Here is a 57671-nt window from a genome sequence, read left to right as displayed (position 1 = left end):
CTTTGGTAAAACCCTCAAATACTCTCTTTCGATATCCTCTTCACTCGCAGCTTCATATATTTCGTTAATCCTCTCTACACTAATTTTAGCATCTTGATAGCCTTGCATAAATCCTATAAGTGATTCGACTGGGCTACTAACCATACCAACAATATATTGAATACTCATCATCGCACCAAAGGATATTTCGTCATCTATAACGGCTCTCACGCTAAAATATGAAATAAGAATCCCCTTTGTTTGATTTATAGCAATCGATCCTAACGACTGATATTGCGATAAAGCTAAGCTTTGAATACGAAACTTTAAAAGTTTCGCCTGAATCCCCTCCCATATCCACCTTTTTTGTCTTTCAGCATTATTTAATTTAATATCCTTGATACTCTGTATCATTTCCACCAAATAAGTCTGATTTTCAGAAGAAATTTTAAACCTTTTTTGATCCAATTCACGTCTCTTCCTCATAAATGCGATGACCCATAGCGTATATAGAAGTGTGGAAAAGAAAAAAGTAAGAAAAATAAGCTTGCTATAAATAATTAAAAGAATGCCGAACACTAACACATTGACCAAAGAAAATAGAGTGTTCAAAGTACTTCCCGTCAAAAAAGCCTCAACTCTCTTTTGATCTGCTATACGCTGCATAATATCGCCATGCGTCTTAAGGTCAAAAAAAGTCATAGGTAATTTCATCAATTTAATAAGGAGATCAGTTAAAATAGAAATATTGACTCTTGTACTAATATGTAACATTATCCACGATCGAATAAAAGATATAGATATGTTACCAAAAAATAGAAAAAATTGGGAAATTAGAATCAAATTTACAAAACCCATATCCTTTCCATTTATACCCAAATCAACGACAGATTGAGTCAAAAATGGAGCAAATAGTGATAAAACAAGTCCAACAATCATTCCAAGTATTACTTGAAAATACAATCTTCTAAATTTGTAAAAATAAGAAAATATCTTAGTCCAATTTAATGTACCATTTGTTTCCAAATCACTCTCAAAATTTGAAAATTCAGGCCCAGGACTCAAAACCATACCCAAACCTAAATCCCCGTCAATAGAGCACCACGATTTTCTAAATTCACTTTTGTGATAGCAAACCAGCCCTGCGGCCGGATCAGATAAAAAATACTTTCCATTTTTAACTCTATACAAAACCACAAAATGGTTTTGATTCCAATGAAGAATGCACGGCAGCTCTAACTCATCCAGTTGAGAAAGCGATAGCTTAGCAGCATACGTTCGAAAACCCAGTCTTTCAGCAGCAGTGCTAATTCCCAGAAAGCTTACACCCTCTCTAGTCGTTTGCGTAAGAGTTCTCAACTTATGAATGGAGACCGCTCGCCCATAATGTTTGAATACAATTAGCAAGCAGCTCGCACCACAATCCATCGAGTCCATCTGCTTAAAATATGGAAATTGCTTCAACACGGACCAGGTATTTAGTTAAGTTTTAAGAAAAATTAAAAAAATAAATATGAACTAAATAAGCAAACCATAAACAAACAAAATCTACACAAATCACAATAGAAATAAAAGAAATCTGAAAGCTAAATTAAACTCTCAAATTTAAAACCGATAAATACGTCTCGCAAAAAAAATATTCATCACCTAATTCCGACTATAATTCGTAGCTTTTCGCAAAATATCATCTGAAGTATCCATTATTTCACCCTTACTTCTTTCAACAAATACATCTGGAACAATCCCAACACTTTGACTTTCAATTCCGTTAGGAAAAGTTACCCTAAGGCCAGAAAAATAAAATTTTAGGTCCTTATTCCCAATCAGAGGAATAGAAGAAATATCTCCATCAGAACCAGAAGTTGTCCGTCCTATTAGAATTGTCTTTTCGCTATTAGACTTGAGCATCATAGTAAGATACTCCGCCTTACTTTTAGTAGCTTCGGAAATTAAAACAAAAATCTTTCCATCAAATATATGATCGTCAGCACGTCTGAAAACCGTACCAAAAGATTCTCTTAATAGCCCCGGATACTCGTGAGTCGTCATAAACCTAACAAATGTCGTCGAATCCGGCACAAACATTCTCGCAAAAAGAAGAAAATCAGAATTGCAATAATCACGTGTGTCGATAATCACATTTTCAACTCCATTTAAAAGTTTAATCGTTGTATCCCTATCGGACCGCTTCCAATAGAAACTGTTCAAATACAAAGTCTTATTCGTAAGAAGTTCAAATCCTTTTTTAAGAGCTTTAGTGTCAGTATTTACATCATGCAAGAAACGAAAATGTTCAGGTATCTCGTTATAGTCCCAATTCACTCTAATCATCTTCCGAATGCCATTCATATAGTATGTAATCACAAAATTTTTCTTCTCACCCTCTCTGAAACTTAAAAGATCAAATTTCTCGAGGATATGTCTAGAAATCTCCTTTCTACCAGCACCGATATATCGTTCCAGCCTCTCAATCTTGTTTGAAATCGACTCTGAATCAAAATCTACAACGACTGCTCCATTTGTTATCCCCGTTTTCTGCGAAAAGTTCTTTTCGATAGAAGTAACAACTACCGAAGAATCATTAACAATCTTAAACTTCATTGGAACAGGAATAGGATTTGAATAACAGATACCAGCAAGTGTCAAAGAGTTTTCAGAAAGCAACGCATGGCCATCATATATAGACGCATTTAGTAAAGCAAGTTGCCGTCGATAGTTTTTTGATGAATTAGCCAAAATAAAAAGACCAATGTGTTTATTTAAAACACTTTCCCATGAATTTGGCAACATATATTTGTAGGGATAATAATAGAATATGATATTCCAATAACGATACAGTGATAATACGCGAAATCTTACGTCTATCAAATTGCTATCGTAGTAGGTATTCTCATGAAACACAGGAGAAGGCTTCTTAATTTGGGCCGGAGTTTCTACATAAACATTCTTAAACGGTCTAAATTTACTTTCTATTTCAAGCAACTTACTCCTTAACTCAGAATCAATAAATTGAATACTATCAATCCATCTGTGATTTACATTAACTCGCTCAGAAAGTTTAGCTCCCATTACAAAAAAATTCTCATGATGAGACGAAGAAATAGCATTATCATAAGCTAAATCGATTACGCTTTTTATCGATTTTCGAATATTCTTACTAGAACTATTATCCAATATACTCTCTATACTCTCAAGCGCAATAGCATCCCAGTCATTATTCTTTACGGATATCTTTGGAGAGAAATACTTCAAAAATCCCCATACTAGCCCTAAGCTATATAGTCCTTGAACTAAATTTTGATCTAGAAATATTCGTTTTTGCATACCATGAACCCACTCCGAATTTAATTCACCATCTTCCACGGCAACTGTCAACTTCCTAATCCCAATCTTTTTAACTCTATTCAAAATTAGACTACAAGAAACAGTATCAATTTCCTGCTCAAATGGTAAAGAAATTTTAAACTTTCTAGTAACAACTTGCTCATCAATAAAACAGACAGGTACATAACATGAAATAGCGCTCCTATTTTTAAGTTTGGCCTTAATGAAAACATATATCTGTGACGAGTCAAGATCTGAAAGTTTTTCTAACTCACCTCGCAACACTACAATGCCACTATTCCTCTTTATATCCCAAATTTTCTTATAGATAGAAACTCTGGTATGAATATTACTGGCATTAAATTCGCCCTCTTTATCAGAAGAAATACTAACAATATTTCCCATACTAGTTGACGAATTTATTAACGGCAAAACCCATTCTGAAGTACTGAACTTTTGAAATCCTTGTTGTGATTGAACCGGTATCTGTAAGCATAACAGAAACAACACTAAGATTATCCTTCTCATAGGTAAATAATAAACGTAAAAAGACACTCAAAATTGAATACTATTCGTATACTCACTAACAATCACTTTTTGGCTTTTTGCCACTACAGATTTATAATAGGAAAACAAAAAAAAATACATTCTAAATTCAATCAAGCGAGGTTTTTGTGTAAAAAGTCGATTAATAAACATATGAATGTGACTACCGACGAACTGCCAACTTTTCATATCAGCACAATCACTAAGCTTAATCAAATTCTCAACACCCATCAGATAATTATTTACTATTTTCCTTTGGGCTATCGAAAGCATATAGAAGCCAAAATTATCCTGTAGTTGGTCCTTTTGGGCTCTGTACAGATTAGAAAGCTCTTTTCTTACTGCTTTGTCTCTTTGATAACTAAACTCAAGAGCAAACTTTTCAAAATAGAATTTCAAAAAAGAAAACTTCTCGGTTTTGTCGATCTTCATAATATCTAATGTCTTATCAACTACATAGATACTTAATAAAAATATATCAGCACTATTATTGACTTTCCTAAATTGCCTAATCAGCTCGCATACAAAACAACTATTTAGCTGAAATAAATGCTCAGACAATCCAATACTCTTTTTGCCGTACCGCTCAATCTCACGCCTATAAGTACCAGAACATATATCACGTAAATAATTCTTGTCAATGAATTTCTTAAGCCGGAAATACACCTTCTCCAAAACACATCCAATCTCAGAGCCAACCTTGAAACGCAGTCTAATATGGGGCAGCGGATCAGCATACTTTATAAAAAACCATGTTTCTACAGATCCATTTTTTAGCAATAAATTAACGTCCCGCGCTAAAGCAGCCAATATTTCGTCAAAGTGCTTAGGCTTACAATATATTTTCAAATATAGCCATTCACTTCCAAGATAGAACGTACGCTTCGCCCCCAAGGAATTCAACCACGAATTATCAAATTTTGCAATTGCCTTATTCTCCCCACTTTGCTTCACCGGAATTAATATTTCATTAGCAAAGTAATTTCCCTCATAATTTTGAAGAGCAGAACCCGAATTCAAACCAGTTTCGGCCGCAAAAACAAATTCATGCAAATCTATTTGTCGGTATTTCTCCAAATTTTTTTTTAGAATTTCAAGACATAAGTCAACAGTCAAATCCAACACCAATTGATTGTCACCTTCGGCTATAGTGACTAATCGAGGAATATCTCTACTATTTTTAACTTCCCTAAATGCCCGTATAAAAAAAGAAAAACCCTTTGGAACATTAACAAAATCTGCTAGATATATTCTCCATCTGGCGCGAGAAACAATGCAATTCTTATATATCACACGAGGAAGATATGCTTCCGAATTCATCAATTTTCCCCATTTCCAAATAGACACAGGTTTCACATTTTGATATTGAAGGTCACTTAAGAAATGATATATATCGAGGCTATTTGTGGCATAATTATGCGCATTTGTTAGTTTGGGAATTACTCTTTTCTTTAACTTCTTAGAAAAGAGAATTATTTCACCATTTTGAACTCTAACGTATAAATCATTCAACATTATTTTAAAATCGCTCTTTACCTTTGAGAGCGACAAAAATTCGATTTCATACTTTGTCAGCTCCGGACGAGAAACTACGTTCCCAATCCTAGATTGAGGCAAATGAGCAATTTCAGCATTGATGTAGTCATCGCTCTCTTCTTCTTCGCTGATTGCCTTAATTTTATCATAAAGATCCGGCGATCCATGACAAAATCTACCAAACAACTTAGTGTTAGATAAGTTTACTCCCGAGATGTTATATTCTGCCTTATTGTTACTCCCTAAGAAATTTACAAATATAGTAAATGCGTTTGGAAGTGGGTTGGGAACCCGTGCCATCTTAATATCCTCCTGCTTGATCACTATTTCACTAGAACCTGATTTGATGAAATCAAGATACTTAGCAAACGATAGTCTTTCCAATAAAGACCCATCGTCAATATTTTCCATATTCGATCTTAAATTGGATAGTTCCGATGCAGTTCGGTACCCAATACCTGTTTCACTGTCAAGTACATCGACTAGCCTTACGGATTGTAACTCATAGATGTGAGTAAAGTTTCTCTTAAATCTCTCCATATACACGTTTTCATGCAAGTCAGTATTCAAAGCATTAAGATCACTTACTACATCTAAAATATCGCTGATAGCGCCTGCGCTTAGAGATAAATCATTTGATACTCCAAATGTATCCATTTGAAATAATCTACTCTCACTATATTTAAAGTCTGGAATAATACTATCTACAATAGATTTTACTGCAAAATAGCTCGACATTTCACCTTTTCCTAGCTTTATCACCTCTATATGTTTAGCAATCAATGCAAACGACTCACGTATACTAACCACACTTGGTTCAATTTCACTTATTCTAAATATTTCTCTAAAAAGAGAATCAAAAAATTCTTCTCCCGTAACATTTGGATCAATACTGCTATACAGGATATTATTTTCAATCAAACAATCGAGATAATCTTGCACTTCCCTTATCTCAAAACCATACTTAAGGGATATTTTTTTGCACAGAGAATCATAACATAAACCGTTCTTGCACAACAGAAAGATATCATAAATAATTGATGAATACTTTGTCTCGCTTAAATGAAAAGTGCGCTGTCCGTCTTGATCATATCTATACTCAATATATTTGACGGTCCCTGCGCATCTATATGCAGTGGAATTGGGAAAATACAATAGATGCTTTTTAATGGCGGGAATATTTCTCAATCGAATTGCTAAATGACATAAAAAATCCATATCCAAGCGAAAATGTCTCCTTATTGATGTACTGTCAATTATTAAATTAGTATTATGATCAATCTGCCCTACAGTACAACTAGCAAAGAGACCGAAAGGAGTGCAACGTGTACATGATCTCGCCAAATATTTCAAGAGTGATCTAAGTATGGATCTGCCGTCATTATTTTTAATATCAAGGCTTGTTTCAGTAGCATGCCTTTTTATTTCATAAAAAAGAACCGGCGACGCTAAGTACAACGCTTCGTAAAATTCATCAGTGAGATATCTAAAAACAGAGTGTGGCCCAACCCTATTTATTTCTTCGTATAGATTAAACAATGTTTGTATTGGAAAAATAGGGTTACGTACAAGAAAAAACGGAGAATCAAATTTTCTATTTTTCATAACAAAATCAGTTTCTAAGTAAAAGACATTTGTCCCAAATAGGCATAGACGGATAAATTCTGTTTAAAAGGCTAATCCCAACACCACTAATACCCTCTAGTAAACCAAACCTATTGTTATAACCGAACGTAGAATTCCAGTTTGTCCGCGCTGTTATCAAATTCCTCACTGGCTCAAGATAGCAAATAGTTCTATTATACCAATAATTTGATGATAAAAGAAACTCTTTTTCATTTGTTTCGAGGTAAAAATTATATAAAATATGAGAAATTCCAGAGGCTCCATGACATATTGCTGCGTCCTTTACTAGCCCCATTTCTGTATCACAGATTTTGCTAGCACTTCTTATGGCAAGAATTGCCTCATTAAGAATGTAATTGTCAGATAAAATCTTTCCGGCACTCCACAAACTGACAGCTACTCCGAGATCTCCGTAACACCAACCGAGGCGCGAATTGGAGCTATTAAAAGCGCCAATATCGCACTGATAGGGATATAAGGAAAAAGTGTCACCTCTATTTTTGCAACTTAAAATTGTATAAGCACACTTTCTAATGTAATCGACAAGAAATTCATTCTGATCTAAATATTCGTATACAGCTGATAGTATTGCAAGTATTGACGGCGTACCATGAGAAAGTCCTAAGTTTATAACTCCAGATTTTATTGATTTAGTTTTGAATTCATATGAAGGCCAGAATAGGAATTCATCAGTATTACAAGCTGCGTCGAGCAGTTTTCGAGTCATCCTGATAATGGCGTGTATGGTTAACTCATCTTTTGGTCTTCCAAGCAAATAGCGCAAAGCTCCCGATGCGCCATGCAGAAAGTCATAGTTTCCAGCTTCAATGGTTTTTATAAAAAAAAGTTCTGCTATACAATCAAGCTCCACCATATCCTGCTCAATCTCGCAATAGCCGGAATCAGACAAATAAGTCATCAACCACCCGGAGCCAATAACTCCAGAACAAAAGCTAACAGTCCCCGCATCCGAATATTCAAACTCCAAGTCTTTATCAAATAAATTTTCTATGACCTTATCTGCAAGTCTTTTACTCTCACAATTTGAAAATATTTGAGAATAATTATACAAAAATATTGATAAACCGGCAGAATTGCACAATGCTCCTTTATCAGATTTTATAAAAGAAATATTTTCCTTAATAATTCGATATATATTTTCAACTTGCGAGATAATATCACGCGTACTACTACATCCTACCATAGATATTAGTATTATAGTTTATCATATAAAGAAATCGTTAAATCAGACATTCGCTTCGAATTTAGCTTTTTTGAAATTAATTCTTTCGAATTTCTAATTAAAAAATCGCGCAATTTCTTAGATTCGTATAGTCTTTCAATGCATATTCTCAAGGATTCAATATCTATACCAGACACCGTACCATATGTACTTTTATGTACAGCTGATTTGATAGCATGAAAATCGTCTTTAAATAAACAGAATTCTGGTATATCACTCAATATTAAGGGAAGTCCATAATTCATCATTTCTAGAATCGAAAAACTAGACTGTTCTGAATATGAAGGCAATACACCAATATTTGCCAACCTATAGATAGCCGAAATTCTGTCGTTTGTCATATATCCTATCTTCAATATTTTACCTCTTACATCGTCTTTCAAATTAGCAAATATTGATAAATCGCCATCGCCAACAATCACAAGTTTAACTTTAGTTCTATTTTTTGAAAAGCTCGTAAATGAACTAATTAGTTCAACTAATCCCTTTCGCCTATTTAATCTTCCCACATACAATATAATAAAGTCATCAGAGGACAGTTCCATTTCATTTTTTAGTGTTTCAGTAACCTTATTATCCTGTGGGGGAGCGAAATGAACGCCATTATAAATAAGATTAGCTTTTTCCGGACAGATATGATTATAATCAATTGCTCTATGCATTGTAATATCCGACAAAAAAATACACGCATCTAGGTTGCTTAAATATTCCCTTTCGGAATTAAATAGGCTCCAATTTAATTCATCTGCCCGGTCATTCGTTTTAAATTCCGGTTTTTCAAAAAGTGCCGTATGCTGAGTACCAATAACTCGAAAACCTTTCTGCTTTGCTACAATCGCCATCCCTTTTTCTCCCACAGAATTTAGATGCACGATTCCAGTGCGACATTGTGTCAAATTTTGCAAAATCGCAAAACATGTTAGCGAGCGAAATTGCTCGCGAAACGCTATTTTACTTGTAGCATCAAATTCATCACGAAAATCAAATGATAGTGATATTTCAATAGATATCATTCCCGAAGTAGAACTATTTGATAATACTTTTACATCGGGTGTCGCCGCATAATTAATTTTTACCCAAAATATATTGTACTTATTGGAATCCAGTAGATAATGAAATAATATTCTCCTATAAGTACCGATACCATAATTTTTTCCCTCTCCGCGAGTATCAATAAAAAAAATATTTTTCCTTTTCAAGGTTTATCAAAATTTAACGATGTCGCTATAACAAATGAAATTATAAAGTCAAAATTAAAACTTTTTGGGTTTTTCATAATGACCCAAAATATATTTAAATTACCGAATTGATGTTCATCGTTTTCTAAAAAACACTCTGAACTATGTATCTCCCACCTGTCTCTAATATAACATCTTAAACATTGCTCGTCTTTAGTCAAAGAAGAAACAGCCTCCTTGATTAAAATTTCATTTTCTATAATTCTCAATATATCACTTTTATAGCTTCTAATTTCGTCACAATTACTCTCAAATAGCATAAACAAACTTAGGCATATTAGCGTTTTATGGTATCTATTATGTGTATCATAGTACTCCTTTATTAGATATGAAGGTAAATGTACAAGTGTATAGTCATCCAAGTACTTTACGCAATTATTTATCCTCATTGAGGCCAAAATAAGCAATTCCACTTTATCTCGATTTTCATTCAGAAAATTTTTACCTATACCCGGTATTGTCACCAAATTCGATTTTTTTAGCGGCATTTTCGTCTTATTATTTGTTCTATATAATTGCAAATAAGACAATTCATATATTGACAAAAATTTCGCTTTATACAACCATTTGTTAATAATTTTAGTAACTGGTTTAATGTCCGATTTCACTTCAATAGAGCGTAAAATAAAACCAATAGCCACGAGTGCCTTTAGATACTCTGACTTTTCACCTTTTCTACAATCCCTTACTTTACTATATATTTCCTTTATGAGCTGCGACAGGCACTCTATACCGAGATTCCAAATAAAGTCACTTTTAGCCAAAATTGCTACACCAATGATGGACAAACATTTTAATATTTGTGCGCTTGTATTTTCCCAAGATAGATTTGAGATCAGCGATATATACAAATCAATGCTCTCAACTTTACTAGTTTTCATATTTTCAATTTCTTGAAAATTTTCCATGCTACTTCTCATTGAAATCCTTTTGTTAAACTTTCCATATATCGTGAACAGATCAACAAACCAGTAAATTATTTTCTTCTGTTTTGTTAATTTAATATGTATGAATATTTTCCAATTTTAGTTAACAATAACTTAAATTAGTATGAGATAGTATGTCAAATAGGCTGATATATCAATCAAATAGTTATCTCATTTGAGGCTTCCCTCAAAAAATATTTATCGAGCTATATTCATGAGGAAGCATATGCAAAGAAAGAAAAGTAGAGATTTAAGACAATCATTACTCTACTTTTCTCAATTTATGGAACTTATAGCTACTTGTTTAACATTCTTTGCAAGTAGCATCATCTCCACACGTTGGGTCACCATAGCTATGCGGACACCCCTCCGTACACCTCGCGTAAGTACAATTTCTATCTGTGTGACATAGGTCGGCTGCCGATATATAACATGTCGCATTATCGAGGCCAGAGGCCGGATCACAATTACCTCCTCCCACGTTGCTTGCACAATCGGAAGTGCAACCCGACGTGCAATTGTCGGCGTATACAGTCATACCTCCACACCCATCTGTACATTGAGTGTAAGTCTCTGCAAATCCACCGATTATTTTGCGCTGTTCGTCTTTCGTTAGATCAATAATGTCCTTTTTCTTAAATGTTAACTTTTTAATCTTTTTCATATTAATTGATTTTAAAGTGAAAATTATCTTCTTGCATAGTAAAGTATAAATCCATTTCCTACTCTATTTTACATATTTAGTTAGGCAACAATCAATTAAATAGTCTTTATTCCGAATTACCAATTAACGCTCTTATGAATCTTCTTTTTTGAATCTGTATCGACACATCAACACTTTTATTTCGTCACTAATCACTATTTTTGCGTAAAACTTAATTTTCAAAAGCGAATAAAAACATTATGTATATTTGTTATTTACTAAGCAATTTACAGATAATATTATATATTACTATTCAAATTCATTGCTCGTATGAATGATACCTTGTAGTCATTTTTTAAAACGCAATGTATTTGGAATATATCAGACCCATTGTTACTCTTTTGAGCGATAAATTTCTTACTACTTTGTATCGATTTTTTCACCTTACAGATTTATTATTTCGCAGAACTGGCAATGAAGTATATTTTAACATCTAAGATCCGTCGCTTAATCGACTTGATACGCATAATCAAGTATCTAAAATCTATTATCGGAACGCGAACATTTCCGAGACTTTTCCTCTCCGACCACTACAACTCGCCACGTTTCTGTACTAACCATCCATACTACACGCTCTAGGATATTTCAGTAACCTAAAAATTGTCTTTCGATTACGATAACAGACCTAACTAAATACTTTAAAAGCAGAAAAATATATACTTGTGGTTGCAAAAAAATATTTATTCAAAGAGAGGATAGTTTCTCGGTAATTGAATAGCTAGTCGTTGTTTAAACATCTCAAGCAGTCTATCGTCAGTTATACATCGATTTTTTGCTACCTATTTGTGAATATACTTATTGTATTTACATAAAAAGAGTCTCTACTTATACCCCTTCCTGGGAAGCAAATAGACTTTCAACACAGTGGCAGAGGGCCCGAGTTTATTTCATATAGGTAAAAGGTATACACTTTTGGACACAAGTACCTGGGATAGAAAATCAAAATATTCTACTAAGAAAAATAACTAAATCAAGAAATGCAATTTTTTTTTAAATTAAATATAAAAATAATCACATGAAGTTTAATATACTAATGTTTGGCTTGTTTGAAGACTTCCCCCAAAAAGTGGGACAACATAAAATCGAAAAGAATAGTTATTTCACAGCAGGTTCGGCATCAATTTTCACGATCAGGGAATCCGTACAGTTGTACGACGCAAATATCCCGAAGCCTCCTTTGATATTGTTGCTCACATCGACGGGTTCTTTGAAAACGGGCAGGATACCTGATTCCTCCGCGTTTGTCAGCCAGGTATCATATTGTGACGAGGTCGCAAATTCCATGCTTTGCCACGCCTGGAAATACTTATGTGCTTCCGGGTTGTTCCATACCAGCTCATAAACCAGGAAATCGTTCCGATGGTGATGGGTAAAGGAAACCAGTTGCGGTTTCGGCGGGATAACACTGTGCCCGGTAGCCGTGACGCCATCCTGCGTTTGTACGGTAAGCGTAAGGCTGCTACCCGCCTCCAGGTCATGAAAGGGGTTGACACACTCATAACGCTCTGTATCCGCATAATAAGACAACAATGCCTCGCGCGTACCGTCCGAAATGGTCACGCGGGCATTCTTTTCGATGAGCATATCATAGGGAATCCTTTTAGAGAGGCCTGAAGCACGAAAAACGTACACCTTTAAAGATGAGTCCCGGGGAGAAACCACAGCACTCACCGACAACAGCTTATCCACCAACACGTTCTGAACCTCTACTCCCGGGTCACAAGACATCAGGCCCAACGCCAGAATCAATACCAACCACGCATCTCTCATATAGCTCCTATTCTAAAATTATAACTGATAGACGGAACGATCGAAAACATTGACCGACCCTTGATTTCAGCCTTTCTTCCGCCAACCGCGTTAGGGTCATTTGTTAAAAGAGGCTGACGCCTGGAGTAAGATCTTGCCGATCACGGTTGGTAAGATTAAAATCTATCATCCAGCAGGCCGGTTATCCTATGTGAAATACTGGCAGAAACAATCCGAAGAATTACAGCGAGAGATTGCTGGAGTTGACCCGGTAAATGGAATTTCATCATTGACGGAGCTTAAAATAATCAATTTAATAGGTGGTTTCATTGAGGAGTTCTTTACCAAGGTCGCAAATATGTACCATCTTGATCATGATACATTAATCGAAACCAACTACAGGCAAATTTTCGAAAAACTGGGAATCAGCGACCATTCCCATCTAACTGAACTTATAAAAGTATCCCGCATTTCTGACAGCCAGCTCAAAGAAATCGCTCTTGAAGCTTACTCAGAAAAGTTTGACACCAATACCTATTATTACAGCCTGAGAGGAAAACTAGAGAATAACTCCGGCCGTCACAAAAAGGCCAGGGATTCCTATAACAAATCGTTAGAAACAGATCCAACAAATACGGACGCATTAAATAACCTGGGATATCTCCTGCAACATGAGTTAGATTAGGGAGTACTTCACATGAACCGGCTCCCTTTTAATAAACTGGCTAAATCCATTGAATTGGTAGCAACCAAAGTAGCTCCCGAAGTCAGGAAGATGATCGGGAACAAATAAAGCTGATCGAGCTCCAAGACAACTCTTTAATTTAGTCTGGTAGGCAATTTAGCTACTTGAAAACGAATTTGTTGATTTTCAGCTGTTTATTATTTATTCGCTTAAGGTCCCGAAGGATGAATCATCCGATTCCCTAAATTTGACTGTAATCAGAATCTTAATATCACATGCTTGTCAGAAAAACACTACCCGTAAAGGCGATACTCGCATTCGCAGGACATCATTTCCTGTGGTTGAGTGGGTACATGCTCATCGTCTCCGTTTTGTACCGGGTCCTTGACTGGCACTGGATTTCCATTCCCTGGTTACCGGTGTCGCTGATCGGGACAGCGGTAGCTTTTTACGTTGGCTTCAAAAATAATCAGTCCTACGACAGGGTTTGGGAAGCCCGGAAGGTATGGGGAGCCATCGTAAACAGCAGCAGAAGCTGGGGAACAATGGTGAATGCTTTCGTTCGGAGTAACGAACTTTCGGAGGCTGAAATTAAGGCGGTAAAAAAGAAATTGATCTACCGTCATATTGCGTGGCTATATACTTTAAGAGAGCAGCTGCTGATCCCAACGCAATGGGAACACGTTAGCCTGAGAGGCCAATTCGGGAAGCTGGGCGCCAGGAGAAGAGAAACAGGAGGCGTAGGACTGTTCAAAGAGTATCTGAACCAGGTGCAAAAAGAGAACTATTTTTCTGAAATGACAGCGCTCGACTCATCAGCGAATAAGGCCACACAAATCATCAACCTTCAGTCTCTGGAGCTGACCGAACTTGAGGAAAACGGAACGCTGCACATGCGACGGCAGCTTGATCTGCAGAAAGTACTCAACGATTTTTACGATCATCAGGGAAGAGCAGAGCGTATCAAGAAATTTCCATTACCACGTCAGTACGCCAACATGAGCTTCATTTTTACCTGCCTTTTTATTTTCCTGCTGCCCCTTGGGATTGTGGCGGAGTTCACCAAGATAGGTGAGGCCGGTGTATGGCTGATGATCCCATTTGGTACCCTGGTCGGTTGGATTTACGTAGTAATGGAACTCATTGGCGACTATTCAGAGAACCCCTTCGAGGGGTTAGGGACGGACGTTCCGATGCTCTCCATCTGCCGAACCATCGAGATAGACCTGTTACAGATGCTTGGTGAGAATGATATACCGAAGCCGGTTCAGCCGGTAGGAGACGTACTAATGTAAAGTTTCAAACAAGTCGCTAATCCCTTCTATCCTCAATGAGTTGATTACCAACGCCTGTAAATACGCACTCCAGACAACCATCAATCTTGCCTCAACGATTCCTGCCACTATCAGAACGCTGAAATCAGACTTACCTTCTGCGACAACAGGACTGGATGCACCTAACCCCCTCAAAAATCGCCAGAGTAATACGCTGGGACTAAAACTCATACGTCTCCTTGCCGGGAAATTGAAGGACACTTACGATTTTACCTCAAATAAGTACGGTACAGTCTTCCAACTTTCCTTCTTCGCAGTGCAAAAAAAAGCAACAGTCCCCCTTTCTTTTCTTTCTTTGTCCGGCCGGGCAACAAAGAAAATGCCTGGTTCCACACGCTGCCGGCTAGGTCTTCGTGCGAGATGTAACGATTTCAAGCATGTGTTGCTCATTCATTCCGATGCAAAGTTCGAACAGGTGGCTACTGAAGCAGAAAGGGAATTTCCGGCATAAACACCAACCCTCGCGTACCTTTCTTTTATTCCGTTCCTCCCTTTCTTTGATCGCCACCGTCCGGTGGGAGCACCATAATCAATTTGTTCACTTTAGGCTTTTGATGATTATGGAAACGATGCTTCAGTCTAACACTCTTTTTCAGGTTGCCGAAATACAATTGCGCTACCGCAGCGGGGCTAAACTTTCAGATGCTCCGGTAGTGAGCCAGAGTTCGGATGCTTTCAGAATTCTTTCAGCCTGCTGGAACCCTGATACGATCGGACTCTTTGAAGAATTCAAGGTGCTTTTGCTCAACCGCGCCAATAAAGTGCTCGGAGTAATTAATCTTTCCAGTGGTGGCATGACCGGTACTGTTGTAGACATTAAGCTGGTTTTCGGCGCTGCGTTGAAATCAGCGGCCACCTGCCTGATCCTATCGCACAACCACCCTTCAGGTAATCTTAAGCCTAGCGAAGCCGATTTGACCCTAACCCGTCAACTCGTAGAAGTCGGGAAACTAATGGAGCTTCCCGTACTGGATCATATTATTCTGACTCCGGAAGGGACTTACAAATCTTTTGCCGATGAAGGATTAATGTGAGAGTCAATGAGCCACTAATCTTATTGAATGGAGATCAGTGGCTTTCTTTTTACTCATTTTTTATTTCCACGGAAGTCTCATCCGGAAGTCATTTCCTTGAGCTTCCCCATAAGCCCGGTTAACCCGGCTTTGGCCAGGCAATCACCCACTACCAGTTGTAGTTCTTTGGCAGCCTCCTTGTCAACCGCATTCAGACCGGTATCCTCTACCCGTATTCCCTTCTCTACTACCTGGCTTAACAGCAAGACCAGCTTTCTGGAAATCTTTAAATCCAGCTTGACTACATCGTTCATTCCCGGCGTGATCAACAGCGTTTCATACACCCGTACCAGTTCTTTTTGATCCATCTTACTCGCGTTTTCGTTCAACACTATTTCAAAGATAGCGCACGCAACATAAGGTTTTACTACCTGTTTGAATTTCAAACAGGTATTCAAGTTTGGCTAATTTCTGTTGTAAAACATCGCCGCCATTGCTGGATTTGTCAATTTCTGAAAGTTCATATTTTTGTTTGATTTGTCTACGAAGTGGGAGAAATTGATGGCGGTTGACTTGGCCCAATTCTGGGCTCTGAACATATTAATGATATCCCCTGTTGTATTTCTTGTGCGTTTGTTGGGCGTATACCATTTTGTAGTCGGCAAGTAGTTAGACACATTTTTGGTTTTTTGTGAGGCCAGCAGAAGCAAAGCGTAACATGCTGTTACAAAAGCGGGCACCTGCTGTACCTGTTCAGGTTTTCTGATTTGTGCCTGTCCGCAGCCAATTAAGGTTTTCTTGTCTTTAAATCCGACTTCGATTTCCCATCTCCATAAATAGGTCTGAAGTAATTGATTGACTGGTATATCCGGGTCGGTAGCGATAAGGTAAGCCGGCTGCCGGTAATATAATCTTGATTTGCGGGTAGGCCTGTAAGCAATAGGGCGAACAACAAGCAATACCAGATTTCTTTGGCCAGCTTTTCGCCACCTGATGTTTCTGATTACTTTGACATCAAAATGATGGATACTTCCTGAGGCCCATGCCTTCACCTGCTGCCATGGGTATTCATCGGATTGGCGTATTTGCTCCGGTGTGGGAAGTAATTGGCCATAATATTTATTCCGCCCGCGTCCCTTGTGTGCAGGTGGAGGAATTTCGTAAAACTTGCTGTCTTTACGGCACCGTCCAATCAAGGTTACCTGCTTGGGCAGGGCTTTGATGACCGTCTGATTGGTGTAGCTGCCATCGACGCTGATAAGAAGGCGGCGGTTCTCATATCCGTCCGTATCAAGCTTTTCTCTTAACTCTTGTATTCTTTCTGCTCCCACCACACTCATCTTGGTCTGTGCTTGTAGCTTCTTATAGGTGGACAATTCTTGCTGATCGGCATATTTGGACGGCTTTTTGACTGGCGGACAGTGATGAAAATCAACGGGAATGGCCCGTGCTATGCCCGGTCTTTGATCAAAAACAGACAACGACATGCCTATAAAACGCTGCCCCCAAACAAAATTGGAATGAAAATGCGGCCCAGCGGGTCTCGCAGCCATTTGGTACCAGCCACCTTTTTCCCTCTTTTACGTATAAGTGTATCATCCATATGCGCATAGATGGTTTCACGATCAAGATCGGGTAGTTGCTCAACGGCTTCTTTTCTGACAACCGAAAATAATTCACTCACATTCATTCGGTTGGCCGCAAAAAGACGATAAGCCCAACTCCAGTCTTTAAATTGCTGCTCGCTCCCACACAACATGCCCGTTATGGTACGACGCCCCAAACAATTCAACACCCCATGAGCCAGACTGATGGCTCTTTGGTGTGTTCTGGCCTGCTTGAAAGCACGGTTACATCTACTCCAAAGCAGGACAAACACGTCAATCAGGTTTTCTTCGGCAGTTTTTTTTTAAGGCCTTTCACCGCTTCATCACTCCGCTGAAGCACCAGACGCTGGTGATCATCTATAATCCATTCAACAACTTCTCCTTGTTGAAATTCAATCGCCTGCGCCACGGCGGCAGGAAAGTTGACATACCACTGCTCGCTGGCAGTTCGCTTGATAACCTGAATTTTTGTTGAATAACCCATATCTAGTTGATTAACTAGATATAAATCTCATAAAAAAAAGCCTCAATTCAAAATAATGAGGCTCTTTTTTGGGAAAATCTAGTAAACTGCCAAACTTGAGTACCTGTTTGAATTTCAAACAGGTAGTCTTTAAAGGTAAACTGTATACTTTTGCTGAATCCATTGCCGTAATGATGATCCATCATATCCTTGCCTAAGATGCGATACAGTTCTGTTCTTTTGTTTTTCTTTCTCTATGGGTGCAACAAGGTTAATGTACCCAATGATACAGCCGCTCAATTATCGGGTCGCTATAATGTAAAAACCTATGTAGTAAATGGCGATACCCTCTTAGGGGACGGTATCGATAAGTTCGGCTATAGCGCGTTTTACATAGAGGTAGGTAGAAAAAGCGCTGACTCATTAATCGTGACGATTCAAACCAAAAGAGAAGAAGCTCCTGCCGGAGCAACTTTTTTCAGGACTGCCGGATTTAAATCTAGGGAAGACACGTATGTGCTTTCCTATCCTAATTGGGAGATGCAAGACTACGAAAGTGAAATTTCCGGTCAGATCTTCCAGGAGAAAACAACCTTGCCAATGTCTTATTTAGTCCTTCCACCCAATTACATCCCGAAAAGCCCCGCCAATCCGAATCTGAATGGTGTAGTGATCGTAGCAGGAAAGCAGTCCAATTAACAAGGTCCCTCGCTTCCCTCACGCTATACCCTGTAGGATTCCGATCTTCCTACTAAAGCCGGCAACTCCCCCGTCTGAATGGGTATTTCGGAGAAGTTGACCACCTAATTTTCTGGCTAGAGGATTCATGGCGGTTGGATACGAATTAATTACAGAACGTCTATAAGGCAGCAGCCGATTCCCTGTTGTTGCTTGGATTCGCCATAGTCAGATCACCGGGAATATTGTGAATAAAAAAAAACCGATCGCAGTAAAAATTCCTTCTGAAGGCTTTTTATCAGAAGGCAATAACCTGAAAAACTTTTGGCAAACATGGAGGAAACAATCGGAATGCTGGCAAAAATCCTGATCGGGCTGGTCGCAATCGAGCATCTTTACATTCTTTGGATAGAAATGTTTGCCTGGGAAACCCTCGGCAAAAAGACTTTCAGAAGTTTTCCCGAATACTTGTTCAAGCCCACCAAAGCACTGGCAGCCAACCAGGGACTCTATAACGGGTTTCTCGCAGCGGGCCTTATCTGGTCCCTGCTGATTTCCAATCCTGAGTGGCAGAAAAACGTAGCGGTTTTCTTTTTAGCCTGTGTGGTGACAGCAGCTATCTATGGCGCTCTTACCGCTTCCAAAAGTATATTTATCAAACAGGGATTACCGGCGCTTGCAGCATTGATATTCGTCCTTCTGTCGTAAAAAGGAACTACAAATAATAAAACCGGACCGTAGAAAAACCATTTTCATTTTTTCAATACCGGGTTATAAGATCATTCCCTTACAAGCTTCAGCACTTTCCCGTCCGAAGTACGGAGCAGGTGGATACCCGGCGCGTACTTCTGCATGTCGAGTTTCAGTATTGGTTGTTCCACTTCCGGTTGCTCCAGGACGATACCTTATGCACAGATAAGTGCCGACATAACCGCTGTAGGATTTCGATCTTCCTATTAAAGCCGGCAACTCACCTGTCTGAAATTCAAACAGGTAGTGGTCGTATCGAAATCAGCCTCTACCTTCGTCTCACAAATTGTTTTTAAACGAGAAAGACTGAGGCGAATGGAAAAGCAAACACCTTCTTTTATTTCGTGGGAAAAACTCCGCGAAATTGACCTGGTCGGGTTCCTGGCATCGATCGGATATGAACCCGCAAAAATCAAAGGACTCAACTATTGGTATCGGTCTCCGCTTCGTAGTGAAAAGACCCCGTCCTTCAAAGTCAATGCCCGCTTGAACCGGTGGCATGATTTTGGCCCCGGAAAGGGCGGCTCGATTATTGATTTTTGTCTGGAATATTACCAAAGGGATTTTCAGGGAATAGTACAACTCTTGTCCGGACAAACCAGTTTGCCGAAAAAGGAGTTTCCAGAAATACCGGATGAGACGCCCCTCATTCTGGTAACCGGGGAGAAACCCATCACCTCTCCGGCACTGTTAGGCTATCTTAAAGCCAGGGGGATCCCGATCCGAATCGCTGAAGAGCACCTGAAAGAAATCAACTTCTCCTTGAACGGGAAGTCTCTCTTTGCCCTTGGTTTCAAGAACGATTTGGGCGGCTATGAAATCCGCAACCAATTCTTTAAAGGAAGTAGTACCCCAAAAGCGGTGAGCAGCATTTCAACAGGACACAACAGACTATCTGTCTTTGAAGGCTTTTTTGACCTTCTTTCCTATCTGACGTTACGTCCGGAAATTAAATGGCCGGAGACAGACTACCTGGTCCTGAATTCACTCTCCCTGTTAGAGCGATCACTCCCGCTAATCCTGGATTACCAAGCCGTATCGCTTTACCTGGATAACGATCAGGCCGGACTGAAAGCAACCGGATACCTGCTCGGTAAAAGCCGGATCATCCAGGTTGGTAGTGTGTATTACAAAGGCTCCCAGGATCTGAATGAATTCCTTGTTAGTAGGCGACCGAAACTAAGGGTATCCAGAAAGGTCAGATTATCTTGATCCGGATTAGAGGTAAAGCGTTGAAGGAATCGAGAGACTCAGCGTTTTCCAATGACTTTCAGAAGCGGGCTTATCCTTAAAAACCGGGAGCATATCCTATTTGCACCGGTTTTGGCAAGATGTACCGTTGTGCCACAACCGGAATGGGTGGGGCGCATCCTCCGAAGTCGGCGCCCCTGGTAATTGATACGTGTTTTATAGTTCAACTTGTGATAGAGCGAAATGTGATGAAAGAGCAAAAAAACAACCGCAGTCAATGGCTGCACATCCGCCTGAGCGCGGACGAGAAGCAGCAATTAGAAAAGGCAGTACAACAAACAACCTGCCGGAACATCAGCGACTATGCCCGAAAAGTATTACAGAAAAAGCCGGTGGTCGTAAGAGTCCGCGATGAATCAAAAGAAGAGCTACTCAATGAACTAACCGCTTTACGAAAGGAGCTAAACGCCATCGGAAACAACTTCAATCAGCTCATCCGAAAGATGCAGTTGTTAGGCCGAAAAGATCAGCTCGAAGCCTGGTTTAGGGCTTATCAAGCGGAGCGGGATAACTTCCCCGACCGCATGAGAAACATCGAATTCGAGCTAAAAAAACTGGTGCTTAAATGGTGGCCATAATCTTTAGCAGTAATAGCATCCGGGGCATTTTCCACTACAACGAGAACAAGGTAAAGGAAGGGAAAGCGGTGTGTCTGGAAGCGGTAAACTACCCGCTCCGGGCAGTAGACATGACCACTGAAATGAAGCTGGACAGGCTCAAAAAACACATCCAATTAAACCCGGGAGTCAAGGTAAACGCCGTCCATATCAGTCTGAATTTTGATTCTTCCGAGAAGCTTTCTGAAGGGCTTTTAAAAGAAATCGCGGGCCAGTACATGGAGCGTATAGGCTTTGGCGATCAGCCGTATTTACTCTATCAACACCACGATGCCGCCCATCCGCACTGTCACGTGGTGACTACCAATATCCGGTCAGACGGTAGTCGGATCAATCTGCACAACCTGGGGAAAGTACAATCAGAAGTAGCCCGAAAAGCGCTGGAAAAGGAATACAACCTGGTACGCGCCGAGGATCAAAAACGCAAACTCTTCCAGGTGAAACCGGTAGATGTTGGCATTATCGAATATGGTAAAATCCAGACCAAACGCGCGATAGGAAACGTGCTCACCAGTGTGTTAAACCAATATACCTACACCTCGCTTGCCGAGTTGAACGCCGTTCTAAATCTTTATAACGTCACGGCCGACAGAGGCACTCCCAACTCGCGTACCTATCGATCCGGCGGGCTTTCCTACCGACTGTTGGATGAAAAAGGCAATAAGATCGGGGTGCCAATCAAAGCGAGTTTGCTTCCGGGTAAGCCTGGGATAAAGTATTTAGAAGGTCGCTTTCAGCTGAACAAAACGCGCCGGAAAGAGCATCAACTCCGGCTCAAATCAGCGGTAGATGGGGCATTATTTCTTTCGTCCCGGCCCACGTTGCCGGGTATGATCCAAGAGCTAAAAAAGCAGGGGATTGATACGGTGATCAGGGTCAATACGGAAGGACGAATCTACGGGATCACCTTTGTGGATCATGTCAGAAAAATAGTTTTCAACGGGAGCGATCTGGGCAAGAACTACAGTGCACAAGCAATTGTGGACCACCTGCTAAAAGTGGCGCACGAGCATCCTTCAGAGATAAAACCAGTCCTAACGCAAGAGCAGTCTCTGTCGATAAAGGAAACGGCGCAAGGGAATAGCAACCTATCCCAAGAAGGGCTTCTGGAATCGCTGATGGCCCCCGAGCACATTCATCGATACACCCCGCAATACGGTGTAACCCGGAAGAAAAAAAGAAAGCGAAAATTGTTTTAACCACCTTTTATAACGAACATCACGATGGCCAACCAGACAGGAGGAAACGAACAGGGCTTAAGGAAGATTCTGGATATGACACGCCTGATCTCCCTTGTCCTTTTAGGGCTTCATTTTTACTATTATTGCTATGCGGCCTTTACAGAATGGGGACTGGTATACGAGTTTTCAGATCGGGTTTTGAGTAACATTGCTGGCACCGGACTGTTTACCAGCTTCCATTTATCGAAAGCATACGCGCTGTTGTTTTTGATCATCTCCTTGATCGGATCCAGGGGTAAGAAAAGTGAAAAACTCTTTTACAAGACGGCTTGGGCCTATCTCATTCCAGGCTTATTTATCTACGCGATCAGCTTTTTGGTGCTGTATATACCGGCAACCGTTACCGTCAAGTCGGTCTCTTATTTTCTGATTACTGGAACCGGCTACCTGCTATTTCTAAAGGGTGGCACCATTCTTTCCAGGATCATCAAAGACAGGCTGAAGGATGATATTTTCAACGAGGAGAACGAGACTTTTCCGCAGGAAGAAAGGCTGCTGGAAAACGAGTTTTCAGTCAATCTTCCAGCCAGGTATCAGCTTAAAAACAAGCTCCGAAGCAGCTGGATCAACTTTATCAACCCGTTCCGGGGCCTCTTGGTAGTGGGGACGCCCGGGGCTGGAAAAAGTTACTTTGTGATACGTCATGTGATCACCCAGCATATCAGCAAAGGTTTTTCGATGTTTGTCTATGACTTTAAAATGCCGGATTTGTCGCTGATCGCGTACAATACTTGGCTGAAAAATCAAGATAAATATCCGGCAGGAACTGCTTGCTATTTTATCAATTTTGATGACCTGTCCAGGGGCCACCGGTGTAACCCGCTGGATGCTTCCGGGATGCTGGATATTACCGATGCGGCCGAGTCCGCACGTACCATCCTGCTGGGCTTAAACCGCGAGTGGATCAAGAAACAGGGTGATTTCTTTGTAGAATCTCCTATCAATTTTCTGACCGGAATTATCTGGTACTTGCGCAAATACCAGGATGGGATGTTCTGTACACTGCCCCATGTGATCGAGTTTTTGATGCTGGATTACGATAGTCTGTTTACGCTCCTGCGAACCGAAAAGGAGATTGAGGCCCTCGTGAATCCGTTTGTGACCGCGTACCTAGCCGATGTGATGGAGCAACTGGAAGGTCAGATTGCCAGTGCGAAAATATCGATGGCAAGGCTATCTTCACCGCAACTATACTATGTGCTGAGCGGGTCAGATTTTACCTTGGATATAAACGATCCGAAAAGCCCCAAGCTTATCTGTATGGGCAATAACCCGCAGAAAATCCAGACGTACGGAGCGGTACTTTCCCTTTTTGTCAACCGGCTGGTAAAGGTGGTCAACCAGAAAGGAAAACTGAAATCCAGCCTGGTTTTTGATGAGTTTCCGACGATCTACCTTAACGGGATTGACAGCCTGATCGCTACTGCCAGGAGTAATAAAGTGGCTACTACTTTGGGCATCCAGGATCTCTCTCAGCTCCGAAAAGACTACGGGAAAGAGCAGGCCGATGTGATTATGGGGATTGTGGGGAATGTTATTTCCGGCCAGGTAACGGGGGATACAGCCAAGCAGTTATCCGAGCGAATCGGGAAGATTATGCAGGACCGGCAAAGCCTTTCCATTAACCGAACAGACACTTCAATCAGTAAGTCGAAGCAGTTGGAGGCGGCGGTACCGGCTTCTAAAATAGCTGGACTTAGTTCCGGTGAGTTCGTGGGGCTGGTAGCGGATGATCCAACTAACAAGATTGAGCTCAAGGCATTTCACTGTGAGATTGTGAATGATCATGATACGTTGAAGGCTGAAGAAGGTGCGTATCGGCCGATACCAGAGGTACGGAAAATCACTCCGGCTATGGTGCAGCGGAACTATGATCAGATACGACAGGACGTTCAGGGTTTAAGAGATGCGGAGATGGAGAGGATAGGGAATGATCCAGGGCTGCGGCATTTGGTAGTGAGAAAGCGAAGCCCTTAATCTGGAGTATCTCATTTTTGATATCCTTTTATTTCAGAAACTTCGCAAAATTCTCTGAAACAAACTTAAATGTTAACTTCGGCCGTCCAACAGCTTGATAGTACATTACTAATCCCTATTTTCACCTTTTATAAAGCTACTTTTACCCTTGATTTGATGAATTTTACCTCTGGTCAACGTATCTCCAATCGGGATGAAGACTTTATCATCAACGATGCGATTCACAACAGCACCGGCTGGATATTAAGAGTGGAAGGTATTTCCGAATTGGTGAAAGGCAAACGCTTTGTGTTTGATACCCGCATCGATAACGAAATAAAGGGACTCAACCCTATCGATACCAGGCTGATAGCCGACACCGACTATGGCTACCGTAAAACCAAGCTTTTTATCGAGAACCAGATGCGCAACGGTGTACAGCAAACAAATAACTGTTGCCCACAAAGCGGCGTTTAACCTCGCCACTTACCAGCTCGAGCCCACCCTCAAAGCTTTTGACCTACCGCATCCGCGCAATCCTGATCGCCGATGGCGTAGGCTTGGGAAAAACCGTCGAAGTAGGCATTTTTCTCTCCGAAATGATCAAGCGAGGGAAGGGAAAACGAATCATGGTGTTGACACTCAAGTCCATTCTCGGTCAGTTTCACCAGGAAATTTGGAACCGCTTTGCGATCCCGCTGGTGCGCCTCGACTCGGAGGGTATCAAAAAAATCAAATCGGAGCTGCCGCTCAACAAAAACCCTTTCGAATATTACGATCAAACGATCGTGTCAATCGACACGCTGAAAAATAACGGGCAGTTTCAACAGTACATCGAAAAAAAAGGTGGGACATCATCGTGATCGACGAGTGCCATACCGTAGCCAACGCCAGCTCCCAACGCGGCGGGCTCGCCCAGTTGCTCAGCACAAAACGTGAATCCCTGGTGCTCACTTCGGCCACCCCACACAATGGAAAAAAGTAGAGTTTTGCAAATCTGATCAACATGATCGAGCCCTTGGCCATCAAGGACGAGCTTAACTACAGCAAAGAAAGAGATCCTTCCCTATTGCGTCCGCCGCTTTAAGAACGACATCGAAGACGAATCGGTACGCTCCAACTTTCAGGATCGGAATGTTGTTTTTATCCACGCCGAATTGGGCCCCGACGAAAATGCTTTTCTCCAACTGCAACAACAAATAAAGTTTGAGGCCATCCATACCTTGGTTGCTGCCGAAATCAAGGAAGGACACTTCGCCGGTAAGTCAAAGCAAAACCCAAACGGGACCTGCTGTTCGCGATTGGCTTGTTTAAATCGTACCTGTCGTCGCCAGAAGCTGCCCTGAGCACGTTGAATAACCGGATTGATAAGCTGAACCCGATTGGAGAGCTGCATAATGACGTTGAAAACAATCTCGACTTTTTAAAAATACGCAAAAACCCCGAAAAAGGCAAGAAATTGCCATATTCGGGGTTTTGTTTTATCTCAATACTGTTATTGCTATTTAATTAAGAAGAGAAAGGGATGAGCGGCTGCATTTCTCAAATGTCGAAGAAATTTCGCCTCACTTTTATCTGCTACCTGCAAAAAACGAGGATGGTTCTTCAAGCTCTCAAAACTAAAAACACCCAGCATAGCTATTCCTATTATTCCAACTTCCCTAATTGACTCATGAGACATGCATATTCTGAAATAATTGCGTTTATCCACATGAGTAGTTCAGACACCCGGACATATACCATTTCGACGATTTTTTATAACTTACAGGCAATACAAATAGAAGATTCATAAGTTATGAAAGTCCGGTATGATGAGAACGGAATCCATTTTTTTGACAGAAGGACTGGTGCCAACCTTTTAATAGACGAGCTTAGCGTCGAACCATCTCAATGGGCAAAATCGCCACGTCACGTCTCCTTCGCATTGACCAACAGCTGCGATCTGCGCTGTGGCTACTGTTATGCCCCTAAACATAGAGCAGAACTTGACTTTGAAAGGCTGAAAAGCTGGATCACAGATATCGACCGGAACGGATCACTTGGCGTTGGTTTCGGAGGTGGGGAACCAACGATCTACAAGGATTTCGTCGAGCTCTGCAAATACACTTCAACGCAGACAAGCCTTTCGGTATCGTTTACGACCCATGGGCATCGCGTAGCAGCTTCGATGGCTGAGCAATTGAGCGGCCATGTGCATTTTATCCGTGTCAGTATGGACGGACTAGGGGCAACCTATGAGCGCCTTCGTGGTCGATCGTTCGAACAGTTTTTATCAGCTATTTCAATTCTCAGGACAATCGCGCCCTTCGGCATCAATTATGTGCTGAATGCAGACACGGTTCATGAGTTGAAGGAGGCTATAGTTTATGCGCAAAATCTTGGTGCCCGGGAATTTCTAATTCTTCCGGAAATAGATAAGAATGGCGGCTTCCATCCAAGCCACTTGAAGTATCTTAGGGATTTTCTGACAGATTATAGGGGTAATTTACCATTAAGGATCAACGAAAACTGTACAGACGGTATGCCCGTGGCCGATCCATTCAAAGATCTGGATCCGATCAATGCCTATGCTTTTGTCGATGCCAGAGGTATTTTGAAGCGAACGTCCTATGAACTCGGCGGAGTGGACATTTCTCAAGGCAATATCCTATACGGGCTGGAGATCATGCGATCGCAGTTGATCAACTAAATGCTACAAACATGAAATTTTGGAACTCGTACGGGTCAGAGCACTCCGCCAATCTGGTAATGATCGGCCATTTCAAAAGTAATACAGATGCTCAGGAAGCCCAAGAAGCGATCGAGAAAATCAAAGAACATCTGACAAGGACCGACGAGACCTACGAAGATGCCGAACGCTTTACCCAGCCAATGCTGGACGTGCTGAGGGATCTGAAAGTCTATTCGCTACAGCCACGAGAGATAAGCCAATTCACCTACGATGTTTCGACCAAACTGAAAGATGATAAGATAGTGATCACCACCGACGAATCCGATTTTTCGGCCTTCCTGAAAATACTAATCGAATATTCGGCGAAGGTGAAGGTCTATTCAGCCCATGACTATACAGAAACGGGCGAAGGCAGATAAGGAAAAATCATGGTAAACTGGAATATATTCGAAAGCCTACCCGGTAGCCAAGAGTATAATTTTGAGATTCTTTCCCGGTCGCTTGTATGGCTTGCCTACTCACGTTACGGGAGCTTCAGGGCTAAACTGAACCAGCCTGGTGTAGAATTTGATCTGAAGCTCGATACCGAATGCAGCCTTGGAAAACCTGCACAGCATTTCGGATGGCAATGCCGTTGGTATGGAATTGCTAGTGGGACGGACATCGGCAAGACCAGGCGAGGCAAGATCAAGGATGCACTCGAAAAAACAATCGAGGACATTCATGGGCTGACGGACTGGGTATTGTGGACCAGGCACACCCTTACTAAAAGCGATCAGGAATGGTTCTATTCGTTATCCGATACCATCAAATTGCACCTTTGGAGCAGCCACGAGTCCGAGATTCTGCTGAACACAGAGGCGGAACAATTGAAGCAGACCTATTTCGGGGAGTTGATCTTACGACCAGAGCAACTTGCTACTTTGCATGAACATTCTGTAGCACCCATCAAAAAAAGGTGGTTTCCGGAAGTACATCAGAAGGTGGATGCCGAACGCTCGGTACTGCGCATGCTCGGCAGAACTGCCGCTTGGGACGAACTGACCGAAGTTTCAACAAATATTATGGCACTGCACAAAGAAATGCGACTTAGCATCGCGACGGTACCGGCGGCTTTGAAGGAAATGACTGGTGAGTTCCTTAGTTGCATGGAATCCTACGCAGAGAAGCTTAAAGTCATTTTTAAAATGCTGGACGGCGGGGAGTTTATACATCTAAAGCAGTCCTTTCCTATTGAGCTGAGACAGCAGCTTCAGCAGTTAGCCGGGTTGCCCAGGAAGCTACGTGGAGCCAGGCTACAGATTGCGCTTATCGCCACCAATGCTATGGCTGACCTTAAGGAAGCCGATAGGTTATTGTCTAAAACTAAGAAATTTCTTGAAACTAGATTGGTCGGGATTGTAGCTGACGCCGGCTGTGGTAAAACACAACTTTCAGCTACCCTCACCACTCCTCAAGATAGCAGACCCGCGGGAATACTACTGCTCGGTCGGTTTCTGAAGCACGGCGGTTCACTCGATGATTTGGCGAGCAGGATAGTTATCAATGGTAAACCTGTTTCGAGCATGCAGGGACTTCTGGCTGCTCTGAATTCGGTGGGGGAGCGGGCAAAATGTATCCTGCCACTGGTCATAGACGGGCTCAACGAAGCAGAGGATCCAATGGAATGGAAGTTACATTTGAGTTCATTGAAAGTGATACTGGATCAATATCCCAACATTTTGGTTATCTGTACCCTCCGTTCAGGATCAAGGAGAGGGGATCGAGAGAGTGACTATGAATACGACTCTGAACAAGCAAAGCGTCACCCCTTCGTTGAACAATGCCTGCCTGACTATACGCTCACATTCGAAATTCCAGACTTTGGGGACGATATTGGTGACGCCATGGATAGGTATTTTGAACATTTTAAGATAGAGGCCCAGCCGAATCTGGTATATAATTACTTCCTTCGCCATCCGCTGACCTTGAGGATATTCTGCGAGGTGTGCAATCCCACGCGTGAAAAGCCCGTCGGGATGGAGGCCGTTCCGCGCTCGCTCGCTTCACTTTTTGAAAAGTACGTGGAGCTAGCCGCCGCTAGAATAGAAGAATTATCACCCTATCATTGCCGATACCGCCAAGCGGATATCACTGCCTATTTGGACAAGTTCGGCCAGGCTTTATGGGAAACCCACTCCCGGGAAGTACCCCAGGAGCAGTTCCGCGAAGACATCAAGGACCGCAGCAACTGGGACAATAGCGCAGTTAATTTTATGGAACAGGAAGGGCTTTTATTGAGAATGCCCGGGAATCTCCCTTATCAGTATCAGATCACTCCAACATATGATCTTCTAGGCGGATACCTGATCGCCAAATATATAATTTCCAAAAACGGAAGGGATACTATTGAATCTTGGATCAAAAACGAAACGACCGCCAAAGCACTGGATAACAATTATGAAACCCAACATCCCTTGAGGGATGATATCATTTGGTTTTTGACGGCGTTGCTGCCTCAATATCATCATATTCAGTTCTGGGAGGTGGTAGATAATAACCTACGCGACGAGGCGTTGGAATTAGCAATCTTGTTGGAGCCAAAATATCTGGATACCCAAACTACTGTAGCAGTCGCAGAGAGCATCAAAAAATCAGAGCCGAACTTAAACAAATATTTGGGACGGCTATATCCGATTCGTGTCACTGAAAGACACCCCCTAAATGTACTTTTTGTAGACCAGGTGCTGTCGTCGCTCGAGGTTGGCAAACGGGATCTTATTTGGAGCGAGTGGCTACGTAGAAATCAGCCTCGCTTCGAATCCGATCTTGACGGTATTATTTCCACTTGGTCCGCTGAAGTTCAAAAACGAATTCCAACCGACAATCTAATGGCGAGGTGGATCATGTGGATGTTGACCAGCACGAGCCATAGAATGCGACACAAAGCGACGCTTGCGTTGTACTGGTACGGAAGGGGCGCGGCCAAACAACTGTTCGATCTGGCGATCAGTTCCCTTTCCGTAAACGACCCTTACATACCAGAACGTATGCTCGCCGCAAGCTACGGGGCAGCCATGGCCCGCGCCTGTGATCCAGATAATTCTGAATTTTGCAATGATGTACTGCCTAATTTTGCAAGGCAAATTTATGAGCTGATGTTCAGTCTGAACGCTGAGAGCCTTTCGACTCACATACTTATACTGGATTATGCAAGAGGGATTATCGAGCTCGCGGAATCCCGGAACGCCGCACTATTTTCGCCTGAAGAGCTCAACGAAATCTATAAAACACCCAAGCCTTCCCAAGGTGATAAAAGTATAAGGAAATACCATAAGGAAACCGAACGAGGGCAGTCTCCATTTAGGATGGATTTTGAGAACTATGTGATCGGACGGCTTGTGCCCGGCAGGCGAAATTATGATTACGGCCACGAGGGATACAAGGATGTAAGGTCAAAGATCCTATGGAGGATATTTGACCTTGGCTGGTCTTTCAAGGCGTTTGAAACAGTGGAGCGCTCGATCGAAAACGTAAGAAACTCTTACCGGCATGAGGACAGCGATATCGACAAAACGGATCGTTATGGCAAGAAGTATTCCTGGATAGCCTATTTCGAGCAAAAGGGATTAATTGAACAATCTAATGAAGAAGATGAAGATATCTATCTGGACCGGCGTGAATCGGATGCGGACATCGACCCCAGTTTCCCTTACCCGCTCAGAGCCGATCGGATTATCGATATGGACACGCTGGGCAGTCCTGATATTCCGCCGCAGGAATGGGTCAAAAGTGGCGAGATACCAGATCTAGGTATTTACCTTCAGCAGGAGACATTGGGCGGCCTATCAGGTCCTTGGGTGCTTCTGGATGGGCACCTTGGGCAGAAGGATGAAAGGAGGGGGCGGAGTATGTTCGGATTTTTCAGGGCGTTTTTTGTTGCAAAAGACCAGCAGGCTGAACTGGTTTCACTGCTGGAGAAGCAGCGCCTGGGCGGGAGGTGGCTGCCAGAAAAATATGAAGAAAGCTGCGCGTTCGCCGGAGAAGTGCCATGGAGTAGCCATTTCGCGGATCAGCAACCGAATGAGCTTCGCTTTGTTGTGGCTGAAATCACTGTCGAGGAGCCAGAGGAAGTGGACAGGTTCTACTTGAACGAAATAGCTGTGGAGCTTTCATTCTTTGATAAGCTTCGTTTATCTGTTATTGATTTTTCGAGCGATGAAGACGATGAGAGACTTGAGCTAAGCGATGAGGATTTCGGAAAGCTGGAGATCAGGAAGGAAACGGTCATGGTGAAGCGCGTCCAGCAACAGACCCGCGATATCACGGTGATCCAACCAGTCTGCGACCTTGGTACGCCTGGGAAAACACTTTTTGAAGAATTCACTGGCGGCTCAACATTGAACAAAAAGCTGATCCAAATGCTGGATCTAACAACCATACCGCAGGGCAGGGATCTTCGCAATAGTTCGAGCGAGCAGGTTACTTTTCAGAACTTTTACGCAAAGAACTCGTCAAAAAACAATGAACGCCTGTTCTTCTTAAGAAAGGATCTACTGGACAGCCTGCTCGATCAATTGGGAATGTCTTTGGTATGGGCAGTGTGGGGGGAGCGCAAACTCTCTTTGGGACAGTTTGAAATGTGGGACCGGCGTAATCCGGGTGAAGATCAGGCTTATGCGGATTTTCAGCAGATACACGTCTATAGTTGAAGGTTGCAACCAGCCTGGACAGAGAAACCTTTGCCGACGGCCAGTTCACATAAAAAATCCCCGGGCAGACATAGCCTAGCCGGGTGGCACAGTTATCAATAACGACTCATTCGAGCCTCAAAGACTCAGTTCTAAACTCAAAATGGATATTCCGGAGTAAACTGGTTCTTCGTCACTTTTGGTGATATTACCAATGTTTGAGAAGAACCACTTACGTCGGAATAAACAATTTCTGAAATCAACAGCCTCATTCTTCAGTGAATCTGCGGAAGGACTAAAAAATACCGGTATAGATATTAGGTAAAATTATGCGTGTGCCTAAAGATCAAAAATGCCGCTTGTATTTTCTCAGATAAACAATCAGTAAAAGTTTTGAATGAAATAGTGGGTAAAAATTCTTCTCTAGTCAGTAAAGCTGAAATCCTAAAAATTAGACAGGATACTCTTTCTCCCGGAGTAGAGGTTAATAATGATCAGGATCACGAACTTGGTCTATTGCTTGATTCCAAATTCAATTCCAAGGTTTACCGTCTACTATCACTGTCGGATAGAATACTTTCATTTGATTCTATCAATAAAGCTAACTCTCGCGAGACATATAAGGCAGGTAAATTATCCCATAAATAACTCGGATTATTCTCGATAAACTTATTGACAATAAACTCTCCCTTTATTTTAGTATACTTGATTCCAACCCCGATCGATACGGCAGCACTATACATCAATTTCACCTTTCTGATCAACTCTTCTTTTATAATACCGCTTATTTCAATAGCACAATTAGTCATAAACGTCGACGTATGATCATCACCCAAAACTTCAATTTTCACTACATCACAATTGGATGATGCGTCAAAAAGATTACAAATACTTGATAAACCGTAGTAAGGCTTCGTCCTAGTCTTAAAGTAAGATTGTCTGCTATGCAATAATATTATTGTCGTCCCAAACACAAAAAATCGAGGTTCATCTAAACTGTGAAAAAATAATGAGTTAGTAAATTTTTCATTAATAATATCTTCACCATCCCTCTCTCCGCCAACTTTTAGAATAAACACGGCAATAAAAGCTGTTAACTCAATCGATTTTTTCAAATTCTGATCTAATTTATCTTTATCACTAGTCAGAATTTCCATCAAATATTGTTTAATCGGAATCAATTTCTTCGAAAATAGAGCTGAGTCGTAGTTAAAAATAGAGTATCTCCATATGTTCAAAAAATGGAACGCATAAAATAAATTGATACGATATCTATCCGTAATGAGGATCTCCAATACACCCTGAAAGTGATTTTTACTTTTTTTCTCCACCTCCCCAACCACTTCCGAAGAATACAAATCTTCAATATACTCAAACGATTTTTCACATTCCGAGCAAAACTCATTATCCACTGCAAAATCTCTCTCTCTTCCTTTCCCTATTAACTTTGAATGATATAAGCTTTCCATCTCCTCTCTCTTTATATCCAACACACTATCACCTATCTTTAGAGTATTACTAACTGTAGAGCCATCAAACGATAAATCAAAATAAAGCTCTCTATCTCTCCCTTTTTTTCCTGGCTCGTTAACAGATCTTCTAATCATTGAGTGAGCTAACAAGTGAGTATTACCCTTGTCAGCTTCTCTAGTCAAGCAAAATTTACAAATAGACATAACTTAAAATAGCAAACACGAACAACTTCAATAATCATTAACCGTGGTTCAGCAAAAGACAACGCAGCAGTCAGATTCGGCTGAAAAGAAACGTTGGCGTTGGGGTTTATAATTTCAATCCAATGGCTTCGATGAGGGATTATGGATATTGGGAGTTGTGACGAATTAATGGAAAACTTGGTCTAGTATCACTTTAAAAAATGTCAATAATACTAGGCTGCTACCGATAAGAACAAGTATTACAGACCACCTCAATGCCGCCATTTTATTTTTCAAATATGTTTTATACTCTTCAAGAGCAGCCACTCCATCAGAAGAATAGTTACCTGTTGACGTTAATCCAAAAATACAAAAAAAACCAGAACCAAACAATAACAACAAAGAAAACACATTTGACCAAACCAACCATACAGAACTAATATCCACATGGATTATCGACCCCTCAGATGTTGAAAGCTGAACTATGGAGGTAGCAATCATCAATCCAGAAAAAGCGAGTAAAGCACCTAACTTGGTAGATAGATCTTGATCTTTGAAACGTAGACTTTCTAGAACTTTATGTTGCTCTTCAGATAGTTTACTTAGTCTTTTTAATATTGAATCCATGATTAAATCGCTTCAACCGGCAGAAAAAAATATAAAAAATCAATGCTCCATTTTGATATATATATGGACAAGAAATAATGCTACGCGGCCTAAGCTGTCCAACCACATTATGGTCGTTGAATACCCGATACTCCCTACAAATAAACCGACAGATAAAATCTTGTTTATTGAACGATTCCTTCTCCCCTGAAACCATATACTCATCGTGAAGACTACAAGAGAATCTGCCACTTTGCTACAGCCTAACACAGTGCATATGTCACCTGGTGTGTACGGCTCACAAACCCTCAGTCCTTTTATTTTCTTTACTATTGTTTGCATTTTCTATTCTCGCTTGGCTACTTATTTATCCGACAAAAGTTTACCCCCATTCCGCTCTAATGTTTACCGGTCCCCATAGTTCACTGAGAATACGGTGATTAAAGAATAACAATTCTACGCTATTGTTTTCACTTTCTCAAGGACTTTCCTTGAATTTCTGTTATGGTGGCCGAAGCAGTCAATATGTCACGGATAGCCTCAATCGGCCAGGGCTGGTTCGTCTATGAACTCATACCAGTTGGGAAGCACCCTTTCAACAGCATATTCTGTCTCTTGCGTTCCGCTCCTAACTTGCCCGAAAAATAGTTTAGAATATTGAAAAGTGCGAACAGATGTGGAGTTTTATACGACAGACTGGGTTCACAAGGAGCCCAATAAAGCGTACTTAGACACTAAGAGTTCAAACTTATCTCGCGGAATCTGGCTCACCATTTGACTGAAAAGTGACATTTTTACTATTCGGAGAATCTTTGGTTATGTTTCTCAACTACAATTTAATACTTTCGAGTGAGAGTCTCTTTTTTAATGCGCTTTCAGGTTTTATTTCGGATACTTATGGTTATGTGACAAAAAATGACCAATGATTCCAATCAAGTCAATCTGCTCCCAACTCATCCAGAAACACCAACAAAGGCACCAGGGGTTCGATTCAGCCCAGTCCGGTGAGCGGGGCTGAATCGCAAGTTTCTTACGAAGTGAAAATAAATTACTTACTGCCATCTTATTGATTTGCCAAATCACTATCTTAGTACCACGGAATCATTGAACAACCAACCCGTGTCTAAACGAGTCAAATAATTCGGCTACCTTTTCGATTACCCATTACAAAGAATTGATATAAAATCCTGACTTACAGGTGCTTTAAAATACAAATTGCGACCCCAGCGGGATCACAGAGAACTCCCTTCCGTTACCGCGTTATTTAACAGCATCTATTTTCCAAGGTAATACGACAGTTGATCTCATTCTGGAGACTCATATTTCTCCAAAGCCTCTCTCAACTGTTCCCTGATCCTTTTACGAAGAATCCTTGGACCTAAAACGTGTATTCTTGGACCAAAACCAAGTATCTCCCTTTCCAGCTCGAAGTTCAAGACAACCTTAATACTGAAAATTTTCCCTCCTGCGTCTTCGCTCAAAACCCTCTGCGTAGGATGAAGCGGCTTGGTGATCAGGTAAGGAGCGTCTTTGTGATCCATCCTGAATATTACTTCACAGTCGCGCTGCCCCGGAGTTTTGGTCACGCCGATCACATCCGAATAATAGGTGGATAGATCGATTTGGGTATTTTCCCGGTGGGGCTCTCCGGTGTCTTCCCCAAAATCCTGTATCCGGTCCAAAGCCAGTGTGAGTAAAGGTGCATGCCGCTGGTGTGACAAGCCAAGCATAAACCACCGGTTCCGGTACTCTTTCAACAGGTATGGACTGAAGTGGAATGAGCTGGCCTGCCGGGCTTTGAACGATTGGTAAGTAAGATAAAGCGTTGTCCGGGCAACGATCGCTTTCCGGATGCCCTCAATATACTCCAGGCCGCGAAGGTGATCGTTCTTTTCAAAATCGATGACCGGGGCTGAATGTGTTTTACGGGCGTGTATCTTATCCTCCAGCCTGCTGACCATCTCGGTCAGGTCGGTAGAATGGCTGAAGCCCTTGAATTGCTGCAGCAGGCCCGATACTTCGGTCAGCACCTTCAGATCCTGGTGGCTCAACGGGATATGGGCGATGCTGTAGTTTTTGTCCGCATAACTGTAGTATTTCCGGTCGACTACAACAATAGGCGCTTCATAGCCCAGCTTGTCGCTTCGCATCATTTCTATATCGGCCTGGACGGTCCGCCTGCTCACACCTTTGTCGATCCCTTCAAACTCATACAAGGCGGCCGAGCAGGCTTCAATGAGATCGTCGAGGGTCCATTTCCGGAACCGGTTCTGAAGGCATTGGTCAATGGTACGGTAACGTATGAGGGCGTTTCGGTTGACAGGCATCGCAACTTTTTTAGAAAAGTAAGGAAATAAATTCAACTGCGCAAAAAGACTGCGCAGTTAGAGGTTTGGTTTGTAGCATCAAAATAAAAATACCTTTCATGGAAAGAGAAAAAATCAGCAATGGAGAATTAGGCGCTTTGGGAATCAGCGACCTGGACTTGCTGGTAGCATTCAGCCGCGTGGCCAACGGCCTGCTGAAGCACGAGGTGATGGACAAAGCCACTATTATGGCCAACCTTGAAGCCTTGATCGAGCACCCGGAACCTTATGCGCTGAAACGGAACGGTAAATTCAAGAATCTTGCCGAACGGATCGTTGAGTTGCGCGCGAAAGGTCAGTTCATCAAACAGGCCCGGAGCGTGCAGCAGTTAAAGGAGGAAATCATGACTTTCCCAGTCTTCGGCCCGGAACACATAGAAGTGGGCGCCCTGGCGCAGATGCGTACGGCTATCCAGTTGCCCATTGCAGTGGCAGGGGCATTGATGCCTGATGCGCACCAGGGCTACGGTCTGCCGATAGGTGGAGTACTGGCGACAGAGCCGGATACCATTATCCCCTATGCGGTTGGGGTGGACATCGCCTGTCGTATGTGCCTGAGCATCTTCGATCTGCCGGCAGCATCGGTGGAGCACGAAAAGCCAAGACTGGAAAAACTGCTGATGGAGCATACGCACTTCGGTATGGGGGCTAAAACGAACGTACACCTGGATACGACGCTGTTCGACCGCCCGGAGTGGAATGAAATCAAGACCGTAAAAGCGCTGAAGGATAAAGCTTATGCGCAGCTGGGTACCTCCGGAACCGGTAATCATTTCGTGGAATGGGGTGAGCTGACGATTACGGAAAATGCGCTGGACGGTATCCCCGCCGGAAGATACCTGGCCTTACTGTCCCATTCCGGTTCAAGGGGATTCGGCGGGAATATTGCCAATACCTATTCGGCCATTGCGATGCAGAAGACCCTGCTTCCAAAAGAAGCACGTCACCTGGCCTGGCTGGACCTTCATAGCGACGAGGGACAAGAGTACTGGATCGCGATGAACCTGGCAGGCGACTACGCTTCGGCTAACCATCATGAGATCCACAACAAGATCGCCAAAGGACTCGGCGTATCGCCGGTGAGACGCATCGAGAACCACCACAACTTCGCCTGGAAGGAAAAACTGGCCGACGGTACGGATGTGATGGTACACCGCAAGGGGGCAACCCCGGCCGGAGCGGATACCCTCGGGATTATTCCCGGCTCCATGAGCACCCCTGGGTTTGTAGTTCGTGGAAAAGGGAATGCTGAGTCGCTGCATTCGGCCTCTCATGGCGCTGGACGGTTGATGAGCCGGAGCGCGGCCCTTAAGACCATCGACAAGGCAGTGGTAGACAGGAACCTGAAGGAAAACCGCATTACGGTGATCGGATCCGGGCTGGATGAAGCGCCGATGGTTTACAAGGATATCTATGCGGTGATGGCCGCGCAATCCGACTTGGTAGAAGTCCTCGCCAGCTTCCAGCCGCGGATTGTCAGGATGGCCGATCCTAAAGAAAAGCCGGAGGATTAAAAAAAGTTTCAACTGCGCAGAAAGACCGCGCAGTTGAGTTTGAAATTTGAACATTCAATTAAAACAAAGAATGTCATGAGGTTTAATACAGTCAACAACGGGAGCATGCAGATTAAAAACTATGAAGGAGAGAAGACCTTCAGGCTTGACCCTGCAATGGAGCTATATACCGCCGTAGTGACGTGGTCTGTCAGTGATTCGTTTTACGAAAAGGATAATGATCGCCTGCTGCGCGTCAGGAAGCTGATAGCGGAGAATGATCCGTTGTTTGTCGCAAAGCTGGCAGTTTACACCCGTTATAAAATGTATATGCGGTCAGCGCCGCTGGTGCTGCTGACCGAACTGGCCCGGGTACATTCCGGTGACGACCTGGTGTCCAAAGCTACTGCAAAGGTCATTGCACGTGCTGACGAGATCACGGAGCTGTTGGCCTGTTACCAGGTCTTAAACAAGCGCAAAGGCTTTAAAAAGCTGGGTGGCCTGTCCAAACAATTGCAGAAAGGATTGTCTACGGCTTTTAACAGGTTTGACGAATACCAGTTTGCCAAATACAATCGTCCGGCCGAAATCCGGTTGCGGGATGCGCTTTTCATGGTGCACCCGAAGCCGAAAGATGAAGCGCAGCAACATCTTTTTAACAAAATTGCAGACGACAGGCTTGAAACACCTTATACCTGGGAGACAGAGCTGTCAGCCCTGGGCCAGGTTTCCTATGAGTGTGACGCTGAAAAGGAAGCTGCATTTAAAGCTAAATGGGAAGAACTGATCGATAGTGGGAAATTGGGTCACATGGCTACGCTTCGTAACCTGCGGAATATGCTGGAGGCGGGCGTATCTCACCCGCACATCCGCAAGGTAGCGGATCAGCTTTCTGCGCCGGAGAAAGTGGCTAATGCAAAACAATTCCCTTTTCGGTACCTGGCAGCTTACCGCGAGTTGCTGTCTTTGCCTACTGGAAAGAGCGGCCTTTCTGAAAAGCTGAAAAGTTTTTTCACCGGGAGTGATGGATATGTAGGCGAGCTACTGGAAGCGCTTGAAAAAGCTGTTGTTCAAAGTGCATCCGTGATAGCCGGGTTTGATGAAAATACCAGGATATTGCTTGCGTGTGATATATCGGGCTCCATGCAGAAGCCTGTCTCACCAAAGTCGAAGGTCCTGCTCTATGATGTAGGACTGATGTTGGCTATGCTGCTTCAAAGCCGGTGCAGGAACGTAAGGGTCGGGATGTTTGGAGATACCTGGAAGCTGATCCCGGTGCCTAAGAACAACGTCCTGGCAAATGTACAGGAGTTTTATAGGCGGGAAGGAGAGGTAGGCTACTCCACCAATGGTTTTCTCGTGATTGAGGATCTGTTGAAACAGAAAGTAGTAATGGACAAAGTGATGCTATTTACCGACTGTCAGTTGTGGAACAGCATGACCGGTACAAAAAACATCTACGCGTTATGGCTGGAATACAAACGTACTGTAGCGCCCGATGCAAGGTTATACCTTTTTGACCTGATGGGGTATGGACGCCCACCCGTACAGATCATCCAGAATGAGGTTTACCTGCTGGCCGGATGGAGCGATAAGATCTTCGGCGTGCTTGATGCCCTGGAAAACGGCGGAAAAGCGCTAGATGAAATCGAGCGTATCGACATTGCTTCGTGTTCCCCCGGCTTCTTGTGAAGGAGTTGGGGAATTGAGGCCAGACTGATTGATTTCTATCCATAAAATAAGGATGCCGTAAAAACGGGTTACTTCGCTAGCATTTGAGGGGGAGGGCATTGTATGGCAACATATGATGGAGGTTCGAGTCCTCAACGGCGGTCCCCCGTCTCGTTTTGCCTGTCGCTCCTTACCATTATTATAAAGAAATAAGAAGGTGTCGTAAATGTGTGTTACTTCGTGTCGCCAGTTCGAGTCTGGCTCCCGCCCTGGCGGGGTAGCTCAGTGGGTAGAGCAGAGCGCCGTAAGGTGTATATTCCATGCATTGCTTTTTTACCCTTCTTAACAAAATGAAAGATGCTGTACAGATGTAATACTTCGCTGGTAGAAGCTGTGAAAACAGCCCAGGTTCGAATCCTGAAAATGTACAGCTGGCTTGTCGCTCTTTCTGTTTTTAGTAGTTTATCGAATGGCCGGTTAACCTCCAGTGATTCTGCATTTTAAGGATCACCGGAGATTACCATTTCGAAGTAAAAAGCCGGTTTTCAGAGATCATATGACAATACCGCAAGTGATGACAGAAGAAATAAAAAGGGAGCTTCTACGCCTCGAACAGCAACATGCTATCAAAATCCTCTATGCTGTCGAAAGCGGCAGCCGGGCTTGGGGTTTCGCATCCGTTGACAGCGATTGGGATGTGCGATACATGTATGTTCATCAGCCTGAATGGTATTTGGACATCGACGACAAAAAGGATAGCCAGGAGGAAATACTGCCCAACGATATCGATCTGGCCGGGTGGGAACTGAAGAAGGCCTTGCGTCTTTTTCGAAAATCAAATCCTGCTATGCTGGAGTGGTTGAGAAGTCCGATGGTCTATTGGCAACGTGGTTTCTTTGCTGAAAGGCTTCGGGAGTTGACGGAGATGTATTTTAACCCGAAATCCTGTTTGTATCATTACCTGCATATGGCCGAAGGCAATTACAAGACGTATTTGCAGGGGGAGAAGGTACGCGTGAAGAAATACTTCTACGTATTGCGTCCGATACTTGCCTGCGATTGGATCAGGAAAACCAACTCCATGGCTCCTATGGAGTTTCAAAAGCTCCTCGACAGTCAGGTGATAGATACGGGTGTTGAGAATGAAATCCGGAACCTGCTTAACAGAAAAGTGTCAGGGGAGGAACTGGATGAGGAACCGAAAATTCAGGTACTGAACAGTTTTCTTGAACAAAAGATCCAATTCTACACGGAGTACGTCAGGGGGTTAGGACCACAAAATCAGCCTGACACGGAAAAGCTTAATGAAGTATTTAGGCAGACGCTAGAGAGGGTGTGGATGTAGTGTGATATCATAGAGTCTCAGGTACATGTAACTATGAACTGTTAGCATTGTGGTTCGCCTTCGTGCTCATCTCTGAGTCAAGATCCGGCCGACGGACCATCCTATTCCGGGATGCAGAGGCAAACCCAGCTCTCAGACTCTCCTGGTATAAGGCTGTCAAAAACGCTAAAACTTGTTTCCCCAAAACGACTACAAAAAGCAAAAACAGAGGTTAACATTAGCTATTCCGCCTATATCATTCGAAATGAGTTTGCCTGACACACCACCACAAATATTACCCCAATTCCAACTCATCCAGAAACACTAGCAACGGCACCATAGGTTCGATCACACTCCCGCCCAGCCCGCTGAGAATCAAATCAAAAAGCATCAAAAGCCTGTAAATCGTTGATTTACAGGCTTTTTTATTGTTCGCCGTTCATCAAATTGTTCCTAAAAGCCCAAATTTTTGGTGAGCAATTCGGTGAGCAGTTAACAGAGTTAAGTATGCCTGTCCAAAATTGGACAAGGGTAGGTTTATCGAAAGTTTGACCTCTACCCTTCTCCAAGTTTGGGGAATGCTTGGTATGTTCAGAAGTAAAACAAAAGAGCCCCGAACTGTTTGTTCAGGGCTCTTTTGTGTGTAAGAAAGTGTAGTTTATTTATAACTCACTCATTTACAACACCATGAGTAGAGAGAAAGAAATCTCTATCGAACATTTGATTCCATTTTATCTTTTTTTGACAGAATGGCGCAGTCAACTGAAATTAACCAATCCGATAGATAATCGAGCAGTCGTTGAAACGAAAGCGCCTGAATAATGAACTGATGCTATTGTATACCCCGGTACGCGCTTTTTGATAAGCCACTGTTAATTTAGAAAAACTCATCGGTAACCCCGGGAGCATTCATTTCGCCATGCATTCTGGAACCCCTTTTTGCCATTCCTCTGCATCAGTTCATTTCTTAGCAAATATTGGCGCTAGGCCCCTCGCGAGGGTCTTTATTGAGGATGCTCGTGGCCATACCCATGGTTTTCTGCTGACAGACAAATATGCCGGACCGCCAAGATACGTGCCAGGGGTCCGCTTCGTACAGCCTTGACAACGACAGCCCACCGGCCTATCTTTGCCTCACAGCTGCCCGGGATGACGAGATGGAACTAGCTGAACTTTTTGAATAATCTGTCCTCTTTATAGGGGTTTAAGACAAATCAGGCCCTGATTTATCAATCTGCTTTGCTTAACCCTGCGCCTTACGACGGGGGTTGGATCATCCGGACCACAAGCTTTTCACTGCATGAATATGAAGCGCTGCTTTTGGTGGATCAGTATGAAACAAAATATATGTGAGTGTGGAGTATTTGATAAATCACAACTGATCCAGTTACAATTTTTAATAGCTGTCCAGTTTAGAGCGTATTTCCGTAACTATAAAGATAACGGTAAAGATATCTGGAGGAAAGTGCCTTTATCGACTTCAGAACTTACGTGGAGCTCACTTTTCAATAGCGTCGCCCGGTTCCGTATATTCAACAATCCATTTCCCTGTGTAGGTGACGAGGTATCAAAACCTTTTCCGTTGTCCTTGTAAGAAAGGCTTAGTTTTTGGTTAGTAAATTGCAAATCCAACCATACCGTTTGTGCTTCGGAGTGCTTTATTGCATTTTGTAGGAGCTCCTGGATGATTCGGAAAAGATTAATCTCTACGACCTCAGGCAAATGATCAGGAACATTTTCTACTCTGAAAATGACCTGTCGTTGATTGCCAAGATTTACAAGCTGTACCATTTCATTGGTTGCTTTAACCAACCCCAACGATCCAAGGTTTCTGGGGTGCATGTCATGAATCAGTCGGCGGATTTCATCTACTGAGCCCGCCAACAGCTTTTCTGAACGTTCTTTCAGTTCAGCCAAGGGAATATCGGCGTCGCCGAACGAAGATAGGTACATTTTTAAAAGCGAAAGATTGGCTCCGACACCGTCGTGAAGCTCACGTGAAAACCGTTGTCGTTCGGCTTCCTGGGCCATTAGCGAGCCTCGTATCTCGGCTTCACGTTGTTGTATTTGTTGAGCAAGCCGGTATTTAAACAATCCGTAAACACCACTGACCAGCATCAATATCAATACAGATTTAAACCACCAGGTCGCCCACCACGGCGGCAGGATTGTAAGTCGCACAGAAATCCCCTTTTTATTCCAAACTTCGTCGTTATTGCTGCCTGTAACCCTGAAGATATATTTACCCGGCTGCAGGTTCGTGTAGTTGGCAGACCTTCGACTACCTGCCTGTACCCATTTGGGATCGACACCTTCCATGCGGTATCGGTATTGATTCTTTTTTGTGTTGGAAAAATTGAGTGCGACAAACTCGAAGGTAACGAAGTTTCGGTCGTAGGGAAGCGTTATGAATTCGAGGTTAGGTGAATACGAGCTGTCGGATACAGTGATACCCGTAATTTTAACAGGAGGGACAAACGTATTGGTTCTAAGCTCCTTCGGATTAAAATAGGAGATGCCGTTTACTCCTCCGAAATACATTGTTCCGTCGGTGTGTTTATAGGCGCAGTTGGTATTGAATTCATTACTTTGCAAACCGTCTGTAACATCGTAGGTTTTAAGAACTCCCTTCTTTGGCGAAAATTTCGCGAGTCCCTTGTTGCTGCTAAGCCATAGATCACCTTCCGGTTCCTTCAAGATACTGTAGACGACCTCATTAGGTAAGTTAAAAGGAGCAGACGTCGTTTCGGAATAGTGTGACATTACCCGGAGTCGCTTCATATCAAGTAAAAAAAGCCCGCAATCTGTCCCCACCCACAGGAGAGTGCCATCCTGTAATACACTTCGAATGTTATCACATACAAGCCCGTTTTTCTTATCGAAAACAGTGAGCTTCTTTTTTTTCGGGTCGTAGCAAACCAACCCATGACCTAACGTTCCCAACCACACGTTTTGTTCTGAATCCTCATAGATCATTCTAACAGTATAATTCGCTGCCGTTTTGATCTGAGGCATTTCATCCCAATCCCTCCACTTAAGTGTTTTCAAATCAAACCTCTCCAGCCCTCGGTGTCCGCCTACCCATACTTCGGGAATACTCTTCAGTGCCTTAACTGCATATAGAAAATATTGCAACCGGTCTGCGCCACTTACGTTTGAGTAAGGCACGTAGCCTCTTTTATCATCGAATCGGTATAAACCTTTATCGGTTGATACAATCCACAGGTTTCCTAGGTTGTCTTCGGAGATATTATAGACTTCGAAATTTACACCTGACAAGCGATGACCACGATCATTGTCAGATTGACGTGCGCCGATGGGGTAAATCATCAACCTGTTGGCAGTTCCGATGTACAAATTCTCGCCTTTTCCATAAATAGTATAAACAGAACCATTCTGATACTGACTTTCCCGCTTTCGAATAAATTTAAACACATGTTTGGCCGGATCATATTTATTAACGCCGTTGTAGCTCAGACCAAGCCAGATAATTCCCTGATGATCTTCATATAAACTGCGCACTTCATCTCCGGTAGCGTGTTCGAACGTCTCGTCTGAATAATTAAACACTGATATCCCTGCATCCTTAACCCCCATCCATACCCTGCCATTACGGTCTTCCAAAAAATCGCGTATTTCATTGCCGGCAATATTCTTATTACTTGTGCCTTTGACATAATGCGAAACCCTGCCCCTTTCCAAAGGATTGTCAAGCCTAAACAAACCCTCCTGATAGGTTCCAACCCAGAGATTTTCTTTTGAATCCACGAAAATGGATTGGATTAGCGACTTCGCGGAGAGATACTTGTTCAGTTTCTTCCTGATACCAGTAGTTTTGAAGAGATCATTTTTAGCATCATAGCGGTACACCTCGTCATAGGTCGACAGCCACACCGTTCCGTCGGGGGCGAGACAGAAATCGTAGAGTTTATCACTTTCCTGCATATACGAAACCACTTTACCGCTGGAGACATAGAGACAAAAAAGTCCTTGCCCACCGGTCATTATCCAGATATTGCCGCTTCGGTCTTCTAGCAGCTTTTTCACCGAGACGGAATCGACCGGGTGATTTTTCTTTACAACGCTTGAGAACCTTTGAAAACGGTCTTTTCGTGCCTCATACAAGCAGAGCCCCTCCTGCGTACCAATCCAGAGACGGCCTTGGCTATCAGCCAGAAGTGTCTGAATCCAGTTGTTATTCAAGGAGTTTCCAGAGCTCCTTCCAGCCCTGAACGTCTTGAAAACATGCCCGTCAAATCTGTTCAATCCATCCTGTGTACCAAACCACATATAACCGTCATAGTTACTGATGGCATACACCGTACCCTGCGAAAGCCCGCTTTCCTGGGAAAAATGCTCAAAAAAGAAATGATTTTGGGATGGAACGGACGCAATGTCCGTTGTATGTTGCCCGTTAACATGAAACGTGGTCAAAAGCCAGATCAGCCATACGACGGAGCAGCGCATCAATTCGGTATTGAGTTTAAAGATCCAGTCGTTTACGTGCATAATTGGCCAGTTCCATATTATTATGCACACCCAGTTTGCGATAGATATTCTTCCTATGTGTCTCGACTGTCCGGACGCTCAAGTACAGCTTTTGGGCGATTTCAAATGAAGTAACACCTTCGCAGATCAATTGAATTATTTCTGTTTCACGTTTGCTCAACAGATACTTTTCCAATTTTTCCGTTTGCTTCGATAATAAACTCTTAAAAGCAGCAGGCCAGAATGCAGCGCCCCCGAGAACGACCCGCATTCCCTTGAAAACCTCCTCCCGACCGCTACTTTTGATGCAATAACCGTCTGCGCCAATGCTGTACATCCTTTCCATGGAAATGACGTCATCAATCATAGAAAGTGCGAGTATTTTTATGTGGGGATAGTGCTGTTTTACGGCTTTTGCAATGTCAAAGCCGGACTGATCCGGCATGTCGATATCCAGCAACAGAATGTCGACTTTACGACCCACAAGAAAAGGGAGTACGTCTTTGCCCTGATGCAGGGCTCCTGCTACTTCCAGATCAGTCGTATGCCCGATCAGGAAACAGATTCCGTCTGTAAAAATCCGATGATCATCGACCACGAGTACACGATTCATAGAGAAGTATGAGTTAGGAGGAAAACTACATATTTGATATCGAACTTGCAATACTGGCTTTCAAAACCTTATGTCATCAACAGGCCGATAATGGCTAAAAGAATGGCTAGTAGCGATATCATTAGCCAAACCAGCTCCATTTTATATTTTATTTTCCGCATAAACAGACCTGTATTCTACGGGCCGAGCCTGTTCACTCAACCACCAGTTTTCTATAGACGGTTTCCCCGTTTTCAAACTTGAGTCTGAGCAGGTATAAACCAGCAGGAACAAAGCTCAGATTAATTTCCGTATTGCGAGCGGTTCGCATTCCCATCCCTTTTATCATCATTCCATTTCCGGAAAACAGTTCATAGCCTGAAATCGGCTCCGCGCTCCGAATAGTAGCCATATGACTCGCAGGATTTGGAAAAACTGTAATTGTGGGATTATTTTCCACCGAAATTGATATAATACGGGAATAGATGAAGGTGGCATCTCGGTCTGTTATTTTGAGCCTGTAATAGGTAGGAGCGAAACCTGGCGCCGGATTGCTGTCGATGAATGAATAGGTTGTTACTCCACGACTTTCACCTTTTGCCTGTATCTTTCCAATACCGGTCCAATTTCTGGCATCACTGCTGCGTTGGATTTCGAAATGATCGCTGTTGATTTCTTCGGTGGTCTGCCAGAAGAGCGTCACACCCTTTTCATTTTGCCCTGCTGAGAAACTGACCAAAGTGACCGGTAGCGGCGCCGCGTTTTCGGCCGTGAGATAAAATGATGAGAACCCTGAGACAGGAAATTTTATCTTCCAGGCCCCCAGCATCTCATCCCATTCGATATCATTGTCATCCGGGTCAATTGTCTTGTCAGGCGGACCGGTTGCACTCGCTTCATGCCATTGCCAAACTCGCAAATTACTCTTGTCATCGGAGGGGTCAACAGGTAGCTTTTTGGTACTGGATGCATTGAAAGCCATCATTTCGCTTTTATTCACGTAGAGTATGACGTCAGCTGTAGCAGCGCTATTGCCGGTTGTAAATTGAAAATGTCGTTGCAAACAAGGTTGCCCGGCATAATTAAGAACAGAATTGTCAATCGTAACCCTCCCGTAAAAAGGATTGATGCCATCCGTAAGATCGACTCCATTGACGGTCGCAATAATACGACACTCCGGTGTGATGAGGTTATAATCAATATTATCACCAACAAATGCTTGCTGTGCATCTGCATTGACAGACAAAGCGGGTATGTTTCCAATACTCACAGTTGCTTCATCATGGGATGCTTCACAGGGGGGATTTGTGGTCGACCATTTCAAAACATAGGCTGTACCGGGTGCTCCTTTGAAGACCGAGGCCGGGTTGGAACGATCCGTAAAACTGCCGCCACTACCCGACACAATGCTCCACTCGCCAAATCCGATAAGTGGCTGGTCGGCTGCAAGACCAATAATGGGCAGATCACACTTGTCCGCTTTAAGTTGATCCGGACCGGCCGACGCAATTGATGGTTTTTCTTTATATTGAACAGTTATGTCATCCTCCGTAACGCAGAAATCAGCAAAAACCGTAAACCTAATTATATATGTATTGTTATTGAACCCGATAAACTTGGTTTGAAAATCGCTATCGTTTTCAAGGTTTCCACCTAAACCGTTAATTATACGCCACTTGGTTTTAACCCCAAACTCATTCACATTTCCGGTAAGAACTATCGGTCCGCATGTAGTCCCGACCTGATCTGGTCCGGCGTCAGCCTTGTATTTATTAAACGAAATCATTACTTCGTCCTTACTTGAATAATACCCATCGGTCAGATACCAAAGCAGGGAATACGACTCGCCGGGAGCGCCGGTAAAGAAAGAATCAGGGGCTCTGTCATCCGAAAACGCCTGCACTTCCGATCGCGAACCGAACCAATACCCGCTACAACCTAAAGGTGGATTGTTTGCTTGAAGGCGTAATCTGGTGCCACAATATTCCAGATTGTCTTTTCCTGCGTCAGCCATCAATCCCGGGGTAGGGGGCGGAACCTGAATAGTTTGAGAAATCTCTAAAAGTCCTTCGCAAGACCCGGTTAGCAGGGCAGTTGCAGTATAAATGGTTGGCTTATCAACATGTACCTCGATGCTCTCACCTGTTTTCCCTCCGGGCAGCCATGTGAAAGATGCCTTGGTATCATCGGTGCCATTTAATTTGGAAACCAGTGTCAGATAATAACCGTCATGCTGCTCCAGAGGCGTATAACGCTTGATTTCAACGACAAGCTCGGGAGGCGTGCACATCTGTTCGCCATCTACAGACACCGAGACGCAATTCGTCCATCGCCCGGTGGGAGGCCGTATCGACACTGAAGAGTTATGACATTTGACAATATCAGGCCCGGAAAGAGGTTTCTCGACAAAAACCCATCGCGTCCCGTCAAAATAGAGCTCTCTCTCTGGGAAAAATCCTATTGCATTCGCAGAATATTTTGGATAGCCATCGTGTATGCTTTTCAGCTTCAGATTCGCAATAACTTTCTGTGATTCACTTTGTCCCGGTGGTACATCCATATAAACAACTGCCAACCTTACTGGAAACGTTTCAGCTGAAGCGTTATTCAGGGCGACCATTCCTGCCAGACAAATTGTAAAGAGGAGGTTCTTCATAGTCAAAAGTGTTAAATGGATAGATAGGATTTGAAAATAAGTTACACACAGCGAATTGCCTGTTAACGGCTGATCACAATTTTGTGGGTGCGCCTATATCCTCCCTTTCCATACAATTCCAGATGGTACAATCCAGCTTGTAAAAAGGGTAAGGCTATTTTTCCACTTATCACGTCTATATTGCGTTTCTCCAAAATAGTATGTCCGTCCGGATTGAGAATTCTGTAGCCGTTTACATGTACTGAACCACTAAAGGTAATTTCATCAATGGCCGGATTGGGGTATATTATGATTGTGGCAGTATTTTCCATCCGAACTGATGCGATACGGGAGTAAGCCGAGCTGGCATCCTTGTCGGCTATTTTGAGCCGGTAATAAAGGACCGAACGAGACGGTTCGGCCAGGAACGGTTGACCGTCATTAAATGTATAGACCGTCAACTCCTGGCTTTCGCCTTTTGCCTGTACCTTTCCGATTCCTGTCCATTTTTGAGCGTCGCTGCTGCGTTGGATTTCAAAATGGTCGCTGTTGCTTTCTACGGTAGTTTGCCACCGTAGCACGACCGTATTTTCCTGTTTTTCGGCAGAGAAGTCGACTAAAGTCACGGGTAAGGGAGAAGGTGTGGTCTTGACAAAAAAACCGCTGAACCCAGTTATGTTAAAGCTCACCTCCCAGCGATCGAGCTCTGAATTCCAAACGATATCTTCATCGGCCGGGTCGATATTGATAGGAGTACCGCTATAGCTGGTAGGAGTACCGTCTCCGGTGCTGCTGCCCGGCCTTTTTTCAATAAGTAAGTTCGCTTTTCCGGCGGCGTCGTTTTCCCCGACGGGTAACTTGAGTTGATTCGTAAGATTGAAATCGTCAAAGTCACTTTGGGTGAAATACAAAGTGACTTTTGCGGTAGAAGTAGTGGTGTTGGTTGCAGGTGTGATCTCATAGTGCCGTTTCACATACGCGGCGTTTTGGGTATCGTCAATCCATACTTTGGCGAGCGTGTTGCCCATAGAAGCACCTTCAACAGAGAGCGACAGGAGAAGCTGGCACTGAGAATCAGTAAAGGGCAGCCTGCCGCTGCCGCTTATTGTTGCCGCTGTATTGGTGCTGGAAACAGCCAGACTAATATTTTGACGGTTGTAAATCACCACTTTATTTTCCCGGGGGAAGCCGACAACCAGGTATCCATGTACCTCATTATGAGCAAAGACGGACCAGTGAACCCCCTGATATTGTCCACCTACTACACTATTACAAGTGTTGATAGGGCCTGTTAGGGCAAAGGCTCCATACCCCAGAAGGCTAAGGGCACCCCTCGAGTTGGACCATTCAGCACTTTTTGCTACATAATTGCCATCCCTGAGCGCAGTTATGCCCCCGGAGCCTACCATTTCCCCGGGAATACTTCCAACCAGTGAATTGGCCGGGCTTACGAGTCCAACAGTACCGGTAGTACCATTCCCCCAGGTGACTGCCCCTACCTGACCGAGTGTGCCATTGTCCCATCGGGGGCTGGTCACGACGTAATCCCCGTTATTCAAGATAGTAACACCTTCTCCGCTTATAAAATCCTCTCCCAACCTATCACCATTTTTGCTGCCTATGAGAGAGTTGGTAGCGTTGATCACACCAGTAGTGCCGCCATTACCGTTTCCCCAAGTTACGGCACCATACCCTTCGCTTCCGGAAAAAGCGATACCAGCGCCCCAATTGGGTGTTTTCACCAAATAGTTGCCATTTTTGAGGGCAACTACACCTTTGGTTACGTTTCCTATCCGGTCATAGGCAGTATTCCCGATTAACGAATTACTGGAATTGATGATGCCGCTGGTACCGGTAATGCCATTGCCCCAAGCGACCGCACCCGCATCTTCCACATCACCGTTATCCCAATCCGGACTTCTGACCACATAATGTCCGTTACTGAGCGCGATAACCCCTAAACCTGTTACAGGGTCTATTTTGCCTACTTTATCAAGATATTTACCACCCACCAATGAGTTGTCAGAGCCCACCACGCCAACGGTTCCGGTAGTACCGTTGCCCCAAGTGGCTGCCCCGGCGGCTGAAGCATCTCCATTGTTCCAAAGCTCACTGCTTACCACATAGTTACCATTACTCAACGCTACAACACCAAGACCCACCAAGTCGCTGGCAGTGCTTCCCACCAGTGAATTAGCAGTGCTAACAATACCAGAGGTGGCAATGTCTCCCCGCCGCCAGGTCACTGCGCCGGCTGTAGCGATATCTCCATTTCTCCAGGAAGGGCTTCTTACTACATAATTTCCGTTGGTCAGGGCCACCGCTCCGCTCCCTACATTATCTCCAACTGAACTTCCTACGAGGGAATTGCTCGAGCTCACTGCACCGGAAATGCCAGCGGTACCGTCGCCCCAGGTTACAGCACCAACATCGGTGAGTGGGCCATGATCCCAATTACTGCTGCACACTACGTAGTTTCCATTGGCAAGCGCTATTATGACCCTACCGACATTATCTCCAACAGCACTTCCTACCAGGGAATTGCCTGGGCTTACCATACCGGAAATACCCGTAGTACCATTGCCCCAGGTGACTGCACCAGCATCAGCAGTAGTGCCATTGTCCCAGGTTTGACTTCGCACTACGTAATGACCATTATTTAAAATAATAACACTCGGAGTTCCGGTTCCACCAGGATTATGGCCAATCCTGTCGTTTGCACTGCTTCCTACCAACGAATTGGTAATACCCACGACGCCGGAAATACCATTTGTGCCGTCACCCCAAGTAACCGCGCCTGCATCCGTGGCGGGGCCATTGTCCCAGGTATTACTAACTACGACATAATTTCCGTTACTTAACTGGATAGAACCGTCATTGCCAACTAAATCCCCGGACGTACTACCCACCAGGGAGTTGTCAGGCCCTACTATACCGGAAATACCCGTGGTGCCGCTGCCCCATGTGACTGCTCCGGCATTACTGGCGGAACCATTTTTCCAATTTGGGCTGATTATCAGATAATTGCCATTGCTCAGGGCAACACAACCCTTGGATCCAATTCTGTCAGAAGTGTTAGTTCCGATCAGGGAGTTCCAGGAACCTACGATACCGGAAATACCTGTCGTGCCATTCCCCCAGGTTGCAGCACCTGTACCGCCATTCCGATTGGGGCTGAGTACAACATAATTACCGTTACTTAGCGCCACCACTCCACCGGATCCCACCCTGTCATCATTATACTCACCGGTAAGTGTGCTGATCAGCGCATGAGTTTTTCCGCTGTACAAGTATACAGCTCCGACCCGATAGTTATTGGAAGGGTGGCGCCAGGTGGGGTCGGCGATCACGTAATTGCCATTTGTAAGAACGGTGATGCTCGTCCCATACGTGTCACTGCCAGCAGGAGTAGCGAGGGTGAATGTTTGAGCGTAGACATCCATATACGCTAAAAGCAGTAGGAATAGATACAATGTGGAGGAAAATTGCCTTTTCATTATTTGAAGTTTTAAAATGTGACTCCTTACTACCGGATATTTAATTTCGATCTGTTACTTCACAAACGGTTATCATCCGTGTATTGTAAAGTGATCGCCCCCTTACAAAAGATAAGCTCATATTTTTGTACGTTTGGGGAGATTTTAGGGTAAAAAAATCTCGAGATATTAACTCTTTTATGACTAAGAAGTGATCTTATCGTGGTTTGGTACCAACACGAAATCATGAGACACTTTAGTTTCTCCAGGTCGGCTTGATTGGTGTAAAAAGTTTATATTCTATTGATGAAAAGCTTTTTGACATAGAATTATGTACAAAGCTATTTGGGACCGGGACGACATTCAATACCAAGATTTTGGTATACTGAAGGCATCGCTGCCTCCTTTTAATCTGCAGATATCTGGTTAAAATAAAATACTATAGGTTTCATGCTTTGTTAAATTCCTGGCACCCGTCGAGCGTTGTTTATAGAACTTCACTTTGACCTCATCGCTGATCTTTCTATCCATGCAGGTCCTTTAGTAATTACTGTTAACGTATCAGCAGGCTTCCCTAAAGAGCCCTACTTTACGATTGAGCAAGGAACTGTTGTTGCTCGATCAGGATCGCCTCGTATCTGGTCTAAAAAAAGCAGCTTTGCTGATAATAGAGATACGCAAGACCGATGCCGCCCGCAATCGGGCCTCCGGATCAAGACCGGACGTTGGCTCGTCTAGAAATACGAACTGAGAATTGCCCAACCAGACTCATCGCAACGTCGAGCCTTCAACTCATACCACCTGGGTAGGTGGATGCCATCCAGCGGTATAATTCAGTCCGAAGCGATGCAGCAGATCGTCAGCGATTTGACGCGGATTTTGAAGATTTCGGAGCCGCGCGATCAGAGATCAGGTTCTCCCGCCCGGTAAGCATTTCATCCACGACGACAAACTGGTCAGTAAGACTGATGGCCTGACGGAGCCTTTCCGTTATCTGGTTTAAGTAGGGTGGTAAGAATTTTGACGATCGTCGTTTTTCCTGACCCATCGGTGCCCGGCAATGCGAAGCCCCCTCCCCTTTCCACCGCAAAATATACTTCTTTGAGCACAGAAAACCCTTTGGAGGACTTTTGCAATCCCTCAACTTGTATTGCCAGTTTTTGTATGATTACTTTCGGCTAGAGGATCGTAACGTTTGACAAATCGACGACCATTAGGCCTTTGAGCGCCAGGTAAGTGAGCTTGTCCATAGTAGCCCCGTCGAAATCGATGGTTTTCAGCGCCAGGTGTGATTTGTTTGTCAAGGAAAAAGGTACTGTAAAAGATACATTTCTGAGCGTCGCGCCCTTGAAGGATACATCGTTTAGAGCAGACTTATCAAACCGGACACCATCGAAGGTTTGGCCATTGAAATCGATCCCGCGCAAATCGCAGTAGCTGAAATCTACCCCCATAAAAGTACAGTTCTGAAAGATTGCTTTTCTGAGGTCTGTTTTGACCAGTTTCACATCCACCAAGTTTGCGTCAACAAACTTTGCGCCCTGGCCCGACATGTTCAAGGTCGTACGTACAAGAACGGATTTTCCAAAGCTTACACCGTTAAGGTCTGTACCCGAAAAGGTGCACTCCGTCAGATTTGCACCATTAAAATTGGCTTCACGTGCGTCTGTGGCATCAAATGAGCTGCCGGTCAGGTCGGCATTGGAGAAGTCTGCCCCGCGTAGCGAACTGGCTTTGAATTTACCTTCGCGCAAAACAACACCTGCAAAATCGCTTTCTTGCAGGTCCGCCGCAGTAAGGTTTATCAGCACCTGACGGTCGTTGGAACCGGCGGCATTCTCCATTACAGAAGCGGGTTGGCTTGCCGGCACGCTCACATTAGATATTCCGGCGGTCATAGACGGCGCTTTTTCAGAAAAATAATTGAGATCTACCCCTAAAATCTCCGCTAGCCTATCAAATGTAGTAATGTCGGGCATTGACTCGCCGCGTTCCCATTTCCCGACTGCCTGCGGGCTTATGAATATTTGCAGGGCGAGTTGCGCCTGCGACATATTTTTCTCTTTTCTTGCTTTGGCTATTTTTTCGCCTATTACCTTACTTTCCATACTGTTTTGTGTTTTGTTTTTTTTGACATCGCAAAACTATATTGGAGGCGTTGACTGGTCTGCAAAAATGCGACTACTCTTGGTTGTATTGACGCTATTCTTGGTTGTTATTTGTCGACAAAGCGTGGTTTTAGTGAAAAACCCGACGATTCCAGCGCTCCTACTCGTAAATTTTGTAGATTTCTGAGAAAACTGATTTATTTCGTAAAAATCGAAAACTCCTTTCACTTTGGAACACAATACAGACTATCATGCATTTCATAGGCAGATCAACCCGCTGGGCTTCTGATACCCATCGGGGTCGTAGTCGAAGACATTAGGACCTCGCCACATTAGACACTGGACGCGCTTCTCCATGAAAGAGAAATCGTTTCGCAAACCAAAGCGCTCGGGATCCTGAACTGAATCATCTGGATGCTTATGCTTCAAACCACGTTAAAATACATCTTGATCACCTTGCAAGCGGATAACCACGGAAAGGAGGTATTTTCTCACTCTACACTTTGATCAGACGGTAATGAAAATTATCTGCTGAAACATTTCAAAATCTACTATTGGACTCCCGTCTATACTTTATCTAGGCGAATCGAGATTGAAAAACGCGATGAAACTATTGAAAGAACGACAACCTCTTTCGGGAATTGCCCGGCTTCTGGGCTACAGTAGCGCATCACGCTCTTGGGTCAATTTGAAGAAATACTTGGGCTATACCCAAAAAAGGCCAACCAATAAGGCACAAACGCACCGGAAAAAGTGAGTTCGCAGTTTTTGATTTGGATCCGCTTCTCCGGTCAGAGGCTAAATGAAGGCTTCCTCTGCACCATGATAAGCCGAATAGCTCTTTACCGTTTTTTTTTGAGATGGGTTTTAATTCTTTCATAAGACAACCGGTTTTTTATAGCGATAGCAACAGAAAGTGGGATATATCTAATCAGTATCTCTTAGCTGTTGGGGCAAAAATTACCCCACTTTATATCAACTTATGTAACTGACTGCACTGCTAAACAGGACGACCTCTGTTCATCTCGGCAAAGTGTAAGATTCGAATGAAATTCGCGTAGTTTTTCAAGCAAATATACCCTGGTCTTGGTATTGAAACGCATTTAACGACTAACCAACTTTGTTACCCGGCAGACCACTTGCTTTCTTTCCACAAGCAGGTCTGCTAAACTCATGTTATATCTTTTTCACACTGCAAATCTTCAATTTATATGAAATTTGTTATACCACTCCTTATTACAGCCGCCTTATGTAATAAAACGCCGATATATGGTCAATCATGCACAGGTAGCTTTAGCGTCAGCCGGAACACGATTTGCTTAACCGAGTCCTTTACTCTGCAAGTCAAGCCTTGTATGGGCAATGGCACGGTTAGTTGGTCCTCTTCGGCTTCACCGAATGGCCCATTCAGAATTTTCAGCGTAAGTGAGCTAAAAAATGAATTTTCTTGTAAGGCGTCAATTACGCTCACGCCGAAATCGGCCGGAACAGTCTGGAACGAGGCTACCTTCGCATCCTCCTGATCGAACTTGAGCTAGCAGGAGCTTTTGAGCTGATAGGGCAGCAGTCGCAGAAGAGAAGCCCCCTGGACATTTCAATATCTGTCAAGGATATCCCTCGTGATTTGGGAAGATTATTGAAATCAACCTGTACCGCATCCAGCAGGAGTTATTGCAAAACACCATAAAACATGCGGCAGCTACACAGGTGCATATAACCCTTGAAAGCAAGTCTGACAGGCTCCTGTTGTATTACAGTGACAATGGAAATGGTTTTGATACCAATAATACAGTCGTCGGTAGTGGCCTGCTTAATATACAGAACAGGGTGATGCTGTTGAAGGGCGCTGTACACTTCCATTCTGGTAGACAGGCCGGTGTAGGTGTAAGGATCGATGTTTCGGCGACGGTGAACCGTAACAAGGAGATATGAGCCAATGCTCTTTCCGTTTAAAAACTAGATCGTTTATGCGGCGATTTTGAAGTTATTATATTCTTTTGGTGTTTTCATGTTGGGCGCTGAATGCGGTGCGAAATTATTGTATTCATCAACCCACGCTTGTATCTAACTGATTACTGAGGATGGATTTTCTCTTTTCAAGGTGCCATTCAGGGCTTCGCACATTCCGTTGGACTGAGGGAAATACAATGGCGTGACAACTTTATATTTTCCAGTCTTTTAAGCATTCTTGCAATTTTTTCTCCAGGTATTCCGGTCCATTGTCGTGCAAGAATTGCAGCTGATTCGGGTCAGGTTGACAAGTTCCGAAACGCTCAAAAAGAGCATCCTGAATTAATAGCTCGATGTCACAGCCTTGCGCGCTCAGCCCGCCAGCTAATGATGGATCTGCCACAGCAATCCATGACAAGGCCGCCCTTATCCTTTGTCCCTTCCAGCATTTTATAGATGTGATGTCGCCGGCCCATCAGGTATTGGGTTTCGACAGATATCTTTCCGCTGTGAGCGCGGTTTGCGGTCCGCGCCCGATATTGTTACAAGAGAAACCCTCTTCTTCCATATGCCTGCAAATCAGGTATTTGCACAAAGTCACCCGGTGATCCCGTTTCAGAACGGTTCTCACACTGAGAGTTCCATCAACAGCGCTGGTAGACGGCGACAAATAGGGTCGAGCACAACACTTCAGGATAAATATAATGTCTATAGGTCTATGTTAAAACAAAGCTTCCCTGTCTGAAAACCAGCAAACAACGATAGCCGTGCCTTCTATCGGCTCTTCCGTGCCGGCTTCGAATTAGATCCGGCTTATTAAAATTATTGAAAATAACAAAGAAGATAGTTTTTTTACCCATAATTGACTAATTTTCCACCCTTTCATATCCCGGATTGCTGCGTCATTTGGAAAAGAATAAATTTCTTTCATCAATACGAATTTATTCTACACAGAAAGGCTACCCAGGAACACACTTTAAACATCAAAATATGACATAAAACTGCTCCCCCTCAGGAAGGCGGCCAGGCTGGCGCTTCTTTTACACCATGACATTATGGATATAGCGCATTCCTCAGAGAAACTTATCCCGTCGTCACGCTATGCATGATTGTACATTCTGCTGCCTCGCGCACTGAATGATTTTAAAAGTACCTATCCGAACAACTGAAATTTAAACAATTAATTCCAATGACCAACTTTTTCCAACGCCCCCTTAGGAAAAGCCGGCAGCTGGGTAAGCTCATCCTGATATGCCTTTTGCTGGTTTCATTTGCATCCGTAGAAGCGCAGCCCTGCCCTAACCTGGCGGGCGGAACAAGCACTTTCCGCTTTTCGGAGCCCTTTAATGAGACGTATTTCCCGTCAGACCTTCCTGCGGGGAAAACCGGCAGAGCACGCTCCACGGCCGGTCGGATGATAATAGAGGAAACTATGACCACTACTTACCCGCTCCGTACCGTAACGATCAACCCTGAATTTACGGACGGTACAATGGGCAGT

General features: G+C 43.3%; 43 protein-coding genes (1 of these 43 running past the window's edge). 22 read left to right on the top strand and 21 right to left on the bottom strand.

All coding sequences use genetic code 11. From position 1 onward, the window contains the following. The 8 genes from ABD852_RS00200 to ABD852_RS00170 all read right to left on the bottom strand — a co-directional run. Positions 1-1446: the 5' portion of a peptidase domain-containing ABC transporter gene (locus ABD852_RS00200; protein ID WP_345025967.1), read on the bottom strand. It extends 741 nt beyond the left edge of the window; 1446 of the gene's 2187 nt are visible here — the first part of the coding sequence; the start codon lies at positions 1444-1446; the stop codon falls past the left edge of the window. 180 nt (positions 1447-1626) lie between these two features. After that, positions 1627-3708 (bottom strand): S41 family peptidase, encoded by a 2082-nt coding sequence (locus tag ABD852_RS00195; RefSeq protein WP_345025966.1) that lies wholly within the window; start codon positions 3706-3708, stop codon positions 1627-1629. 150 nt (positions 3709-3858) lie between these two features. Next, positions 3859-6990 carry a lantibiotic dehydratase gene (locus ABD852_RS00190; protein ID WP_345025965.1) on the bottom strand — a complete coding sequence of 1044 codons (3132 nt, stop codon included), beginning with the start codon at positions 6988-6990 and terminating at the stop codon, positions 3859-3861. A 7-nt stretch (positions 6991-6997) separates the two neighbouring features. Beyond that, a complete protein-coding gene (locus ABD852_RS00185) occupies positions 6998-8215 on the bottom strand; it encodes a lanthionine synthetase LanC family protein (protein ID WP_345025964.1) in 1218 nt (405 codons plus the stop codon). A gap of 11 nt (positions 8216-8226) precedes the next feature. After that, positions 8227-9453, bottom strand: coding sequence for a glycosyltransferase (locus tag ABD852_RS00180; RefSeq protein WP_345025963.1), 1227 nt, complete (start codon positions 9451-9453; stop codon positions 8227-8229). Beyond that, complete coding sequence (locus tag ABD852_RS00175) at positions 9450-10412, bottom strand: hypothetical protein (protein WP_345025962.1); 963 nt, start codon at positions 10410-10412, stop codon at positions 9450-9452. The genes ABD852_RS00180 and ABD852_RS00175 overlap by 4 nt, the downstream gene beginning before the upstream one ends. A 310-nt stretch (positions 10413-10722) precedes the next feature. Beyond that, positions 10723-11082, bottom strand: a complete 360-nt coding sequence (locus tag ABD852_RS23025; RefSeq protein WP_425568737.1) for a class I lanthipeptide — start codon at positions 11080-11082, stop codon at positions 10723-10725. Positions 11083-12216: 1134 nt separating this feature from the next. After that, a complete protein-coding gene (locus ABD852_RS00170; RefSeq protein WP_345025961.1) occupies positions 12217-12891 on the bottom strand; it encodes a DUF4249 family protein in 675 nt (224 codons plus the stop codon). A gap of 100 nt (positions 12892-12991) precedes the next feature. Here ABD852_RS00170 and ABD852_RS00165 point away from each other — a divergent pair, with 100 nt between their 5' ends. From ABD852_RS00165 to ABD852_RS00150, 4 genes are all read left to right on the top strand, one after another. Next, positions 12992-13555: a tetratricopeptide repeat protein gene (locus tag ABD852_RS00165; RefSeq protein WP_345025960.1), complete on the top strand. Its 564-nt coding sequence runs from the start codon at positions 12992-12994 to the stop codon at positions 13553-13555. Positions 13556-13830: 275 nt separating this feature from the next. Next, complete coding sequence (locus ABD852_RS00160; RefSeq protein WP_345025959.1) at positions 13831-14850, top strand: bestrophin family protein; 1020 nt, start codon at positions 13831-13833, stop codon at positions 14848-14850. Between the two features lie 40 nt (positions 14851-14890). Beyond that, positions 14891-15340: a hypothetical protein gene (locus tag ABD852_RS00155; protein WP_345025958.1), complete on the top strand. Its 450-nt coding sequence runs from the start codon at positions 14891-14893 to the stop codon at positions 15338-15340. Between the two features lie 109 nt (positions 15341-15449). After that, positions 15450-15923, top strand: a complete 474-nt coding sequence (locus ABD852_RS00150) for a JAB domain-containing protein (RefSeq protein WP_345025957.1) — start codon at positions 15450-15452, stop codon at positions 15921-15923. A gap of 77 nt (positions 15924-16000) precedes the next feature. Here the strand turns inward: ABD852_RS00150 and ABD852_RS00145 are convergent, their stop codons facing one another. The 4 genes from ABD852_RS00145 to ABD852_RS00130 all read right to left on the bottom strand — a co-directional run bounded on the left by ABD852_RS00145 (position 16001) and on the right by ABD852_RS00130 (position 17993). Continuing rightward, positions 16001-16270 (bottom strand): hypothetical protein, encoded by a 270-nt coding sequence (locus ABD852_RS00145; RefSeq protein ID WP_345025956.1) that lies wholly within the window; start codon positions 16268-16270, stop codon positions 16001-16003. A 96-nt stretch (positions 16271-16366) separates the two neighbouring features. Next, positions 16367-17455, bottom strand: coding sequence for a hypothetical protein (locus ABD852_RS00140; protein WP_345025954.1), 1089 nt, complete (start codon positions 17453-17455; stop codon positions 16367-16369). Beyond that, positions 17392-17781 (bottom strand): hypothetical protein, encoded by a 390-nt coding sequence (locus ABD852_RS00135; protein ID WP_345025952.1) that lies wholly within the window; start codon positions 17779-17781, stop codon positions 17392-17394. Before ABD852_RS00135 ends, ABD852_RS00140 begins: the two co-directional genes overlap by 64 nt. Before the next feature lie 5 nt (positions 17782-17786). Beyond that, positions 17787-17993: a hypothetical protein gene (locus ABD852_RS00130; protein WP_345025950.1), complete on the bottom strand. Its 207-nt coding sequence runs from the start codon at positions 17991-17993 to the stop codon at positions 17787-17789. A 198-nt stretch (positions 17994-18191) separates the two neighbouring features. On the opposite strand from ABD852_RS00130, the gene ABD852_RS00125 reads away from it, so the two are divergent. The 12 genes from ABD852_RS00125 (at position 18192) to ABD852_RS00075 (ending at position 31827) form a co-directional block, all read left to right on the top strand. Continuing rightward, the gene (locus tag ABD852_RS00125) at positions 18192-18671 is read left to right on the top strand and encodes a hypothetical protein (RefSeq protein WP_345025949.1); all 480 of its coding nucleotides are present in this window, start codon (positions 18192-18194) and stop codon (positions 18669-18671) included. 324 nt (positions 18672-18995) lie between these two features. After that, entirely contained in the window at positions 18996-19358 is a 363-nt protein-coding gene (locus ABD852_RS00120; protein WP_345026250.1) for a DUF1304 domain-containing protein, read from the top strand. 357 nt (positions 19359-19715) lie between these two features. Then, positions 19716-20612 (top strand): toprim domain-containing protein, encoded by an 897-nt coding sequence (locus ABD852_RS00115; protein WP_345025947.1) that lies wholly within the window; start codon positions 19716-19718, stop codon positions 20610-20612. A 227-nt stretch (positions 20613-20839) separates the two neighbouring features. Next, on the top strand, positions 20840-21229 hold the full coding sequence (locus ABD852_RS00110; RefSeq protein ID WP_345025945.1) for a plasmid mobilization protein: 390 nt from the start codon (positions 20840-20842) through the stop codon (positions 21227-21229). After that, on the top strand, positions 21217-22467 hold the full coding sequence (locus ABD852_RS00105; RefSeq protein WP_345025943.1) for a relaxase/mobilization nuclease domain-containing protein: 1251 nt from the start codon (positions 21217-21219) through the stop codon (positions 22465-22467). Before ABD852_RS00110 ends, ABD852_RS00105 begins: the two co-directional genes overlap by 13 nt. 24 nt (positions 22468-22491) lie before the next feature. Beyond that, entirely contained in the window at positions 22492-24486 is a 1995-nt protein-coding gene (gene mobC, locus ABD852_RS00100) for a conjugal transfer protein MobC (protein ID WP_345025941.1), read from the top strand. A gap of 156 nt (positions 24487-24642) precedes the next feature. After that, on the top strand, positions 24643-24942 hold the full coding sequence (locus ABD852_RS00095) for a hypothetical protein (RefSeq protein WP_345025940.1): 300 nt from the start codon (positions 24643-24645) through the stop codon (positions 24940-24942). 38 nt (positions 24943-24980) lie between these two features. Continuing rightward, positions 24981-25328, top strand: a complete 348-nt coding sequence (locus tag ABD852_RS00090) for a DEAD/DEAH box helicase family protein (RefSeq protein ID WP_345025938.1) — start codon at positions 24981-24983, stop codon at positions 25326-25328. Next, complete coding sequence (locus ABD852_RS23020; RefSeq protein ID WP_425568736.1) at positions 25325-25450, top strand: hypothetical protein; 126 nt, start codon at positions 25325-25327, stop codon at positions 25448-25450. The genes ABD852_RS00090 and ABD852_RS23020 overlap by 4 nt, the downstream gene beginning before the upstream one ends. Positions 25451-26260: 810 nt before the next feature. Beyond that, the gene (locus ABD852_RS00085) at positions 26261-27154 is read left to right on the top strand and encodes a radical SAM protein (protein WP_345025936.1); all 894 of its coding nucleotides are present in this window, start codon (positions 26261-26263) and stop codon (positions 27152-27154) included. An 11-nt stretch (positions 27155-27165) separates the two neighbouring features. Continuing rightward, the gene (locus ABD852_RS00080) at positions 27166-27555 is read left to right on the top strand and encodes a DUF6375 family protein (RefSeq protein ID WP_345025935.1); all 390 of its coding nucleotides are present in this window, start codon (positions 27166-27168) and stop codon (positions 27553-27555) included. 9 nt (positions 27556-27564) lie between these two features. Continuing rightward, the gene (locus ABD852_RS00075; RefSeq protein WP_345025933.1) at positions 27565-31827 is read left to right on the top strand and encodes an NACHT domain-containing protein; all 4263 of its coding nucleotides are present in this window, start codon (positions 27565-27567) and stop codon (positions 31825-31827) included. Between the two features lie 524 nt (positions 31828-32351). Here the strand turns inward: ABD852_RS00075 and ABD852_RS00070 are convergent. The 3 genes from ABD852_RS00070 to ABD852_RS00060 form a co-directional block, all read right to left on the bottom strand. Further along, the gene (locus tag ABD852_RS00070; protein ID WP_345025931.1) at positions 32352-33413 is read right to left on the bottom strand and encodes a hypothetical protein; all 1062 of its coding nucleotides are present in this window, start codon (positions 33411-33413) and stop codon (positions 32352-32354) included. Positions 33414-33647: 234 nt separating this feature from the next. Then, positions 33648-34088 (bottom strand): hypothetical protein, encoded by a 441-nt coding sequence (locus tag ABD852_RS00065; protein WP_345025929.1) that lies wholly within the window; start codon positions 34086-34088, stop codon positions 33648-33650. Positions 34089-35371: 1283 nt separating this feature from the next. Next, positions 35372-36394 (bottom strand): helix-turn-helix transcriptional regulator, encoded by a 1023-nt coding sequence (locus ABD852_RS00060; RefSeq protein WP_345025928.1) that lies wholly within the window; start codon positions 36392-36394, stop codon positions 35372-35374. Positions 36395-36492: 98 nt separating this feature from the next. On the opposite strand from ABD852_RS00060, the gene ABD852_RS00055 reads away from it, so the two are divergent. The 4 genes from ABD852_RS00055 (at position 36493) to ABD852_RS23015 (ending at position 42274) form a co-directional block, all read left to right on the top strand. After that, the gene (locus ABD852_RS00055) at positions 36493-37947 is read left to right on the top strand and encodes an RtcB family protein (RefSeq protein WP_345025927.1); all 1455 of its coding nucleotides are present in this window, start codon (positions 36493-36495) and stop codon (positions 37945-37947) included. 75 nt (positions 37948-38022) lie between these two features. After that, on the top strand, positions 38023-39618 hold the full coding sequence (locus tag ABD852_RS00050; protein ID WP_345025925.1) for a TROVE domain-containing protein: 1596 nt from the start codon (positions 38023-38025) through the stop codon (positions 39616-39618). A gap of 553 nt (positions 39619-40171) precedes the next feature. Continuing rightward, entirely contained in the window at positions 40172-40942 is a 771-nt protein-coding gene (locus tag ABD852_RS00045; RefSeq protein WP_345025923.1) for a nucleotidyltransferase domain-containing protein, read from the top strand. A gap of 1200 nt (positions 40943-42142) precedes the next feature. Continuing rightward, positions 42143-42274: a glycine cleavage system protein H gene (locus tag ABD852_RS23015; RefSeq protein ID WP_425568742.1), complete on the top strand. Its 132-nt coding sequence runs from the start codon at positions 42143-42145 to the stop codon at positions 42272-42274. 78 nt (positions 42275-42352) lie between these two features. On the opposite strand, the gene ABD852_RS00040 is transcribed toward ABD852_RS23015, so the two are convergent. The 6 genes from ABD852_RS00040 to ABD852_RS00015 all read right to left on the bottom strand — a co-directional run bounded on the left by ABD852_RS00040 (position 42353) and on the right by ABD852_RS00015 (position 54220). Then, positions 42353-45430: a ligand-binding sensor domain-containing protein gene (locus ABD852_RS00040; RefSeq protein WP_345025921.1), complete on the bottom strand. Its 3078-nt coding sequence runs from the start codon at positions 45428-45430 to the stop codon at positions 42353-42355. Beyond that, positions 45405-46022, bottom strand: a complete 618-nt coding sequence (locus tag ABD852_RS00035) for a LuxR C-terminal-related transcriptional regulator (protein WP_345025920.1) — start codon at positions 46020-46022, stop codon at positions 45405-45407. The genes ABD852_RS00040 and ABD852_RS00035 overlap by 26 nt, the downstream gene beginning before the upstream one ends. A 193-nt stretch (positions 46023-46215) precedes the next feature. After that, a complete protein-coding gene (locus tag ABD852_RS00030) occupies positions 46216-48657 on the bottom strand; it encodes a T9SS type A sorting domain-containing protein (RefSeq protein ID WP_345025918.1) in 2442 nt (813 codons plus the stop codon). A gap of 62 nt (positions 48658-48719) precedes the next feature. Next, positions 48720-52133 (bottom strand): hypothetical protein, encoded by a 3414-nt coding sequence (locus tag ABD852_RS00025; protein ID WP_345025917.1) that lies wholly within the window; start codon positions 52131-52133, stop codon positions 48720-48722. A 935-nt stretch (positions 52134-53068) separates the two neighbouring features. Further along, entirely contained in the window at positions 53069-53221 is a 153-nt protein-coding gene (locus tag ABD852_RS00020; RefSeq protein ID WP_345025916.1) for an ATP-binding cassette domain-containing protein, read from the bottom strand. A gap of 69 nt (positions 53222-53290) precedes the next feature. Further along, on the bottom strand, positions 53291-54220 hold the full coding sequence (locus ABD852_RS00015; RefSeq protein ID WP_345025915.1) for a pentapeptide repeat-containing protein: 930 nt from the start codon (positions 54218-54220) through the stop codon (positions 53291-53293). 1632 nt (positions 54221-55852) lie between these two features. Here ABD852_RS00015 and ABD852_RS00010 point away from each other — a divergent pair. Further along, positions 55853-56152 (top strand): sensor histidine kinase, encoded by a 300-nt coding sequence (locus ABD852_RS00010; RefSeq protein WP_345026249.1) that lies wholly within the window; start codon positions 55853-55855, stop codon positions 56150-56152. A 1207-nt stretch (positions 56153-57359) separates the two neighbouring features. Continuing rightward, the coding region (locus ABD852_RS00005) for a hypothetical protein (protein ID WP_345025914.1) at positions 57360-57671 on the top strand (312 nt) is incomplete at its 3' end.

It is taken from the genome of Ravibacter arvi, from assembly GCF_039540405.1.
Classification (GTDB): Bacteria; Bacteroidota; Bacteroidia; order Cytophagales; family Spirosomataceae; genus Ravibacter; species Ravibacter arvi.
The sequence above is the reverse complement of the archived record's forward strand: the minus strand, read 5'-3'. Positions and strand labels throughout refer to the sequence as shown.

What these genes read in the sequence shown, in the direction of transcription:
- ABD852_RS00195 (WP_345025966.1), bottom strand. Translation starts at nt 3,708, where the DNA reads ATGGGAAATATTGTTAGTATTTCTTCTGATAAAGAGGGCGAATTTAAT.
- ABD852_RS00190 (WP_345025965.1), bottom strand. Translation starts at nt 6,990, where the DNA reads ATGAAAAATAGAAAATTTGATTCTCCGTTTTTTCTTGTACGTAACCCT.
- ABD852_RS00185 (WP_345025964.1), bottom strand. Translation starts at nt 8,215, where the DNA reads ATGGTAGGATGTAGTAGTACGCGTGATATTATCTCGCAAGTTGAAAAT.
- ABD852_RS00175 (WP_345025962.1), bottom strand. Translation starts at nt 10,412, where the DNA reads ATGAGAAGTAGCATGGAAAATTTTCAAGAAATTGAAAATATGAAAACT.
- ABD852_RS23025 (WP_425568737.1), bottom strand. Translation starts at nt 11,082, where the DNA reads ATGAAAAAGATTAAAAAGTTAACATTTAAGAAAAAGGACATTATTGAT.
- ABD852_RS00170 (WP_345025961.1), bottom strand. Translation starts at nt 12,891, where the DNA reads ATGAGAGATGCGTGGTTGGTATTGATTCTGGCGTTGGGCCTGATGTCT.
- ABD852_RS00160 (WP_345025959.1), top strand. Translation starts at nt 13,831, where the DNA reads ATGCTTGTCAGAAAAACACTACCCGTAAAGGCGATACTCGCATTCGCA.
- ABD852_RS00150 (WP_345025957.1), top strand. Translation starts at nt 15,450, where the DNA reads ATGGAAACGATGCTTCAGTCTAACACTCTTTTTCAGGTTGCCGAAATA.
- ABD852_RS00145 (WP_345025956.1), bottom strand. Translation starts at nt 16,270, where the DNA reads ATGGATCAAAAAGAACTGGTACGGGTGTATGAAACGCTGTTGATCACG.
- ABD852_RS00140 (WP_345025954.1), bottom strand. Translation starts at nt 17,455, where the DNA reads ATGGCTGCGAGACCCGCTGGGCCGCATTTTCATTCCAATTTTGTTTGG.
- ABD852_RS00130 (WP_345025950.1), bottom strand. Translation starts at nt 17,993, where the DNA reads ATGGGTTATTCAACAAAAATTCAGGTTATCAAGCGAACTGCCAGCGAG.
- ABD852_RS00125 (WP_345025949.1), top strand. Translation starts at nt 18,192, where the DNA reads ATGCGATACAGTTCTGTTCTTTTGTTTTTCTTTCTCTATGGGTGCAAC.
- ABD852_RS00115 (WP_345025947.1), top strand. Translation starts at nt 19,716, where the DNA reads ATGGAAAAGCAAACACCTTCTTTTATTTCGTGGGAAAAACTCCGCGAA.
- ABD852_RS00110 (WP_345025945.1), top strand. Translation starts at nt 20,840, where the DNA reads ATGAAAGAGCAAAAAAACAACCGCAGTCAATGGCTGCACATCCGCCTG.
- ABD852_RS00105 (WP_345025943.1), top strand. Translation starts at nt 21,217, where the DNA reads ATGGTGGCCATAATCTTTAGCAGTAATAGCATCCGGGGCATTTTCCAC.
- mobC (WP_345025941.1), top strand. Translation starts at nt 22,492, where the DNA reads ATGGCCAACCAGACAGGAGGAAACGAACAGGGCTTAAGGAAGATTCTG.
- ABD852_RS00095 (WP_345025940.1), top strand. Translation starts at nt 24,643, where the DNA reads ATGAATTTTACCTCTGGTCAACGTATCTCCAATCGGGATGAAGACTTT.
- ABD852_RS00085 (WP_345025936.1), top strand. Translation starts at nt 26,261, where the DNA reads ATGAAAGTCCGGTATGATGAGAACGGAATCCATTTTTTTGACAGAAGG.
- ABD852_RS00080 (WP_345025935.1), top strand. Translation starts at nt 27,166, where the DNA reads ATGAAATTTTGGAACTCGTACGGGTCAGAGCACTCCGCCAATCTGGTA.
- ABD852_RS00075 (WP_345025933.1), top strand. Translation starts at nt 27,565, where the DNA reads ATGGTAAACTGGAATATATTCGAAAGCCTACCCGGTAGCCAAGAGTAT.
- ABD852_RS00070 (WP_345025931.1), bottom strand. Translation starts at nt 33,413, where the DNA reads ATGATTAGAAGATCTGTTAACGAGCCAGGAAAAAAAGGGAGAGATAGA.
- ABD852_RS00065 (WP_345025929.1), bottom strand. Translation starts at nt 34,088, where the DNA reads ATGGATTCAATATTAAAAAGACTAAGTAAACTATCTGAAGAGCAACAT.
- ABD852_RS00060 (WP_345025928.1), bottom strand. Translation starts at nt 36,394, where the DNA reads ATGCCTGTCAACCGAAACGCCCTCATACGTTACCGTACCATTGACCAA.
- ABD852_RS00055 (WP_345025927.1), top strand. Translation starts at nt 36,493, where the DNA reads ATGGAAAGAGAAAAAATCAGCAATGGAGAATTAGGCGCTTTGGGAATC.
- ABD852_RS00050 (WP_345025925.1), top strand. Translation starts at nt 38,023, where the DNA reads ATGAGGTTTAATACAGTCAACAACGGGAGCATGCAGATTAAAAACTAT.
- ABD852_RS00045 (WP_345025923.1), top strand. Translation starts at nt 40,172, where the DNA reads ATGACAGAAGAAATAAAAAGGGAGCTTCTACGCCTCGAACAGCAACAT.
- ABD852_RS00040 (WP_345025921.1), bottom strand. Translation starts at nt 45,430, where the DNA reads ATGCACGTAAACGACTGGATCTTTAAACTCAATACCGAATTGATGCGC.
- ABD852_RS00035 (WP_345025920.1), bottom strand. Translation starts at nt 46,022, where the DNA reads ATGAATCGTGTACTCGTGGTCGATGATCATCGGATTTTTACAGACGGA.
- ABD852_RS00030 (WP_345025918.1), bottom strand. Translation starts at nt 48,657, where the DNA reads ATGAAGAACCTCCTCTTTACAATTTGTCTGGCAGGAATGGTCGCCCTG.
- ABD852_RS00025 (WP_345025917.1), bottom strand. Translation starts at nt 52,133, where the DNA reads ATGAAAAGGCAATTTTCCTCCACATTGTATCTATTCCTACTGCTTTTA.
- ABD852_RS00015 (WP_345025915.1), bottom strand. Translation starts at nt 54,220, where the DNA reads ATGGAAAGTAAGGTAATAGGCGAAAAAATAGCCAAAGCAAGAAAAGAG.